Raw genomic sequence first — 57061 nt, 5'->3', positions numbered from 1 at the left:
CGCCGAGCGCGACGCCGCGGAGGTCGCGGTGCTGTACTACGCGCTCAACGAGCACTTCCAGATCGAACGGCTGCTGACCGCGGTCGGCAAGCTGGAGCGCGGCGGGCGCTGGCGGGCGCTGGCGCGTCTGGCGGTCCGCGAGGACCTCTACGATTCGCTGCGGTCGCTGACCCTGGACGTGCTGACCGCGAGCGAGCCGCAGGACAGCACCGCCGAGAAGATCGCGTACTGGGAGTCGACCAACCGGTCGCGGCTGGCCCGCGCCGGCGCGTCGCTGGCGCAGATCTTCGCCGCCGAGACGCATGATCTCGCGGCGCTGTCGGTGGCGGCGCGGCAGGTGCGCGGCATGGTGAGCGGCGGCGAGTCGACGGCGCTGGCGCCGACGATCGCGGGCTGACCCGGCCGCACGATGCCCGGAGGCAGACGCTCGGCGTCAGCCTCCGGGCATCGGCGTTCCACAGTCGCCGCAGAACTTGGCGGCGGGCGTCGACGGCGCGCCGCAGCTCGGGCAGTGCCGTGGCTGCGGCGCGAGACGCGCTCCGCAGTTCATGCAGAACTTGGCGCCCGCCGGATTGGCGGACTGGCAGGCGGCGCACGTCGTCTGGGCGGTCTCCGGCGCTGCGGCGGGCAATTGCGGCGCGGGGGAGGGGGCCGCGACCTGGTGGCCGATGGCGTTCAAACTCAACGCCGCGCCCAGGAACCCGCCTTCGACGCCGTGGTGGCCGCGCGCGAACCCTTGGCTCGCGCCGAGTGCGAGTTCGCCCGCGGCGTAGCGCTGGAAATCACCCGTGAGGCTGATGTACTTGACGTCCTTGGCCAGTCGCTTCAGCCGGTCGGCATCCTCCGGCGCCAAGCTGATGTCGAAGTTGCCCATGCGGGGGATACGCAGCCCGTATTCGTAGAGCGCGGTGTTGGTCTGGCGCATCACCGCGTGCTCGATCGGCTGCAGTTGCGCCGAGAGTCCGAGCACGGGCCAGTCGCCGCGCGCGACCCCTTGGGTCACCGCGATCTTCATGGATTTGAGCAGTAAGTCGGCGCACCAGTTCTGCACTCGATCCTGGTCGGTGAGATCGGCGGTGCCCGCGAGCGCGGTGAGCAGCTCGGCCGGGTCGCGCACGGTCAGGGCGAATTCGCCGAAGACGCGCAGGGTCACCACCTGCTCGCTGACCGGATCGAGGATGTCGTCGAGCCGGCCGCCGAAACGAATGCCCGGGAACTCTCGCGTGGAGACGAAATACAGCTCGGCGCGGTAGTAGTTCCCGCCGGTGAGGGTGTCGACGAGCGCGCCGAGCACGGGGAGCTCGTCGGCGTCGATGCGGTGGCGTCCCGGGCCCATCGCGGCCACCACGCGCCCGGATTTGACGAAAAGGGCGAGCTGATCGGCGTTGACCAGCGCGCGGCTGTAGCGGCGGATGTTGACATCCGGCCACTTGTAGACCAGCTGGTTCTTGCGGTCCTCGGGGACCGCGATGAATTCCCGCTCGAACCAGGCCATTCGCGCTCCCTCATCGTCCTATTTGTCACATTCAGCGTACCGATATGCGGTGGCACGATCAACGAATCCTGCGCTGATCGCCGCTGCTCGGACGCCCTTTTCTGAAAATCATTGATGTCCAGCGTGTTACAAGTCGCGATCCGCTATTGAACGTGCCGCTATCTAACGGTACATTGAGCGAAGTTATGATCGCCGTCACCTGAAAGGCCATCGCCATGACCACAGTTCGACCACCAGCGGATGCGCCCGCGCAGGCTGCCGCGCTCGAAGACGAGGACTCGGGCTACCACAAGTCGCTGCGCCCGCGTCAGCTGCAGATGATCGCGATCGGTGGGGCGATCGGCACCGGCCTGTTCCTCGGCGCGGGTGGCCGGCTGGCCAGCGCGGGCCCTGGCCTGTTCCTGGTGTACGCCATCTGCGGCGTGTTCGTGTTCTTCATCCTGCGGGCGCTCGGTGAGCTGGTGCTGCATCGCCCCTCCTCGGGATCGTTCGTCTCCTACGCCCGCGAGTTCTACGGCGAAAAACTGGCCTTCGCGGTCGGGTGGATGTACTTCTTCCACTGGTGCATGACCGGGATCGTAGACATCACCGCCATCGCGACATATGTCCATTACTGGGGAGCGTTCGAGGCGATCCCGCAGTGGCTGATCGCACTGGTCTCGCTGGCGGTCGTGGTCAGCATCAACCTCGTGTCGGTGAAGTGGTTCGGCGAACTCGAGTTCTGGGCCGCGCTGATCAAGGTGATCGCGCTGGTCACGTTCCTGATCGTGGGCACGGTGTTCCTCGCGGGCCGCTTCAAGGTCGATGGCCAGGTCACCGGGCCGAGCGTCATCGCCGACCACGGCGGGCTGTTCCCGACCGGGTTGCTTCCGCTGGTGCTGGTCACCACCGGCGTCGTGTTCGCCTACGCCGCAGTGGAACTCGTCGGCACCGCGGCCGGTGAGGCGGAGAACCCGGAGAAGATCATGCCGCGCGCGATCAACTCGGTGATCGCCCGGATCGCGCTGTTCTACGTGGGTTCGCTGGTCCTGCTGGCGCTGCTGCTGCCCTACACCGCCTTCAAGAACGGTGAGAGCCCCTTCGTCACCTTCTTCTCGCGGCTGGGTGTGGACGGCGCGGGTTCGGTGATGAACATCGTCGTGCTGACCGCGGCGTTCTCCAGCCTGAACGCCGGCTTGTACTCGACCGGCCGCATCCTGCGCTCGATGTCGATGAACGGCAGTGCGCCGACCATCGCGGCGCGGATGTCCCGTGGCGGTGTGCCCTACGTCGGCATCCTCGCCACCGGCGCGGTCGCGCTCATCGGCGTCGGTCTGAACGCGGTGGTGCCGGAGCAGGCCTTCGAGATCGTGCTGAACATGTCGGCGCTGGGCACCATCTTCGCGTGGACCGCGATCGTGGTCTGCCAGTTGCAGCTGTGGCGCTGGTCGCGCACCGGCCGCGCGGAGCGTCCGTCCTTCCGGCTGATCGGCGCGCCGTACACGAGCTTCGCGACGCTGGTGTTCCTGGCCGCGGTGGTCCTGCTGATGGCGTTCAGCGACGACCACGTGCAGCGCGGCGCGGTGATCGCAATGGTGGTCATCATGGTTCCCGCGCTGGTGGGCGGCTGGTTCCTCGCTCGCAAGCGGGTGCTGCAGATCGCGGAGATCCGCCAGGGCATCACCGGCCAGTTCCCGGTCCTGGCGGAGCGCCCGCTCCGCACGACGAGCGACACGGTGGTGATCCTCGACAAGCCCGACGACGAAGAGTAAGGCAGTATCCGCCCCGGGCCGTTCGCCCGGGGCGGAACTATTCCCAATGTCGGGAACAAAACACACGCGCGCATCGACAGGTGGCGGACCAGAATGAAACCGCGATTCAACGGCGGGTCTGAGAGGTTCGTATGCCGGAGCACCCCAGCGCATCCGACCGCCCACTTGCGCATCCATGGGCGAATCGGCGCATGCGCGGCACCGAGGTGCCTCGGCGAACTTCCCACCCCTGGGCAACTCGGCACCTGCTCAAAACCGAAGTGCCCCCACTGCTTCCCAATCCGTGGTCGACACCGCGGTACGTCGAGAAACCGCGTGCCGTGGCCGTCGACTCGGCGCTCGCCGACGGCGGGCCGCCGACCAGCCGCGACGGCGGGGGCGAGGAAACCATCGGCACTGCTGAGCGGCTGCTGCTCGGCGCACTCGAGTCCGAATCGGATTCCGGGCGCAGCGCACGCTCGCGCCCGAGCGGGCGAAGATTGGGCGGTGGGCTGGTGTCGATGCCCAAGGTGAGCCCGCTCGATCCGCGTACCGCGGTGATGCAGAACCCGGAAGTGCCCGAGCACAAGCGGTTCTGCTGGAAATGCCAGCAGCCGGTCGGCCGCACCACCGCCGCAGGCCCCGGCGCCGTGGAGGGTGAGTGCGGTCGTTGCGCTTCCCCGTTCAACTTCCGGCCGCTGCTGCAGCCGGGGGAGATGGTCGCCGACCAGTACGAAGTCCAGGGTTGCCTGGCCCACGGCGGACTCGGATGGATCTACCTGGCGGTCGATCGCAACGTCAGCGATCGCTGGGTGGTGCTGAAGGGATTGCAGAACCCGCTCGACTTCGAGGCGCACGTCGTCGCCCTCGCCGAACGCCAATTCCTGTCGGAGGTGGCGTATCCCGGCATCGTCAAGATCCACAACTTCGTCAAGCACCGTTCCGGGCGCGACGTGGCCGACGGTTACATCGTCATGGAGTACGTCGGCGGGCGTTCACTCAAGCGGATGCTGGATCTGCGCGCGCCGGAACGCATCCCGGTCTCCGAGGCGATCGCCTTCATGATGGAGATCCTGCCCGCGCTGGACTATCTGCACTCGTTCGGGCTGGCCTACAACGATCTCAAGCCCGACAACATCATGGTCAGCGAGGACGAGGTCAAGCTGATCGATCTCGGCGCGGTCGCCGCGATGGAGTCCTACGGCAGCATCTACGGCACCCCGGGTTATCAAGCGCCCGAGATCACCGAGACCGGGCCCACGGTCGCCTCGGACATCTACACCGTCGGGCGCACGCTGGCCGCGCTGGTGCTGGACATGCCCAAGAACGCCGACGGACACCAGCTGCCCGGCATCCCGTCGCCGGACGACGAGCCGCTGTTGCGCGACTATCCGGCGCTGTACCGTTTGCTCTGCCGCGCCACCGATCCGGATCCCAAACGCCGCTTCCCGACCGCCTACGCGATGTACGGCCAGCTCGCCGGTGTCCTGCGCATGGTGCTCGCCTACGACACCGGTAAGGAACATCCGCAGGCGTCACTCGAATTCGGCGCCATGCGCGGCGATTTCGGCATCGAGACGTTGATCGGGCAGACCGACGGGATGACCGACGGGCGGCACCGCCTGCCCGCGCTGGACGCGCCGAGTGTCGTCGCGGCCCTGCCGGTGCCGCTGATCGACGGCGAGGACCCCAGCGCCGATCTGCTGTCCACGCTGCTGCACGGCGATCCCCGGCACGCGCTGGACGCACTGCGCCGCACCGCCGACCGGATCGTCTCCGGGACCATTCCGGAGCCGGAGACGTTCGAACTGGAGGGCACGCTGACCGCGGTCCGCGCGCACCTGGACCTGGGTGAGGTGGTGCCCGCGTGCGATCGGCTCGCCGACCTGCGGCCCGACTACGGCACGGATTGGCGGCTGGAGTGGTATTCGGCCGTCGCGGCCCTGCTGGACGGGCAGTACGAACGCGCCTACGAATACTTCGACCTGGTGCACGGCATGCTGCCCGGTGAGATCGCCCCAGCCCTGGCCCTGGCGGCCACCGCCGAACTCACCCTCCAGCATCTCGGCGACGCCGGGGGCGACCACTGGCATCGGCTCGCCGAGGAGTACTACCGCACGGTGTGGCGGACCAATCACGGCTTGGTGAGTGCGGCCTTCGGCCTGGCCCGCAGGCTCGCCGCCGACGGCGGTTTGCTGGAGGCGGTGGAAGTCCTGGATCAGGTGCCGGAGGCATCGCGGTACCAGAGTGTGGCGCGCATGACGGGATGCCTGCTGCTGGTCTCCCAACCCATCCCGGAGACCACCGAGGCCGACCTGCTCGAGGCGGCCGCGCGACTGGACGCCGCGCCGGACGAACCGCGGGCGCTGCAACTCCAGGTCATCGTGGTGGGCGCGGCGCTGGAGTGGGTGCGGGCGGGCGGCGCGGCGGCCGATCCGGACGCGACCCTGCTCGGTTTCCCGTTCACCCCGCTGGGCCTGCAACGCGGACTGGAGTCGAGCCTGCGCGCGCTGGCCCGGATCGCCCCGCATCGGCTGCATCGCTACCGCTTGGTCGACCTGGCCAACTACGTCCGGCCGAAGTCGAGGTGGTGACCGGGCTCAGGTCGTGCGCGCGGTGAACATGAAAAGGGCTGGCGCGGCCAGGATCACCAGCAGCCACAGCCAGTCGCCGGTGGTCACCGCGAGCACCACCGAGAAGACGACCGCCGCGCCGGCCAGGACGACCAGGCGAGGCAGCGGATTGACCGGGGTGTTCTCGGCGGGCGGCGGTGTGCTGCCCGGCAGGTCGGCGAACAGCTCGGCCAACTGCGTCTTGCTGGTCGCGGCGGCGACCGCCGCGCTCAGTTCGTCGAACTCGGCCAGGCTCAGTCGGCCCGTGCCCAGATGGTGGGTCAGCTCGCGCATCGCGCGTTCGCGGTCGGCGAGACCGGCCGGAGTGCCCGCGGATTCACCCATGCCGGAAGGATAGGCGCAGCGGCGGAACCGGGCACCGAGGGGATTTCCAGGGGCGGGAAGAAGCGGGTCGGCCGGTGTGCGTGGCGGGGCGTTTCCGCCCCGCGCCTTAGGTGTTTGCTGTTATGTCGCTGGAGACCGGTCGGTCGCCCCGGCAATGGCCGCGCACCGGCGGTCGCTCCGTGTTGCGATGTGGTTTCCTTGAGGTATGACTGCGGGTGTGGAGTACACGATCGACGAGCTGGCGCGGGAGGCCGGTACGACCGTGCGCAGCCTGCGCGTCTACCACGAACGCGGTGTGCTGCCGCCCCCGCAGGTGAAGGGGCGTACCGGGTTCTACGGCGCCGACCACCTCAATCGGGTGCGGACCATCAGCAGGTTGCTCGACCGCGGGATCAAACTCAACGGCATCAAGGAGTTGCTCAACGCCTGGGATCGCGGTGACGATCTCGGGGACATCCTCGGCGTCGCAGAGCCGGAGGCGACCGAGGCGCCCGCCGTGGACGCGGGTGACACGATCGCGGCGACCGAACTGGCCGAGCTCTATCATGACGTGCCCAACGGCCTGGCCAGGGTCGTCGCCGCGGGGCTGTACGAGCCGGTCGACGCGGCGACCTACCGGATCGCGGATCGCCGCCTGGCGCACAGCCTCGATCAACTGACCGCCGCCGGCGTCCCGGCCGACGAGGTGCTCGGCGAGCTGGAGAAGCTGCGCACGGACGCGGAGCGCATCGCCCGGCGCTATGTGGACCTGTTCCGGCGAACCGTGTGGGCGTCGTTCCAGGAGTCCGATCGCGGCCCGGCGCAGACCGCCGAACTCGCGCAGCGGTTGGCGGCGACCAAGGACGTCCCCGCGCAGACCGCCGCCGAACTCGTGAACCGGCTCGTCGCAAGGTATCTCGATCAGGACACCGAGCTCAGCGAGGCGTTGCCGGAGAGCTGATCACGCGCCGCGTATCCCCGCCTGGTCGAAGTGTTTACGTTTCAGATTCCCATCATTGGTGATACGTAGCAGTAACGTGCCGTTGATCAACGGTATATTGGGCGACGTCGTCCGGCGCGCGTTCGCTGCGCCGCAAACCTACCTACGCTCGCCTACTTAGGTATGTCTCAGGCCACCTACCGATGCGCCGAAGTGTCGCTCCCCCCGACAATCTGGAAGTCGCACAAGGGCAGCAGATGGGTGTGGGCACATGGGAAGCGTGACACTGTGGATGCAGATGTCGCTCGACGGCTTCGCGGAGGGGCCGGATCAGGAGATCCACTGGCCGGTGGTGGACGAGGAATTGTGCGAGTCGTTCCTCGACGAATTACGCTCGGCCGACCTGTTCCTCTACGGCCGCAAGACCTACGAGATCATGGCGTCGTTCTGGCCGACCGCCGACGTGGATCCCGCGATCTCGGAGTTCTACGTGAATTTCGCGCGCTGCTGGAAACAGACGCCCAAATTGGTGTTCTCCCGCACGCTGTCCACCGCGAGGTGGAACACGACCGTGGTCAGGGAGGACCTCGTCGAGAAGATCACCGCGTTACGCGCCCGGCCGGACTGCGACATGGTCCTGTTCGGTGGTGCGGAGACGGCCTCCGAGTTCATGAAGCACGACTTGATCGATGAGTACCGGCTGTTCGTGCATCCCATCCTCCTCGGTGGCGGGATTCCGCTGTTCCCGACGCCCGCGGTGGTCTCGGGGCTGCAACTGGTCGACGTGATGACCTTCGACAGCGCGGTGGTCCAGATGCACTACCAGCAGATGGCCTCCGCGCGGTAGCAACCGGCGCGGGAAAACGCGAAACCGGGGTCCGCCGCCCAGGTAAATGGGGGCTTGACTACGCCCTAACCTGTGATTGTCGAGCGCGTTGCCGCGTCGTCGGCTAACTTTCGTTTCATGTCCCTGGTTCAGGCACGTGGCGACGTGCTGCCTGCGTCCACCAGTGAATTCATCGGCCGGGAAACGGAATTGGACCGGCTGGGAACGCTGCTGGACGGCGGCGCCCGCCTGATCACCCTGGTCGGCCCAGGTGGGATCGGCAAGACGCGATTGGCCGCGGAGGCGTTGCGCCGCGGCGCGCGCGCCCTTCGCAGGCCGGTGTACTGGGCGCGACTGGCCGGATTGGAGGCCGACAGCACCGCCACCGCGCAAGACGTGATGCAGTCGGCCGTACGCGCCGACCTCGATGCACCGCCGACCCACAGCGCGCTGGTGCGTACCTTCAGCAGCGGAGACCGCTCCACCGAGCGCGCCGTCCTGGTGCTGGACAACTGCGAACACCTGCTGGGCGCGGTCGCGGCGATGATCGCCGAGTTGCTGGAAGCGGCGCCGGGGCTGACCATCCTGGCCACCAGCCGAGAACCGATCGGCTGGGCCGACGAGTACATCCTGCCCGTACCGCCGCTGTCACCGCGGCAGTCGCTCGAATTGTTCCGGCAGCGGGCCCAGCTCATCGGCCGCGCGATCCCGGACGAGCCCGAAGCGCTGGACGTCGCCGCGCGGATCTGTCTGCGGGTCGACCACAATCCGCTGTTCGTCCGGCTGGCCGCGGCACGCCTGCGACACCAGCCGCCTGCCATGGTGCTGCGCGAACTCACCGGCGACGCGGACGACAAACGCCTGTACTGGAAGCACGGGGCACGGGCGGGCGCCGAGCAGCGCCACCGGGGTGTCTACGACGTGGTGGCCTGGTCCTTCGCGCTGTGCAGCGCTTCGGAGCAGTTGCTGCTGGAGCGGCTGTCGGTCTTCGCCGCCGGCTACGAGACCGACGACGAGTCGCTGCGCGGCGGTATCGAGCTCGACGCCGCGATCGCGGTGTGCGCCGACGACACCTTGCCCGCGCACGAGATCGAGCGCCTGCTGGAGCGGCTCACCGAACAGTCGCTGTTGTCGGCGCATCTCACCGCGACCACGGTCAGCTGGTACCTGGTGCAGAGCGTCCGCGTGTTCGCCCGGGACCGGCTGCGCCGACGAGACCGTGGCGAGGCCGACCGGCTCGCCGCGCGGCACCGCAGGTACTTCCGGGACAAGGTGGTCGCCGGACAGGCCATCTGGCTGGGCCCGCAGGATCAGGCCTGGCTGGCGTGGGCGCGGTCGGCCTGGAACGACATCGTGCTTGCCATCGAATCCGGCTTGTCCGACCCGGCGGAGGCCGTGGTCGCGCTGGAGATCGCCACCGTTCTGCTGTCGATGAAGGTGCCGTACGTCAAGTCCGGTGCGGGCGCGCTCACCCGCTTGACCGAGCGCGCGCTGGAGGCCACCCGCGCGTCCGGACTCGGTCCTTCCGGGCTCGCCGACCTCGCCACCGCACTGCTCGGCTGGATCTCGCTGTGGCAGGGGCGTACCGAGCACATCCCGCAACTGCTCGCCGATCGCGCCGACCTCCCGCCGGGGGCGGGCCCGCGGTACACCGACACGGATTTCGGTCTGCCCGCGCCGGTCGAGTGGATGTGGGGGCTCGAGCTGATGCTGGTATACGGCGATCCGCGCGCGGTCACCGTGCTCACCCGGGCCCGTCGCAAATTCGCCGACCAGGGCGATCGCATCGGTGCCGAACGCAGCGAAGTCTTCGCGACATTCTGTTCCGCCCTCGTCGGCGACCGGCGGCAGGCGCTGGAGCACACCGCGCGATTCCTGGAGCGGTCGATGTCGTCCGGCTCGACGTTGTCGCTGGCCTGGGCCGAGATCGCGCGCGCGGTGGCGCTGGCCAAGCACGGGTCCTCCGCCGAGGCGCTGACGTTGACCCACGGTGTGCTCACCCGTTACCGCGGCGAGCGGGACACCTGGACGGCGAGCTGGGCGGTGGGCGCGCACATCGTCGCGCTGGCCCAGATCCTCGTCGCGCGGCGGGCCGAGGGGAGGGATCCCGCCGCGTGCGCCGACGCCGCGACCGAGATCGCCTACCTGATCGGCGGTTTCAAGGCGCGGCAGCGTTCGATGGGCATTTCCGTCGACCGGGTTCCGCTGATCGCCGCCGAACTGCGCGGGGCCGCCGAGCTCGCCCGCGCGGTACTCGGTGATCGGGCCTACGCCGCCGCCGAACGCCGGACGCGCCTGCGCCCCGAGCTGGACGCGCTGTGGTGTCCGAGCCCGCCCGCGGAGCAGGCGCAGACGGCCAGGCGGCCGGACCGCCCGGGCGCTTCCCGGCCCGCGTCGCGGCGGCCCGCCTCGCGCTGGAACGACCTGTCGGAGGCCGAACGCGATGTCGCCGTCTTCGCGGCGGCGGGCTGGCCCAACAGCGCCATCGCCGGCCGCAGACGCAGTTCCATCCGGACGGTCGACGCGCAGGTCGCCGCCATCCGGCAGAAGCTGATGATCGCCTCCCGCGCCGACATCGCGGCGCACATCCCCGACGACCTCGCCGACCGGGTCCGCTACGAATCCGAGCGGCGGCCCGGCCGTGGTCGCAGAGGGAGGTCTCCTCGCGCCCATTAGGCTGCTCGAGCGGTGGTTTTCCCGGATCGGTAGGTGCGTCGGCATGTCGGAGGTGAACGGCGGCGGTGGCAACGGCCCCGCCGCGCTCGGTGAGTTCGTGGGCAGGCAGGCCGAACTGCGGCGGATCCACGCACTACTGGACTCGTCGAACGCCAGGCTGATCACCTTGGTCGGGCCCGGCGGCATCGGCAAGACGACACTGGCGGTGGAAGCCGTGCGGCGGTACCGCGGCGCGGCGCGGCACACGGTGTACTGGACGCGCCTGGCCCGGCTCGCGGCAGGCGCGGAGACCGGGGCGGTCGCCGAGGAAGTGCTCTTGTCCGTCGCGAAGAACGGCATCGCGGGCCGCTCCGCCTGGGACGGCTTGCTGGAGGTCTTCACCGACGACGGCACCGACCGCACCCTCCTCGTGCTGGACAACTGCGAACACGTGCTGGACGGGGTGGGCCCGCTCGTCATCGGCCTGCTGCAAGAGGTGCCCGGCCTGACCATCGTCGCGACCAGCCGGGAGCCGATCGGCTGGATCGACGAGCACCTGGTGACCGTGCCGCCGCTGGCCAGCGTGCACGCCCTCGAACTGTTCCGGCGGCGAGCCGAGCGCACCGGACGGCCGATTCCCGAGGATCCCGGCCAACTGGCCATCGCCACCCGGATCTGCGGGCACGTCGACAACAACCCGCTGTTCATCCGTCTGGCCGCGGCGCGGCTACTGCACCGGCCACCGGCCATCGTGCTGCGCGAGTTGTCCGGCGACACCGCCGATCGGCGCCTGCAATGGACGCACGGCGCCAGAGGCGGCGTCGGCGAACGGCACCGCAGCGTGCGTGACGTGATCGCCTGGTCCTACGGTCTGTGCACCGCGCCCGAGCAGTTGCTGCTTGACCGCTTGTCGGTGTTCGCCACCGGCTGCGATGCCGAGAACGACGAGACGCAATGCGGCGGAGCCGAGGTGGACGCGATCGTCGCGGTGTGCGCGGACGCGGCGCTGCCCGCCGAGCGGATCGAGGGACTGCTCGAGCGCCTGGTCGAACGGTCGCTGCTTTCGGTCCATCTCACCGCGGCCACGGTGCGCTATTACCTGCTGGAGAGCGTCCGGGTGTTCGTGCGCGACCGCCTGGCCACGCGCGGTGACCACTTGGACGAGGCGCGCCTGCTGGCCCGGCATCGGCGGCACTACCGCGATCGTGTCGCCGCGGGCCCGGCCACCTGGTACGGCCCCAGGGAGCAGGAGTGGATCGACTGGGCGCGGGCGGCTTGGGACAACATCCTCATCGCCGTAGAGACCAGCCTCGACGACCCGGAGGAAGCCGTGGTCGGGCTGGAGACCGCCGCGACGCTGATGGCGTTGCGCGTGCCGTTCATCACCGGGTCGAACCGCGCCATCACCAGCCTGACCGAACAGGCCCTGGAAGTCACCGCGCAGGTCGATCCGCCGCCGACCCGGCTGCGGATCAACGCGACCGCGCTGGTCGGCTGGATCGCCATCTGGCAGGGCAGGCACGCCTACACCGCGCAATTACTGGACGAATGTGCCGCGGAGTGCCTCGATCCGCAGCAGCGGCACCGTTGGCGGGAGACGACGTCGATCGATGCGGGCCTGCCCGCCGCGGTGGAGTTCACCTGGGGCCTCGAACTGCTGCTGATCCATCTCGACCTGCGCGCGGTCGACGTGTTGTCCAGGGCGCGCGAGAAGTTCGCCGCCTTGGGCGACCGGGCCGGAGAGCAGCGGAGTGAACTGTTCGAGGCGCTCACCTACGCGAACCTCGGTGACGCGGATGTCGCGCTCGCGGCCGCGCGGGACCACCTGGACCGGGCCGTCGCTTCCGACGCGGGCTGGGCGACCTCCTGGGCGGAACTGGCCTGGATGATCGCGGTCTCCCGGCACCGCGATCCACGGGAAGCGGTCAAGCTCGGGCAGTCCACCCTGGAACGTCTGCTGGTCACGGGGGACACCTGGACGGCGGGCTGGGTCGCGCATTTCATCATGATGGCGCTGACCTACCTCCTGTCCGCCCGGATCGAGGCGGGCGACACCAGGAGCGCCGAAGCGGTCGCCGCCGCCACCGAGATCGCCCATCTGCAAGGCGGGATCGCGACGTTGCACCGTTCGATGGGCATCGTTGCCGACCGGGTGACGCTGGTGGCCCGCGGCACCGCCCGCGCCGTCGCGGCGGTCACCGCGGTCATCGGCGAGCAGGCCCATGCGGCGGCGGTCGCGCGCGGCGCCCGCCTGCGTCCCGAACGCGACGAACTGCAGTTGCTGCTGCTGGGCAGGTTGCCGGTCGACCAGTTGCCCAGCCCGCGTCCGCAGGCCAAGCCGACAGCGGCCCCCCGCTGGGACGAGCTGACGCCGGCGGAACGGGAGGTCGCCGTGCTGGCGGCGGCCGGCTGGGCCAACAGCGCCATCGCCGCGCGCCGGGGTAGTTCGATCCGGACGGTCGATGCCCAGGTGGCGGCCGTGCGCCGGAAGCTGATGGCGGCCACCAGGGCCGACATCGGCAGGCACGTCCCGGATCACCTCGCGGAGCGGGTCAGGCTGGAATCCGCACGGCGGCCCGCGCGAACGCGAACACGCCCGTAACCGTCGCGACGGTTACGGGCGTGCGGGAGCCGGGTCGGGTCAGGTCAGGGAGCCGTCGTAGCACAGGCTCGACGACCGCCAGGACCGCTGCGGCCCGGTGCCGGGGTCGAAGGACCACTGGTCGATCGAGCCGGCGGCCTTCCACCACAGGGAGCCGCGGCCGTCCGAGACCACCTGGTAGACATCCTCGGAACCCTCGATGAGCTGGCTTCCGACGCAGTAGTCGTTGTATTCCGTGCCGTACTGGCGGGCACCGGGGCTGAACAGGCCCGCGGGGTGGGCGTAGGCGCCCGGGTTGGGAACGGTGCTGGCCTGCCGCACGGCGTGGCCGCGGTGCCAGTAGGGGGCGCCGACCGCGTCGGTGCCGCAGCTGAAGGCCCAGCCGCCTGCGACGACCGTGGTGCCCTGGCCGTAGGCGCCACCGGCCCAGAGGCAGGCAGCGCCCTGAGCCTCGGCGGTGCCCGCGCCGAGGCTCAGGCCGCCCGCCGCCACCGCTGCCGCCGCCAGCAGGGTGAGCGTCCGTGCCGTACCACCGCGCTTGTCGTTACACGCGGTCGTCCGGCGAAGCCCGTTGATCTTAAACATGTGCATTTCTCTTTCGTGCGCTATCCCGGCCGGAGTGGATTTCCGGGATGGTGATACTTCAAGTAATGTGCCGCTGAGTAGCGGTATGGTCAGTCCCGACGGACGTCACGGAAGGTCGTGGGTACGAGTGAGCGAGCCGATCCGGCGATCACTGGCACCAGCGGGCCTGCGGGCGGCAGACGGTGTAGCCGCTGCCGTCCGGGCGGCCGACGCGCGACCAGCTGGGGCTGACGGAGGTGTCGCCCGTGGGGGTGTCGGCCGGTGCGGGGCGGCTCTGGCGCTGGTGGTAGTCGCGGATGGCGTCGTCGTGCTCGTCCGCGCGGCGCGGGTCCCTGTCGCTGTGGTGGTAACCCATCGGGTCGATGTGGTGCCAGCCGTTGGTGTCGCCGGTGCCGTTGCGCGGGTCCGAGGGACTCGAGTGCGACTCGGCGCCCGCGATGCCCGCGGCGCCCGCGGTGAGCATGCCGAGGATCGCGGCGCAGGCGAACAGTCGCCGTGCGGCGGAGTGGGTGGTGGCGGTCATCGTAAGTCTCCGTTCGGATTTCGAGCCGTGCGCGGCAGCACGGTTCGAGCGGCGGCGGTGCGGCGAACGTCGATGGTCGGGGTTGCCGCGCGAGGTGGGGGCGGGGAAGGGATCGGGGCGGCATCCGTCGCGGAGGTGTCGTCCGCGGGGCGGTGCCGGTCGGCTCGGTCCCGGTCGTGGGGGTGGGAAGAGCCCGGCCTGTCGTATCCGTGGCGGCCCGGGTCTGCGGGGCGCGGTGCCGCGACGGTCGCGTCGGGCCCGGCCAGCGCTTCGGCCGGCGCCGGGGTTTCCGGCGTGGCCGCTATCGCGCTCACGATCAGCGGGCGGACGAGCCAGGTCTGTGTCCGTCGCTGGTGCGGCGTGATGCCGGTCATCGTTCGCGTCCGTTCATCTCGCCACCTCGGGATCGGGGATCGGTCCGGTGTGGTCCGATCGGCGGGTCCCTATTTATCGTGCCGTTGGATAACGTCACATTAATCGACGGGTCAATGTCTTGTCGAGCGCTTTCCCAAAATTGGGAAGGATGCTCTGCGCGTCTGTGCGGTCTGCGGCCGTCACCAGCGTCGATGTCCCCGCTGTAGCAGTGGCCGTGCTGTGGGAAATGCGTTGAACCCGAGTTGTCGGGCGGGCGAGCGCACCCGATCGGCGCAGCCGACACCGATGCGAGAGTCGGCAGTGATACCGACTCCCGCCGACTGTGATGGAGGTAGCGCTGGTGGCCGTCGCGGGTTGCGACCAGTCGGCGCTCGCGGTCGAAGCCGGCGGCGGGACGCTCCGAGGGCTCGGCATGACTTGTCGGCGCGACTCGATGCTGTGCGATGAACTCGCTGGTGGCCCGTGGACTTACGCAGACCTCCTTCGTGGTGCGGCGTGGTGGCCGGTACGACCGTTGGAGGCTGCCCGGCAGACGGTAGGCCAACTGCCTCTGATGTCAGGCATGCCCCGGGCGCGTTGTTCGGACATGGCATACGAAAGGGCGCCCGCCGTATGGCGGACGCCCTTTCGCTGAATAGGCCGCTACGGTCCTGTGTGAACCTCGGCGGGGGATGGGGGAAGCCTCTGCACGTCCTTTCGACGCCATCGTGCGCCGCGGAGAAAGTGCGGGATCGGTCTCGCGATCAGGCTTCGGTGACCGCCGCGTATGCCGGAGCCACCGGATCCTTGGCCGCTGATACCCGGCTCGCCTTGGCGGCGGCGGGGTCGCGGAACGGAGCTTCGATCACCGCGCGCTCGCGCCACAGGTAGTACAGCGCGACGGCGAAGATGCTCGTGCCGATCACGTTGGCCAGGAAGTGCCACCAGATACGGTAGGTCGCCGCGCCGGGCCCGGGATCCAGCAGACCGAAGATGGTCGACAGTCCGATCGCCTTGGTGCCGAACGCGACCGTCAGGGTGAGCGCGAGGTGCTCGAGGCCGTGGATGCCTTGCATCAACACCCCCATGCGGCCCCATTTGCGCGCCTTGCTCTCCAGGGCGTGATGGGTCACCAAGGCGACGCCGACCAGTCCGGCGAGGAAGTGGAAATTGCCGACCAGGTGCAGGATCTCCATCCCGAGCGCGGGCTTCATGTGGTTGACCTGCCCGAATCCATTCGCCAGGCCGGTGCCCCACGGGGTCATCCAGGCGGGGGAGTTCGGATGCTGGATCCAATAGCCCACCTGTGCCACATGCTCCTGGAAGTGGCCGATCTGGGCGACCACGCCCAGCGCGATCACTCCGAGCGCGGTGCGGAACATCCATGGGCGCAATGGTTTACGCAACGCGACGACGAGCACGCCGACCGCCGCCCACATGACGACCATCCAGGCCACCATCAAGATCGCACCCAGGATTTCCATCCCGGTCGCTCCGGCTGTGTGGTTCATGGGAACCGCCCTTCTGCGCGCCCTCCGGCAACGGCGACGGATGGGGGGAGTTGCTTCGGAAACGCGTCGAACGCGTTATCCGCAAGATACAAGGCGGCGGCCCGTTCTGTCCGAGATTTCCGAATGCGCTGGCTGCGCTCACAATTGGGTGCGGGCCATACCCGGAAGGCATCAAGCGTGTTCAGGATGGTTGCAAGAAACCCTCGATGATGCGGCGGGCGCGGTCGGCGGCATCCGGATCGCCAATTCGCAGTGCGATATTGGTCGCGCACAACACCGCATCGATCTGGAACGCGGTGAGATCGGCGTCCGAGTTGCCGATCTCACCGGCGGACGCCGCCGCGCGCAGTTCGCGCGCCAGCAGTCGCACCCACGTCCGCTGATCGCGGATGAGGGCGTCGCGGACCGGTCCCGGCTTGCTGTCGTATTCGGCCATGGTCGCGACCCGGAAGCAGCCGCCCGCGAACAGCGGCGTCGCGGCGTAGACGATCCAGTGGTCCACCAAGGCGCGCAGGCGGGCGACGCCGCGCGGCGCGGAGCCGGCCGGTTCGACGACCGCTTCCACGAATCGGTCGCGCGCATAGTCGACGGCGGCCAGTTGCAGTGCTTCCTTCGTGCGGAACAGGGTCTGGATGCCCGCCTTGCTCAGCCCCGTGTCGGTGGCGAGCCTGCCGAAACTGAGTCCTTCCAATCCGTCCAGTGAAGCGATGTCGACCGCCTGGCGCAGCACGGTGGCACGTGTTCGCGCACCGCGCAGCAGACGCTTGTCGGTGATCTCCGCGACCTGCGGGCCACTTTCCATACGGTCGATCGTACGGGCGTCGCCACAGCGGCCGCCTCACGCGCGCTGGTACGGCCACCTCCAGTCGGCGACCTCCGGGATGTCCGCGCCGTGTTCCCTCGTCCACGCGCGAGCCGTCCACCGCGCGTCGACCATTTCCTGGCGCAGGCCCGCGGCCCGCTCGCGCAGACTCGGCACCCGATCGATCACGTCCATCACCAGGTGGTACCGGTCCAGGTCGTTGAGCATCACCATGTCGAACGGCGTGGTCGTCGTACCGCGTTCCTTGTAGCCGCGGACGTGTAGTTCGCCGTGGTTTGCGCGCCGATAGGCCAGCCGGTGGATCAGCCACGGATAACCGTGGAAGGCGAAGATCACCGGCCGGTCCCGAGTGAACAGCGTGTCGAACTCGCTGTCGGACAGGCCGTGCGGATGCTCGTCCGGATGTTGCAAACGCATCAGGTCCACCACGTTGATCACCCGGACACGCAGATCGGGCAGCCGTTCGCGCAGGATCGCGGCGGCGGCGAGGGTCTCCAGCGTCGGCACGTCGCCCGCGCAGGCGAGCACCACGTCCGGCGTCGTGCCGGTCTCGTCTCCGTGGCCCGCCCACGGCCAGATGCCGATGCCGCGCGCGCAGTGCTCGGCGGCCTCGGACACCGACAGCCAGTCGGCCTGGGGCTGCTTGCCCGCGACCACCACGTTGACGTAGTGCCGCGACCGCAGGCAGTGGTCGTAGGTGGACAGCAGGGTGTTGGCGTCCGGCGGTAGGTACACCCGCACGATCGAGGCCTTCTTGTTCAGCACCACGTCCAGGAAGCCGGGATCCTGGTGGGTGAAGCCGTTGTGATCCTGCCGCCAGACGTGCGAGGACAGCAGGTAGTTGAGGCTGGGAACCGGGCGCCGCCACGACACCGCCGCGCTGGCGTCGAGCCATTTGGCGTGCTGGTTGAACATGGCGTCGACGATGTGGATGAACGCTTCGTAACAGGTGAACACGCCGTGCCTGCCGGTCAGCAGATAGCCCTCCAGCAGCCCTTGGCACATGTGTTCGGACAAGACCTCGATCACGCGACCGCCCCGGTCGAGTTTCTGGTCGCGGGGATCGATCTCGGCCTGCCAGTCGCGGCCGGTGACCTCCAGGATGTCCTGCAAACGGTTGCTGGCAAGTTCGTCGGGCGCGAAGGTGAGGAAGTTGTCCGGATTGAGTGCGGTGACCTCCCGCAGCCAGCCGCCGAGCACCCGGGTGGCCTCGTGTTCGGTCGCGCCGGGAGCGGGCACCTCGACGCCGAACTCCCGCCAATCCGGCAGGCGCAGGTCGCGCAGCAGCGCACCGCCGTTGGCGACCGGGTTGGCGCTCATCCGCCGATCGCCGCCGGGCACCTGGGCGAGCAGATCCCCCACCGGCTTGCCGTCGTCGTCGAACAGTTCCTCCGGACGGTAGGAGCGCAGCCACTGCTCCAGCACCGCGCGGTGGCCGGCATCGGTGCGGGCGCCGGGCAACGGCACCTGGTGCGCGCGGAAGGTGCCCTCCACCTGGTCGCCGTCCACCACCGGCGGACAGGTCCAGCCTTTCGGCGTACGCAACACGATCATCGGCCAGGTGGGCCGCTCCCCATCGGCGCCGTCGCGTGCTGCGCGCTGGATTCGATCGATGCGTTCCATACTCGTGTCCACCGCCGCGGCCATCGCCTGATGGACCGCCGCCGGGTCGTCGCCCGCCACGACGATCGGCTCGTAGCCGTATCCGCGCAACAGGGCCAGCAGTTCCGATTCCGGGATGCGCGCCAGGATGGTCGGATTGGCGATCTTGTACTCGTTCAGCGCCAGGATCGGCAGCACCGCGCCGTCGCGCGCCGGATTGAGGAACTTGTTCGCATGCCAGCTCGTCGCCAGCGGTCCCGTCTCCGCCTCGCCGTCGCCGACCACGCAGAACACGGTGAGATCGGGATTGTCCAAGGCCGCGCCGAACGCGTGCAGCAGCGAATACCCGAGTTCCCCGCCCTCATGGAAGGAGCCGGGCGTCTCCGGCGCGCAGTGACTCGGCACCCCGCCGGGGAAGGAGAACTGGTGGAACAGCGCGCCCATGCCCGCGGCGTCCTGCGGGATGTGGCTGTAGCACTCGGAGTAGGTGCCCTCCAGAAAGGCGCACGCGTTCGGGCCGGGACCGCCGTGCCCGGGGCCCGCGACGAAGACGGCGCTCAGGCCGCGTTGCCGGATCGCGCGATTGGCGTGCGCCCAGACCAGATTCAAGCCGGGCACCGTGCCGAAGTGCCCGAGCAGCCGCGGCTTGACGTGCTCCGCCCGCAGCGGTTCACGCAGCAGCGGATTGCCCATCAGATAGATCTGGCCGACCGCGAGATAGTTGGCCGCCCGCCACCACGCGTCGACCGAGTTCAGTTCGTCGCGTTCCAGCGGGCCCGGCACGTCCGCCAGCCGGTAGGGACGCGGGGCGACGGTTCGTCCGCCGGTGCTGCCGACATTGTCCGCCGAAGTATCGCCACCTGCACTTGCCATGTGGGTCATGCGCCGACTCTCCTCACGTTCGGGGCATCGGGGACCGCGGCGCCACGAGCGACCACCATCCCGGTCCTGCGACGGTCGCCGATCGGAATCGACAACGCCGGATGGAGAATTCATCGTCAGCCTAGTCGCCGCGGGCTCGGTGCGGCGGCCGTGCGTGTCGCGGGAAGCTCGCGCCGCCCGATGCCCGTTCGTGGTCTAGGGTCCGCGGCATGCACATTCTCGGAAGGATCCTCGGTATCGGCGCCCTCGCCGCGACGACCATCGCGCTGACGGCTTGCGGCTCGGACGACGAGCCGTCCCCCGCGACCGCGTCGCCGACGAAGACCTCCGCGGCGGCCGGGGCTTCCGCGCAGCGCCCTGCCACGCAGAGCAAAGGCCGGGAGTGCACCGCCGAGGACATCACCGTCAGCGGCGAGTTCGGCGCCGCGCCGAAGATCACCGTTCCGGACAACTGCGACCCGCCGAAGCAGCTGATCGTCAAGGACTTGAAGGAGGGCAGCGGGCCCGGCGCCGAGCCGGGGCAGTCGCTGACCATGAACTACGCGCTGGTCACCTGGTCGGACAAGAAGACGCTGGACAGCTCGTTCGATCGCGGGAAGCCGTTCCAGCTCACCCTGGGCGCGGGCCAGGTGATCGACGGCTGGGACCAAGGACTCGTCGGCGTCCGGGAGGGCTCGCGGCGCTTGCTGATCGTGCCGCCGGAGCTGGGCTACGGCGCGGGCGGTCGCGGGATCGCGCCGTACGAGACGCTGGTCTTCGTCACCGACGCGGTCTCGGTGGGGAAGTAGCGCGGCCGTCGAGCCACCGCCGGGTGCAGGCCCGCTCGGCCGGTCAACTAACCTGGTCGGGATGCGTGGCGTACGCCGCACCCCTCGTCGTCTCGGCCGAGGCCGGGACTCCGGTTCGGATCGGCGCCGGTGGGGGAGTACGGCAGCCGGCGTAGGGCCGCCGCGCCCGCCGTTTCCGACCCCGGAGCGCCGGGGGCGTGGCACCGCACACAGAACGTCAACCAGTACGAACAACGAACAAGGAGCATGTCCGTGAAGAGCACCGTCGAGCAGCTGAGCCCGACCCGGGTCCGGATCAACGTCGAGGTGCCCTTCGAGGAGTTGAAGCCGGATTTCGACCGCGCGTACAAGGCACTGGCCAAGCAGGTCCGCATCCCCGGCTTCCGTCCCGGTAAGGCGCCGGCGAAGCTGCTCGAGGCCCGCCTCGGTCGTGGCGCGATCCTGGAGCAGGTCGTCAACGACGCGCTGCCCGGCCGCTACAGCGAGGCCGTGACCACCTCCGAGGTGAAGGTCATCGGGCAGCCCGAGATCGAGATCACCAAGATCGAGGACGGCCAGGAGCTCGCCTTCACCGCCGAGGTCGATGTGCGTCCGGAGATCACCCTGCCGGACTACTCGAGCATCGCGGTCACCGTCGACGCGTTCACCGTCGGCGACGAGGACATCGAGGAGCAGTTGCAGTCGCTGCGCCAGCGCTTCGGCACCCTGACCGGGGTCGAGCGTCCGGTGCGCGACGGCGACTTCGTCTCCATCGACCTGTCGGCGACCGTCGACGGCCAGGAGGTGGCCGAGGCCGCCACGACCGGCCTGTCCCACGAGGTCGGCTCCGGTCAGCTCATCGAGGGCCTGGACGAGGCGCTGGTCGGGTTGTCGGCCGGCGAGTCGAAGGAGTTCACCTCGACGCTGGTCGCGGGCGAGCACGCGGGCAAGGAGGCGGTCATCACCGTGACGGTGCAGACCGTCAAGGAGCGCGAGCTGCCCGAGGCCGACGACGAGTTCGCCCAGCTGGCCAGCGAATTCGACACGCTGGAGGAGCTGAAGGCCGACCTGCGCAGCCGCGTCGAGCGGGTCAAGAAGGTGCAGCAGGCGGGCGAGATCCGCGACAAGGTGCTGGAGGCCCTGCTCGAGCAGGTCGAGGTGCCGCTGCCCGACGCCGTGGTGCAGGCCGAGATCGACGCCGTGACCCACGACGCGGTGCACGGCTACGACCACGACGAGGCCAAGTTCGCCGAGGCGCTCGAGGCGCAGGGCAGCACCCGCGAGGAGTTCGACGCCGACACCAAGCAGTCCGCCGAGAAGTCGGTCAAGACCCAGCTGCTGCTGGACGCGATCGCCGAGGCGGAGGGCACCCAGGTCGGTCAGGAGGAGCTCACCGAGCGGATCCTGTTCCAGTCGCAGCGCTACGGCCTGTCCCCGGAGCAGTTCATCCAGCAGGTGCAGCAGGCGGGCCAGCTCGGCGCGGTGTTCGCGGACGTGCGGCGAGGCAAGGCGCTGGCGGGCGTGGTCGGTCAGGTGACCGTCACCGACTCCGCGGGCAACCCGGTGGACACCGCCGAAATGTTCGGCGCGCCCGACGATTCGGCGGACGAGGACCAGGCCGGCGAGACGGCCGCGGCGGACGCCGAATAATTTCATGGAATGTCGGTGTGATCGACGCCCGCGAGGTGCGCTGATTGCGCTGTGAGCGAAGAAAGGGCGGTACCGGGAGTTCGGTGCCGCCCTGCTTCGTTAATGTTTGTGACGGCAAGTTGGATAGCCCTGTCCGACCGGGTGCGGCATATCCAACCAGTGATGGCTATGTGGCAATCCGCAACGAGCCGGCGAGAGAAGGCAGGTATCCGTGACAATCAACCAGGCAGGGGTCATGACAACCGCGACTGCTGGTCTCAACCTCAGTGATTCGGTGTACGAGCGCCTGCTGCGTGAGCGCATCATCTTCCTGGGCACGCAGGTCGACGACGACATCGCGAACAAGCTGTGCGCGCAGATCCTGCTGCTGTCGGCGGAGGATCCCACCAAGGACATCTCGCTCTACATCAACTCGCCGGGCGGCTCGGTGACCGCGGGCATGGCCATCTACGACACGATGCAGTTCGCCGAGTGCGACATCGCCACTTACGGCATGGGCCTGGCCGCGTCCATGGGGCAGTTCCTGCTCACCGCGGGCACCAAGGGCAAGCGTTACGCGCTGCCGCACGCGCGCATCATGATGCACCAGCCCTCCGCGGGGATCGGCGGCTCGGCGGCCGACATCGCGATCATGGCCGAGCAGTTCGCGCACACCAAGCGTGAGCTGAACGAGCTGCAGGCGCTGCACACCGGCAAGTCGGTCGAGCAGGTCACCGCCGACGCCGACCGCGACCGCTGGTTCACCGCGTCCGAAGCCCTGGAGTACGGCTTCATCGACCACGTGATCAGCCACGCGAACCAGGCCAACGGCGCCAAGAAGTAACGCACCGGATCACCCCACAGGCCCCCGGACACCTCGAAGGTCCGGCCGCCACACCGACTTTGGAGACTCAGATGGCCAATTCGATCGACCCGCGCGCCGGCCTGTCCGGCATCGCACCGCAGAGCCCGCAGGCGCGCTACATCCTGCCGTCGTTCATCGAGCACTCGAGCTTCGGCGTCAAGGAGTCCAACCCGTACAACAAGCTGTTCGAGGAGCGCATCATCTTCCTCGGCGTGCAGGTGGACGACGCCTCGGCGAACGACATCATGGCGCAGCTGCTGGTGCTGGAGTCGCTGGACCCCGACCGCGACATCACCATGTACATCAACTCGCCGGGTGGCTCGTTCACCTCGCTGATGGCCATCTACGACACCATGCAGTACGTGCGCGCCGACGTCGCCACGGTCTGCCTGGGCCAAGCGGCCTCGGCCGCGGCCGTGCTGCTGGCCGCGGGCACCCCCGGCAAGCGCGCCTGCCTGCCCAACGCCCGCGTGCTGATCCACCAGCCGTCGCTGGAGGGCGGCATCCAGGGGCAGGTGTCGGACCTGGAGATCCAGGCCGCCGAGATCGAGCGCATGCGTCGCCTGATGGAGACCACCCTCGCGCGGCACACCGGCAAGGACGCCGACACCATCCGTAAGGACACCGACCGTGACAAGATCCTGACGGCCGAGGAGGCCAAGGAGTACGGGATCATCGACACGGTGTTCGATTACCGCAAGCTGAGCGCGCAGAAATAAGGCGCCGATCGTCGTTCCGGCCGGGCCGGGACGGCGGTGCGAATTGCCGATCCCGGCGGCGATTCGCTCGAATTCGCTCTATGACAGGGAATTCCGGCCGGGAAGTATGCAATGGGGCATGCCGCCCGGCCGGACCGCTTACCCGCCGCCGTGGGTTCGAGAATGTGTTCGAACCCCGGCGTGGCGCGCTGGGCGGTCCGGAGGTGTCGATTGTCCGATCCGACGGGCGCTTCGTCTTTCGGCGTCGTGACGACTCGCACAACCCGCGCGAGAAACATGCGCGAGTTGTCGACCTCCATCCCGAACACCGGGTACGGTCGACCTAGGGACCTTTGCTCCCGGTTGACAGCACTGCCCACCGGCCACGAATCAGCCGATGCGTTTGCGGCTGCGAAAGTGGTGGACAGCTGGCAACCTGGACGGACGGTTGCACGCGGACAAGGAAGTAGGGACCCACGAGATGGCGCGCATCGGAGATGGCGGCGATCTGCTGAAGTGCTCGTTCTGCGGAAAGAGCCAGAAGCAGGTCAAGAAGCTCATTGCGGGACCAGGGGTGTACATCTGCGACGAGTGCATCGATCTCTGCAACGAGATCATCGAGGAGGAACTCGCCGAGTCCAGCGAGGTCAAGCTCGATGAGCTGCCCAAGCCGGCCGAGATCCGGGACTTCCTGGAGAACTACGTCATCGGCCAGGACACCGCCAAACGCACTCTCGCGGTGGCCGTCTACAATCATTACAAGCGCATTCAGGCCGGGGACAAGGGTCGCGACAGCCGCGGCGAGACCGTCGAACTGGCCAAGTCCAACATCCTGATGCTGGGTCCCACGGGCTGCGGCAAGACCTACCTGGCCCAGACGTTGGCGAAGATGCTGAACGTTCCGTTCGCCATCGCCGACGCCACCGCGCTGACCGAGGCCGGATACGTCGGCGAGGATGTCGAGAACATCCTGCTGAAGCTGATCCAGGCCGCCGACTACGATGTCAAGCGCGCCGAGACCGGCATCATCTACATCGACGAGGTCGACAAGATCGCCCGCAAGAGCGAGAACCCGTCGATCACCCGCGACGTGTCCGGTGAGGGCGTGCAGCAGGCGCTGCTGAAGATCCTGGAGGGCACCCAGGCGAGCGTGCCGCCGCAGGGCGGACGCAAGCATCCGCACCAGGAGTTCATCCAGATCGACACCACGAATGTGCTGTTCATCGTGGCGGGCGCCTTCGCGGGCCTGGAGAAGATCATCTCCGACCGCACCGGCCACCGCGGCATCGGCTTCGGCGCCGAGGTGCGGTCCAAGGCCGAGATCGACACGACCGATCACTTCGCGGAGGTCATGCCCGAGGACCTGATCAAGTTCGGCCTGATCCCCGAGTTCATCGGCCGTCTGCCCGTCGTGGCCTCGGTGACGAACCTGGACAAGGAATCGCTGGTCAAGATACTGTCCGAGCCGAAGAACGCGCTGGTCAAGCAGTACGTCCGGTTGTTCGAGATGGATGGGGTCGATCTCGAGTTCACCGACGACGCGCTGGAGGCCGTCGCCGACCAGGCGATTCTGCGCGGCACCGGCGCGCGCGGCCTGCGGGCGATCATGGAAGAGGTCCTGCAGCCCGCGATGTACGACATCCCCAGCCGCGACGACGTCGCGAAGGTGGTCGTGAATGCGGACACGGTCAACGACAACGTGCTGCCCACCATCGTGCCGCGCAAGCCGCAGCGTTCGGAGCGCCGCGAGAAGTCGGCGTAATACAGGTGTGGCGGCCACTCCTCGGGGGTACTCGTTCGTGAGGGTTGAGCAAACAGCCTAGTTCCGGCGGCCCTCTGGGCCGGAGCGCATCGGTACCGCAAGCAATCGTCCGAAGATTCGCTGCGGGCGACAGGACCGAGGTCCTCATGTCGGCAGGTTTGGCCAACCCCACGTACGTTCTCAACGCTGCTCGCAATGCCGATCACCCCGCCGAGCGGCTCAGGATCTCCGTCACCGCCCCGAGCGACCGGGTCACGCTCTGCGCGCTGGCGGGCGAGGTCGACCACTACACCGTCGAGGTGTTCCGCCGCAGAGTGATCGGCTCGTTGGGGACGGCCGCGCCCCTGGTGGTCCTCGATCTGTCCAAAGTGACGTTCTTCGGCGTCGCCGGGCTGTACGTCTTGGTCGACGCGCGGTCCGTGCTGACGCAGACCGGGCGCAGGCTGCGCCTGGTCACCGGCACGCGGTGCGTGGACCGGCTGCTGCAGCTGGCCGATGATCTCGGGCACTTCGAGACCAGGACGAGCCTCGCCGACGCCGTCCTGGACGTGGCGTGACGCGCGGCACCAGTCGTTACGATCGGATCATGTTCGCCAACCGGCGCTTGGAGCGCAAGGTCGACGCGTTGCACGTCAAGCTCGATCTGATCATGGCCCAGTTGGGCATCGAGACCCCTGCTGCCGAGGCCGCTGCGGTCGCACGGCCGCTTGCGGTGCCGCATGTCCCGCGGGGCGATGGCATGGTCGAGGTCGACGCACTCCTGAGGCAGGGCAAGAAGATTCACGCGATCAAGCGGTATCGCGAGTTGACGGGGTGCGGGCTCAAAGAGGCCAAGGACGCCGTCGAACGGCGATACCCGTAGTAAGAAGTCCACCGCTTCCAACTGCCTTGCACGCGGCGGTTCGAGTCGGCGGCGGGCGGTCCCGCGACGTGGCAGGACCTCTGCTGCGTTACCGAGCGATGTCTAGCTGTGCGCGCCCTGCACCATCGGGGCGTGCAGATCCAGGGAAAGGCCGGTGTCCGCACCGGTGCGGATGTCCTCTGAGGAGCCATCCGGCAAGGGGCCGTGCCCGGTCGGGTCGGGCAGGCTGCGCACCTGCTCGGTGGCGTAGCTGATGGCACGTCCGTATCGCGCGCTGGCGGCGTCGTGGATGAGCAGCGCGACGCCGATCATCACCGGGGCGACCCCGTGCACGGCGGCGTCGAACCATCGCCCGGCACTCACGTACGGGTAGGTGTTCAATCCCACGGTGAGCGCGAGCAAGGCGATCTCGGCGGCCGCCACTTGGCTGCGGTTGTCCAGCACGCCCCACTCGGTGACTTTGTTCGTGCCGATCATGATGATGATCAGTGACACGCTGATCATCGCTTCGAGTAGGTAGCTGAACCAGTACAGCGGATCGGTGGGTCCGCCCGGCGCGATGTTGTGCTGGACGTTGACCGCCGACCACAGCATCCCGGCGGCCACCACGCCCGCCAGCGCGCCGAGCGACCAGGAGCGGTGCCGGTACAGCGACGCCAGCCTGGCATGCGGGCTGGACGCGCGGCGCTGCGCGGCGATGGCCTTGCGTGCCAGCAGCAGATCTCTGATCTCGGCCTTCTCGATCGCCTCCGCGGTGTGCCGCGCCCGGTCGGAGGCGGAGGCGGACGCCTCGGCCTGCTTCCAGCGCTGATCGCGATCCTGGGTCCGGATGCGTTCGGCCAGTTCGCGTTCCGCGAACAGTTCCTCCTCCGACAGCGCGCCGGTCAGTGCCGGGTCGAACTGGTAGGCGAGACGGCCGCGAGCCTTCTCGACTCGTCTCGCCAGCCGCGCGACGTCGTCGTCGGAGGTCTGTTCGTCGAGCATGCGGCTCCAAACGGTTGAACGGAGGGGAACTCGAGAAACCGAAGACGTCGGCACGGCCCGCCGAGCGGCGAAATTCGCCACGGCAGTTCGCCGACCGCGATACGGCCAGGCGACGTCAACACCCCCTATTCTTAGTGCATTTCGGGCCGTAGCGACAGTCCGGAGCGGAGGCGGCGGTGAAAGGCCAGGTCCGGCCCGGACCTCTCCCGCAGCGCCACGGCCGTTTCACGCCCAGGGCACCCGGCACGAATCGGTGCTGAAGCCCTGCGCAGTGATCCCGAGCGCCGAATTGAACCGCGCGCGCGAGTTTTCCAGTGCGATGTGGTAGCTGAGCTCCACGACGCCGGCGCGACCGAAGCGTCGCTCCAGGTCGGCGACCTGTTCGTCGGTGACCGCGGTCGGCGTGGCCGTCATCGCGTCGGCGTAGGCGATGGCGGCGCGCTCGTCCTCGGAGTAGAGCGGCGAGGTCGCGTAGTCGGCGATGTGCTCGAGCCGTGCGACGTCCAGTTCGCCCAGGCGCATGAGCATGGCGCCGAAGTCGACGCACCAGGAACAGCCGATGGTCCACGCCGTGCGATAGACCGCGATCTCGCGGATGACGGCGGGCAGGGCGGTGCTGGCCTTGTCGACCATGGTCTCGTGGATAGCGCCGGCCCGCAGCAGTCCCGGATGGTTGGCGGTGACGGCGAAGGGCTCCGGCACTTCCCGGAAGCGGCGCTTGGCCAGCCGGTAGAGCAGCTTGGTCGTCGGTCCGGCCTGCTGCGGGGTGACGGCGGCGATACGGGTGGCGCCCATGTCGATCTCCTTCGATCAGCGGATCTGGTTCCTACTTCTCGGACGAGAGACCGTGCGGGAATGTGATGGGGCCGCGATGTGACGTGGCGCACCCGGCCGCCGTGCGCGTTACTCGGGCTCGACCCGCATGTCCTCCTGGCTCCAGTAGGCGCGCATCCCGGTGATCCGGCCTTCCTCGTCGAACTCCATCACGTCGATCGGCGACAGGACGAAGCGCTGTCCGCCGACCCTGGTGACGATGGTGAACGGGAACGCGGCCTGATTGCCCGCGATCCTGACATCCTCGGGCCGCAGCTCGGTCTCCCGATCCAGTGCGGCGATCACCTCGTAGAACTCGCGGATGGCGGCGTGACCCCGCTTGGGTGGGGTGCCGACCGGGTCCTCCACGACCGCGTCGGACGCGTACAGCTCGACGATGTCCTCGGTCGGGCCCGAGCCCACCAGCTTGACGTACTGCTCGACCACGTCGCGGATCTGCTTGGCCATCGAGTCTCCTCCAAAGTGAAACGTGTTCTAATTCTTAGCCTAGCAAGGTCGCGCGCCCGATTCGATCCCCTCCGCCTCGTCCAGCACGACGATCCGGACTCCGGTGGCCAGCAGCGTGGTGGCCGACAGCCCGAACAGGGTGCGAAAGGCATCGCTGAAGTGGGACGGGCTGGCGAACCCCGCCTGGACCGACGCCACGGTGAGGTTCGCGCCCTCGGCGACCGCGCGTGCGGCGCCGAGCATCCTGGCCCAGAGCCGGTACCGCCGGAAGGAGGTTCCCGCTTGTGCGGCGAACAGGTGCAGGAAGCGCGACTCCGACAAGTGCGCGGCCGCGGCGAACCGGTCGGCGGGGATATCCCGTGCCGGATGGGCCAGCAGGGCCGCCATCGCCTCCGCCACGCGGTCGTCCGGCGCGGGGACCGGCGCCGTTCCGGCGAGCCCGGCCAACGCGCACGGATCGGGACGCGGTTGCGTCGCTGCGGCGGCCAGTGCGGCCTCCGCCCGGTGGTCCAGTCCGAATTCGTTGTGCCACCGCGTCATCCGCTCCCGGCATGCCCGGGCGCCGCGCGAGGCGGGATCCAGATAGCAGAACAGCATCTGGTCGCCGCCCGCGACCAGCCGGTGCACCCGGCGCGGCGGAATCAGCGCGCTGCGCAGGACGTGCGTACCGTCGCCGGTCTCGAGCGAGAACGGAGCGTCCAGCCCTACGGCGAGGCAGTCGACCGCGGTCGAATGCGCGTTCAGACGCAGCGACGGCCCGCGATAGATCGCCTGCCCGGCCCACAGCCACAGAACCGCGGACGAGGGCGTGCCCGGCGGAGTGCTCGGCGCCATGCCGCCATGCTGTCACGGCTGTGCGCGGCGTGCTGTCATTCTGTCGTCGCGGGATCGGGCGCCGTCCGGAGTGATCGACCGGATCCGGGCTCGGGGGATCGCCGTTGATCCCCCTGGTTCGCCGTTGAACCATGACCCGCGTTGGATGTGTGCTGATTCTGTCGGGAATCGCGCGCCCCGCGTTACCGCTGTTCGTTTCGTCCTTTTCGCCCGCCGGCGGTCGGCCGTGCACCGCTTCCGACGGCGTGGACCAGGGAGATTCCTCGCTATTTCCGCTGCTCGCGCCCCGGTGTGTCGAGCTTGCGCACCCGGTGCCGTGCTGTTTACTCGGTCCGGTCAACCAGACGTTCGAGTGACGAGTGGAAGCGGAGGAGACATGGCACTGCCTACCATGACCGCAGAGCAGCGTACCGAGGCCTTGGCCAAGGCGGCTGCGGTCCGCAAGGCACGCTCCGAACTGATCGGCAAGGTGAAGGCGGGCAAGGTCTCGGTCGCGGACCTGCTGAAGAAGGCCGACTCCGACGAGCTGGTCAAGAAGACCAAGGTGGCCGCGGTGATCAAGGCACTGCCCGGTGTCGGGCCGGTGAAGGCCGCCAAGCTGATGGACCAGGCGGAGATCCCGGAGGACCGCCGCATCGGTGGTTTGGGCGCGCGCCAGCGCGCGGCACTGCTGGAAGCGCTGAAGGACTGACGGGCGGGGAATTCGGCGCACGCGGCGTCATCCGCGGAGGCACCGGATCACGCCCGTGGTGATCTCCCACGGGCGTCCCGGGCTCGCTGGTCGGCGGAGGCGCGTGCACGGCGGCGCGGGAAACGCAGGGTGACCGGCTGCGGATCCGACAGGGGCAGGTCGCCGCGTGGCGGTAGGAAGACGCAGACCGCTCCACCGGCCACGAGCAGGAATGCCGCGATCAAGCTGGCGGTGAGGCTCGCCGCGCCGAGTCCGGCGGGCCGGTGCAGGACGTGGTACAGGAAATGGGGGACACCGAAGGTCAGCCAGCCGACACCCGCGAGGCGGGCCGCCGTGGTCCGGTCGACCACCAGCGCGGCGACCGTCACCGCGGTCAGCGCCAGGAAGAAGGATCCGACGTCGGCCGCCAGATGGTGGTTGTACGGGCCGTCGGCTGCCACCCACCGGACGCCGAACCCCGGAAAACTGGTGTACCAGGACTGCGGCGCGAGGGTGGCCCAGAGCCCGATGATCGCCCCTTGCACCGCCAGTACGGCCAGCACGATCCGCGTGAGCAGCAGGCGGCGGTGCTGCTGGAACCGCATTCGTACCCGCAGGCCCTCGGAGTTACCCTCCACCGAGATCCGCATCGGCCGCTCCGTTCTCGCCGAACCCGTTTCGGCTCCGTGCAGTCACGGTAAAACGGGCGTCCGGCGCGGGCAATAGTGAGTCAGGCCAACATGGAGCCGGCTTCCGGATCGCTGTTGATCCGATCGGGGGCGCTGTAGACGTTCATGGTGTCGCCACGGAGGAATCCGACCAGGGTGAGGCCGGCCTCGGCGGCGAGGTCGACCGCCAGCGAGCTGGGCGCCGAGACCGCGCCGAGCATCGGAATCCCGGCCATGACGGCCTTCTGCACCAGTTCGAACGATGCGCGCCCGCTGACGATCAGCACGAGATCGTGGGCGGGAATGCGGGTTTCGCGCAGCGCCCAGCCGATCACCTTGTCGACGGCGTTGTGCCTGCCGATGTCCTCCCGCACGGCCAGCGGTCGGCCTCCGGGGGTGAACAGGCCCGCGGCGTGCAGGCCGCCGGTGGCGTCGAAGACGGACTGACGGTCGCGCAACCGGTCCGGCATGGTGGTCAGGACGCGGGTGTCCACCGCGGGGCCGCCGGGTGGCAGGGGGAACCGGGTGCGGGTGCGGACCTCGTCCAGAGCGGTCTTGCCGCACAGCCCGCAGGCTCCGGTGGTGAGAAAGGAACGGGTCCGCACCGGGACGGGGGTCCGCAGGGTGACGTCGAGGACGTTGTAGGTATTGCGGCCCTGGTCGTCGGTGCCCGCGCAGTAACGCGCCGCCACGATGTCCTCGGCGGAGCCGATGATGCCTTCGCTCAGCAGGAATCCGTGCACCAGATCGATGTCGGTGCCGGGGGTGCGCATGGTGACCGTCAGCGACTGCCCGCCGACGCGGATTTCCAGCGGCTCCTCGACGGCGAGGGTGTCCGGGCGGTGGATGTCCGCGCCGGGAGTGATCCTGCGCATCCGGCGGCGCGCGGTGACGCGACTCATGCGCTGTGCCTCTCGCCCTGCGTGGTTACGCTGCGCTGCCGCCTCCGGGGCTGACCGCTCATGCTGTGTCCGATTTCGGCATGAGCGGGGCCTTGCGTGGTTACGCTGCGCTGCCGCCTGCGGGCCTGACCGCTCATGCCGGTGCAGCCTCGAGACGGATGGTGACCGCCTTGGAGGCCGGTGTGTTCGAGCGTTTCGCGACGTGATCCAGCGGCACGAGGGGATTGGTTTCGGGATAATAGGCGGCGGCATTGCCGCGCGGGGTGGGGTAGGAGACCAGGCGGAAGCCCTCGACGCGGCGTTCGGTGCCATCGGTCCATTCGGAGACGAGATCGACCAGATCGCCGTCGCGGAAGCCGAACGCGGCGATGTCGTCGGGATGGACCAGCACCACTTTGCGGCCGTTGTGGATGCCGCGGTAGCGGTCGTCGAGACCGTAGATGGTGGTGTTGTACTGGTCGTGACTGCGCAGGGTTTGCAGGATCAGCCTGCCCGCGGGGACCGGCAGCCAGCTCAGCTCGTTGACCGCGAAGTTGGCTTTGCCGGTGGCGGTGCGAAATTCGCGGGCGTCGCGGGGCGGGTGGGGAAGCCGGAAGCCGTTGCGGGCGCGCACCTTGGTGTTGTAGTCGGCGCAGCCGGGCACGACGCGAGCGATGGCGCCGCGGATGTGGTCGTAGTCGTGGGCGAAGCGCGCCCACGGGACCGGATGCTCGGGGCCGAGGAGCGCCTGGGCGAGTTCGCAGACGATGGCGACTTCGCTGCGCAGTTGGTCGCTGACCGGCTTCAGCCGTCCGGTGGACAGGTGCACCATCGACATCGAGTCCTCCACCGAGACCTGCTGTTTGCCGCCGTCGGGCGCGAGGTCGAGGTCGGTACGCCCGAGCGTCGGCAAGATGAGCGCGGTGCGGCCGTGCACGACGTGGCTGCGATTGAGTTTGGTGGAGACCTGCACGGTCAGCGCGCAGCCGCGCAGCGCGGCCTCGGTCACGCCGGTGTCCGGAGTCGCGGAGACGAAGTTGCCGCCCATGCCGAAGAAGACCTTCGCGCGTCCGTCGCGCATGGCGCGGATGGCCCCGACGGTGTCGAAGCCGTGCTCGCGCGGGCTGGCGATGCCGAACTCGCGGTCGAGCGCGTCGAGAAAGGTGTGGGGCATCTTCTCCCAGATGCCCATGGTGCGGTCGCCCTGCACGTTGGAGTGCCCGCGCACCGGGCACACCCCCGCCCCGGGTTTGCCGATCATGCCGCGCAAGAGCAGCAGGTTGGTGACCTCCTCGATGGTGGCCACCGCATGCGCCTGCTGGGTCAGGCCCATCGCCCAGCACACGATGATATTGCTCGCGCCCGCGAACACCTCCGCGGTGTGCTCGAGCTCGGCTCGGCGCAAACCGGTGGCCGCTTCGACGGTGGCGAGATCGACCCCGCGCACGTGCTTTTCGTACTCCGCGTAGCCGGCGCAGTGGGCGTCGACGAACGCCCGGTCGACCACCGTGCCCGGCGAGCGATCCTCGGCTTCCAGCAGCAGCCGGCCCAGCGCTTGGAACAGGGCCATATCCCCGCCGAGGCGGATCTGCAGGAAATCGTCGGCAATCGGCACACCGGTGGTGACGCCTTTGACCGTCTGCGGATCCCGGAACCCCAGCAGCCCGGTCTCCGGGAGCGGGTTGATCGCGACGACCCGGGCGCCCGCGGCCTTGGCCGCGGCGAGCGCGCTGAGCATCCGTGGGTGGTTGGTGCCCGGGTTCTGTCCCGCGACCACGATCAGGTCGGCCTGGGCGAAGTCGTCGATGGAGACCGAGCCCTTGCCGATTCCGATCGAGCCCGACAGCGCCGTGCCGGAGGACTCGTGACACATGTTGGAGCAGTCCGGCAGGTTGTTGGTGCCGTAGCTGCGCACCAGGAGCTGATAGAGGAACGCGGTCTCGTTACTGGTGCGGCCGGAGGTGTAGAACACCGCCTCGTCGGGCGAGTCCAGGCCGCGCAGGGTCTCCGCGATCAGGTGGTAGGCGTCGTCCCAGGCGATGGGGCGGTAGTGGGTGTCGCCGGGCCGCAGCACCATGGGGTGGGTCAGCCGGCCCTGCTGCCCGAGCCAATAGCCGGACTTCTCACTCAGCTCCGCCACCGGGTGAGCCGCGAAGAATTCCGGAGTCACCGTGCGCAGCGTGGCTTCTTCGGCGACGGCCTTGGCGCCGTTCTCGCAGAACTCGGCGGGCCTGCGATGGCCGGTCGGCTCCGGCCATGCGCAGCCGGGGCAGTCGAAGCCGTGCACTTGATTGACCCGAGCCAAGGTGCGGGCGGTGCGCACGACGCCCATCTCCTCGATCGAGCGTTTCAGCGCCACCGCCACGGCGGTGACGCCCGCGGCCTGCTCTTCGGGCGGGGTCACCGTGAGCTCGGACTCGTCGATGTCACGGCTCGGTCCGTTTCGGTGCATGCCGCCATTGTCCTCTCCGCGCGGTGTGAAGCGGGCGGGGACCGTACGACCGGGCGTCAGCACCGCCCACGGAGGGCCGTGCGGTCGAGAATCCGGCGGTCAGGATCGGCGGCGCGCTGCCGCGATATCGGCCGCGCCCGTGCGCTGCTCGTCGCCGCGATAGGTGAGGACCCGCTCGCTGATGCGGACGCGCCAGCCCGGCGGGAGCTCGGTCGGCGACGTGCTGATCCGGGTCCACTGATCGGTGCCGGGACCGGCGATGAAGGTGCCCGAGGTGGCGGCGGCGTCCCGGACGTACACCTTGCCGCCGTCGACCGACACATACGCGTGGACGCGCGACACGTGGCGGTCGCGCTGGATGACGATCGGCGCGGCGGTGGCGGCGCGCACCGATTCGTCCACCTGCGGGCCGCGCCCGATGACGTAGGCGCGGTTCAACGGGTAGGCCGCGCCGTCCTCGGTGACCAGCGCACCGATCGCCGTGTCGCCGGCCGGGCGCGCGGCTCGCGTCGCACCGTTCTCGGGACCTTTGCGCAGAGCGACCGGTTCGTGCGCGGGCTGCACCTGGGACCAGGCGAGCGGGCGATCGGCGACGGGCCGGGGCGGACGGGGTTTGGCCAGGAGGCGGGCGGACTCGGCCGGCCGGGCGACCGGGGCCGAGTCGGTCGGCCGGGCGACCGGCTTCGGCTGGGCGACGGCGTCGGCGGCGCCGGTCGGTTCGGGCATCGCGGCGAAGCCGGCCGCCGCTGTCGGTTCTGGTTCGCCCCGCGCTGCGGGCTCGGAGGCGCGCGGCTCGACGGTCTTCCCGGCGCGCCGCACCGCGGCGTGCATGACGAAACCGCCGCCGGGGACCACGCCCGCGCGCAGATCCGTGCGGGGGAGGGCGATCGGCGGCGTGTCCGCGTCCGCGCCGATCGTGATGCGGCGCACCGGCTCGCGCACGATCTCGTCCACCCAGGTGAACGCGCGCCCGCCGTCGAGGCGGCGGGTGCCCTCCGCGCCTTGGATCTCGGCGGTCACCGGTCCGCGCAACAGGATCAGCAAGCCGTCGTCGGTCGGCGCGACCACGCCGAACGGCGGCGGTTGTACCGTGCTGCCGAAGATCACCGCGGCCAAGCGTTGCGCCAGGGCGGCGCCGGGGTGCTCGCCTTCGGCCACGGCTTCGATGGTGCCGAGTATCCGGTCGGTGGAGGTCGTTTCGGCTCCGAGGTAGGCGACGACCGCACCGAAGCGAGCGACGAGCCCGTCGCCCGGTGCGACACCCACGGTGGACGGTTTCCTGCGCACCCGCGCCCTCCTTCCCGGCGCACTACCGGCATTCCGAAGCCAGCATAGAGCGTCGGCGACAACCGAACCGGGGTCTGCGAGCGTGGCGAAGCGGAATGCGGGAATCCTCCGGAGCGCCGCCCGGTTCTCCGATCACGCTCGGGCGCGCGCCTTTTCGCGAGCGGTTGCTTTCGCCATCGCCAAGGCTGTGAGCTGCGCGTTGTGGTGTTTTCCGCAGTCGGCGACGGTCATACTCGGAAGCTTCTGTTATGTCCTAAGTCACAATTCGAGGTTCGTGGACACTACTGGCGCTCAGGGTGAATGGTCGGTGGGCCCCGGGCTCCGGACGATCGACGCGGATCCGCATAACTCCCTGCTGGGCCGACGGGTTCGCGCCAGCGAGATCGCAGTGGTCGCGCGGCCCCGATCCGGTGGCGCGTGCAGCACATCCGAGTCGCGGGGCCGGTACGCCCGGGGATGACCCTGCGACGACAACGGGTGCGCCGGAAGTCGCGACGGCGTCTCGGCGAGTCGTTGCGTCACCACGGCCTGATCGGTCCACGGCCGACCCCTGTCTCGCAGTTCCGGATGTTTCGCACCACCGATTTGCGCTGATCACCCGAACGCCGTTCGTCCCTGGTTATGCTCGGCCCATGAGCGCAGCAGCCGTCAGCCGCCGGGCCCGCCCGGCCAAAGCTCCGCTGAGTCGCGAGGTGATCATCGAGACCGGTCTGCGCATCCTGGACCGCGACGGCGCGGCGGCGCTGACCATGCGCCGGGTGGCGCAGGACTTGGACACCGGCGCGGCCTCGCTGTACGTGTACGTCGCCAATCGCGACGACCTGATGACCGCCATGCTCGACCATGTCCTCGGCACCGTCCCGGAGCCGGCCGGGGCGAGTTGGCGGGCGCGGCTCACCGCACTGGCCGACGCCATGGTGGCGGCGATGAGCAGGCACGAAGGGCTGGCGCTCGTCGCGCTCGGCGTGATCCCGAGCAGTCCCAACGCGGTGCGGTTGGTGGAACTGATGCTCGGCGCGCTCGTCGAGGCGGGATTGGACGACCGGACCGCGTCGTGGGCGGTGGACCTGCTCTTTCTGCATATCACCGCCGCGGCGGCGGAGCAGAGCAAGCACGACACCGGCGGCGGCAGCGAACAGGAGTACCTCGCGGCGATCGAGCGGCGCTTCGCCGAACTGCCCGTCGACCGCTATCCGACCGTGGTGGCCATGCGGGAGGCTCTGCTGTCGGGTGACGGCGACGCACGCGCGGCCTGGGCGGTGCAAGTGCTGATCAGCGGCATCCTCGCTACCCCGGCGGAGTGAAATTCGCTGGTATGCGTCAGGTGTGCCGCTGCACAATGGGCGGATGATCCGGCCCGCGACGAGCGAAGACCTACCCGTGCTGCAAGAGATCGAACGTGCGGCGGGTAAGCCGTTCGCGGACGTCGGCATGACGGCGGTAGCCGACGACGAACCGCCTTCGAAGGCGACGTTGCGCGAGTTCCAGCAGGCCGGGCGCGCCTGGGTTTGGAGCGACGCCGACGCGCCGATCGCCTACCTGATCGTGGGCGTGGTCGACGGAAACGCCCATATCGAGCAGGTGTCGGTGCATCCCGACCACGCCCGCCGCCGGATCGGCAAACGCTTGCTCGACCAGGCCGCCCGGTGGGCCGCCACCGCGCAACTGCCCGCGATGACGTTGACCACCTTCACCGAGGTGCCGTGGAACGGCCCGTATTACCAGCGGCTCGGTTTCCGCTACCTGGCGGCGGACGAGGAGACGCCGGGGTTGATCGCCTTGCGTACCGCCGAACGGGCCCACGGCCTCGACCGCTGGCCGCGTGCGTGCATGCGCGCGGACCTGTCCGAGTGGTCGATGGACTGAACCGGCGGTGCGGTCAGGCGAGGGCGCGCGCGGCCGCGGCCGCCGCGGTCGCGCGATCCCCGGCGACCAAGCCGATGCGTGTGCGCCGATCCAGCAGGTCCCCGGCCTCCAGCGCGCCCTCGTGGGACACCGCGAAGGCGAATTCGGCAGCCAGCACGTCCATTCCGGGCGCGACCGGCTCGGCGAGCGCCGGATCGCGCCGCGCCGCGGCCACGACGTCGGCCGCCTCACTGCCGTACCGCTCGATCAGCACGGGTGGGGCATCGATGCGGTCGCGTGCCGCGCCGGAGACCGCGCCTACCAGCGGCAGCCGCCGGGTGCGGCACGGCCCCGCGGCGAGACCACCGTGCGCGACCGCGGCGTCGATCACGTCCTCGGCCATCTTCCGGTACGTGGTGAGCTTGCCGCCGACGATGGTGACGACCCCGGTCGGGGAACGCAGCACCGCGTGCTGCCGGGAGATGTCGGCCGTGCTGTCGTCGGCGGTTTGCAGCAGGGGGCGCAATCCGGCGTAGGAGCCGCGAATGTCGTCGCGCGTCAACGGCTCTCGCAGGGCCGGATTGATGGTGTCGAGCAGGAAATCGATTTCGCTCCCGGTGGGCTCGGGCTCGTCGGGCACCGGGCCGGGCGCGTCCTCGTCGGTCAAGCCCAGGTACACCCGGCCGTGCGCGGCGGGAAAGGCGAACACGAAGCGGCCGATGCTGCCGGGCACGGGGACGGTGAGCGCCGCGCTGAGGCCGCCGAAGGACTCGGCGGAGAACACCAGATGTGTGCCGCGACTCGGGCGCAGCCGGATGCTCGGGTCCACCTGGTCGGCCCAGACGCCGGTGGCGTTCACTACGGTGCGCGGTCGAACCGTGAGCGTCTCGCCGGTGCGGGTGTCGCGCAGGGTCGCCGACTGCCCGGTCACCTCGCGCGCTTCGACGCGGGTCAGGATCCGTGCGCCGTGCGCCGCCGCCGTGCGCGCCAGTGCGACGACCAAGCGCGCGTCGTCGACCAGTTGCCCGTCCCATGCCTGCAGGCCACCACGCAGATCCGCCCGCCGCACGGTCGGTGCGAGCCGCACGGCTTCCGCGGCGGCGACGCGCCGGGACCGGGGCAGCAGCGCGGCGGGCGTGCCCGCGCCGCGCCGCAGTAGATCGCCCGCCACGAAACCGGCGCGCACCAGAGCGGCTTGCGTCGTGCCGACATTCGGCAGCAGCGGCACCAGTTGGGGCAGCGGGCGCACCAGATGCGGCGCCGTGGTGCGCAGCAGGATGCCGCGTTCCACCGCGCTCTCGTGGGCGATGCCCACCCTGCCGCCCGCCAGGTACCGCAAGCCGCCGTGCACCAGTTTGGAACTCCAGCGGCTGGTGCCGAACGCCAGGTCGTGGCGTTCCACCAGCACGGTCCGCAGTCCGCGGGCGGCGGCGTCCAGCGCGGCTCCCGCGCCGGTGACGCCACCGCCGATCACCAAGACGTCGATCTCGGCGCCGTCGCCGAGCCGCGACAGATCCGCGGCGCGGCGCGCGGCGTTCAGCGCGGAGTCTGCGGTACGCACCGGTTCAGTGCTCATCACAATGCCTTTCGGATCCAGCGGGAACGGCCGGAGGGGGTACCCCCTCACGACTGCGCTCGGGCGGCGTCTTCGGCTGTGTCGTGGGCGCGATCGTCCAAGTAGCCGTCGATCGCGCGACGGAGTTCGGCGTCGAGGTGCTCGCCCGCCAGCAGCGGCGCGACGGTGCCCGCCGACTGGACCGCGGACTGGGCGATCAGCAGCAGCATCGTGGCCATTCGCTCCGGATCGCCCGCGCGGATGGAGCCGTCTCGCTGGCCGTCTCGGATGCCCGCCGCGAACAGCTCGATCAACGCGCGCTGGTTGCGCCCGAGCCTGCCGAAGACGTAGGTGAGCATCAGGTCGGTGTCGGTGCGGAAGATCTTGCCGAACAAGGGATTCGTCCGCACCGTCGCCGCTCCGGCGACCACGCCCTCGACCAGCCTGGTGCGTGCGCTGCCCGCCGACGGCATGGTCGCCGCCACGATCCCGCGCAGCTCGCGAACCAGCAACTCCGCGACCAGCGCGCCGGTGTCCGGCCAGCGCCGGTAGACCGTCGGCCTGCTGACGCCCGCCCGCCGCGCCACCTCGGTGAGCGTGGTGCGGCGTACGCCGAACTCCTCCACGCAGGCGCGGGCGGCGTCCAGGATCGCCGAGTCGGTCGCCGAGAGGTGCTCGGCGGAGGTGTCGGGAGCGGTCAAAGCGTCACCACCGGGGTCGAGCGGCCGGCGGCGAGGCGTCGGCCAGGGAGGATTTATCCAGATGATCGTTACTGCTTGACAGTATATGTCAAACTGTAACGCATGGTGGACACGCGGCAGCACACCGATGGCGATCCGGCCCCGTCGGCGACGACCGGTCCGGGCGACTCGGCGGGTATGGTCTGGGATGCCTGGGGCATCGCGGCTGGTCACCAGCCGCTTTCGGAACGGATCCGTGGTCTGCTGACGCAGGTGTTCGGGGTCTCCGGCAACCTGGTGGCGCGCCGCGACGAGGGCGACGTGCCACTGCGCGAATCGGCGCTGACGCCCGAGCGGCGAGCCGGGCTGGTCGAGGTGGTCGGTCCCGGCAACGTGTCGGCCGACCATCGCGATCGGCTGCGGCACGCGGGCGGGAAGAGCACGCCCGATCTGCTGCGTCGCCGGGCCGAGGGGCCGCAGGACGCGCCGGACGCCGTCGTCTTCCCGGCCGATCACGACGAGGTCCTCGCCGTCCTCGCCTACTGCGCGCGGCACGCCGTCGCGGTGGTCCCGTTCGGCGGTGGTACCAGCGTGGTCGGCGGCGTCGATCCCGTACGCGGCCGCTTCGACACCGTGATCGCTCTGGATCTGCGCAGGCTGGCCGGGTTGAGCGAGGTCGATCCGGTCAGCGGCACCGCGACCCTGGGCGCGGGCGTGACCGGTCCGCGCGCGGAGGAACTGCTCGGCGCGCACGGGCTGTCCCTCGGTCACTTCCCGCAGAGTTTCGAGTTCGCCACCCTCGGCGGTTTCGCGGCGACACGGTCGTCCGGCCAGGCCTCGGCGGGCTACGGCCGCTTCGACGACATGGTGCAGCGGCTGAAAATCGCCACCCCCAGCGGCACGCTCGAACTCGGGCGCGCGCCCGCTTCGGCGGCGGGGCCGGACCTGCGCGAGTTGTTCGTCGGGTCGGAGGGCACGCTCGGCGTGATCACCGAGGTCACGCTGCGGGTGCATCCGGTTCCGGAAACCGTCGCCTACCAAGCGTGGGCATTCCCCGATTTCGCGACCGGCGCCGCCGCGTTGCGCGCGGTGGTGCAGGCGGGTGCGGCGCCCACCGTGCTCCGCCTGTCCGACGAGGCGGAGACCGGGATCAATCTCGCCCGCTCCGGCGATATCGGCGGCAACCCCGTGGCCGGGTGCCTGGCCGTCACCACCTACGAGGGCAGTGCGGCGCATGTCGCCGCACGCAGCGCCGAAGCGGCCGCCGTGCTGGCCGCCGCGGGCGGTGCGTCCTTGGGGGAGACACCGGCCCGGGAATGGGAGCACGGTCGTTTCGCCGCCCCGTACCTGCGCGACGCGCTGCTGGACGCGGGCGTGCTCTGCGAGACGTTGGAGACCGCCACCACCTGGTCGAATCTGAGCGCGCTGAAGGCGAAGGTCACCGCGGCGCTGACCGATTCGCTCGGCGCGCAGGGAACTCCGCCCTTGGTCATGTGCCACATCTCGCACACCTATCCGACCGGCGCGTCGCTGTACTTCACCGTCGTCGCCAAGCAACTCGACGACCCGCTGACCCAGTGGCAGGCCGCCAAGCGCGCCGCGGGCGACGCCATCGTCGCCACGGGCGGCACCATCACCCACCACCATGCGGTGGGCACCGATCATCGTCCGTGGGTGCCGGACGAAGTGGGCGATCTAGGCGTGCGCGTGCTGCGCGCGGTGAAGGCCGAACTCGACCCGGCGGGCATCCTGAATCCCGGAAAGCTGGTGCCGTGAACGACTACTCGCCGGTGCGCAAGATCACCGTGGTGACCAATCCGCGGTCCGGGCACGGCAGGGGAGGCGACGCGGCGAGCGTCGCGATCGCCCGCTTCCGCGCGGGCGGTGCGGAGGTCACGCAGGTATGCGCTCCCTCGGCCGCCGAAACAGTTCGGCAGGTGCGGGATTCGATCGCAGGGAGTGCGAGACCCGATGCCGTGGTGTGCGTCGGCGGCGACGGCCTGATCAACGTGACCCTCCCGGCCGTCGCCGAGACCGGGGTGGCGCTCGGCATGATTCCCGCGGGTACCGGCAATGATCTGGCCAGGGAACTCGGCGTGCCGACCGACGATCCGCAAGCCGCCGCCTCGCTCGTGCTGCGCGGGCGGACCAGGACGATCGACCTCGGCCGCATCGAGTCGTCCGACCCACCGATGTGGTTCGCCACGGTGGCGGGCACCGGATTCGACGCGCGGGTCACCCTGCGCGCGAACGAGATGCGCTGGCCGAAGGGCAGACTGCGTTACACCGTCGCCGCGCTGGCCGAGATCTCCGGACGCTTCACCGTGCCCTACCGGGTCGAGCTGGTGGACGCGGTGACCGACGGACTGACCAACCCAGGCGCCGGCTCGGAGTTGGCGACCGAGGCGGTCATGGTCGCGGTCGGCAACACCCGCACCTACGGCGGCGGCATGCTGATCTGCCCGGACGCGTTGATGGACGACGGACTGCTCGACCTGACCGTGGTCGGCGCGTTGTCGCGCGGGGAGATGCTGCGCCTGCTGCCCGCGCTGTCGGCGGGCAAACGGCAGAATCACCCGGAGGTCAAGCAGTTCCGCGCCGCGGCCGTCACGCTCACCGCGGCGGGCGCGCCCGCCACCGCGGACGGCGAGCCGGCGGGCACGCTGCCGATCACGATCCGGGCGGTGCCGGCGGCGTTGACCGTTCTGGTGCCCTGACCGCAGCGGTTCCGGTCAGGCGAACGTCACGCACCGCAGGTTGTTCACGGCCGCGCGGTCGACGATGACCACCGATCGGGACGCGCAGTCTGCCGACCGGCGCTGCGTCGCCACGGTGCGCATCAGTCGCCGCCAGCGCCGCACATGCAGCCGGAAGACCACGTGGTTGATCCGTCGGCCGCGGCTGTGCTGGCCCGCGCGGGCCACCGCCGCGGGCACGTCCAGCATGAGCAGGTGCAGCTCGCGATCTACTGCCCAGCGCGCGATCAGCGCGCGCGCCCATCCGAAGGTGGCGCAGTCGTGGATGACGACCGGGCCGCCTGCCTCCCGCAACGCGGTGCGAATGGCCTGGAAGTGCGCGACGTGCACCAGCGGGCGCCACAGCAGGTAGGGCAGCCACCACAGCCTGGGCCGCAAGCGATTACGCGCCTGCATCGAGTCGAGCACCAGCACCCCGGCGGCACTGCGCGAGGGCGTGGTGGCCGCCGCGTCGGCGCCGAAGAACTTGCGCAGCGCGGTGCTCTTGCCCGCGCCGGGGACGCCCGCGACGACCAGCGCCGCCGCGGCGGGATAGCGGATCTCCGTGATCGTCCGACCGCGCAGATCGTGCAGCGTCTCCGGGACCAGGACCGGCAGCCGGGGTTCGGGGGCGTACGCCTCCAGCGGGGGGTTCACCTCTCCCAGCGTCCGCAGCCGACGCCTGTTCTGCAACCGGGAAAACCCCGGTTTTTCTTGGGGATTCACGGGGAGAGGAACGCCTGGGGTATTCACCCTTTCCAGGGTCCGGAAAATTCACGTTTTGGCAATAATGGACATTTCGGACATGAATGGGTCACGCGCGTTTCCGGCCCGCCGACCGCGCGCGAAGATGCATTCGTTCGCCCTGGGACCCGAAAAGGCTCAGGATTTCCACCGGCCCTCGGCCCGCGCTGCCGAACCAATGCGGTTGGCGGGTGTCGAATTCCGCGGCCTCGCCCGGGCCGAGCACCAGATCGTGCTCGCCGAGCACCAGCCGCAGTCGTCCGGACAGCACATAGAGCCACTCGAAACCCTCGTGCACCTTGGGGTCGGCTTCGCCGCGGTCGGGTGGGATGATGATCTTGAACGCTTGCAGCGGACCCGGCTGCCGGGTCAGGGGAACAATGGTGAGCCCGTTTATCTTTCGCGCCGTCGTGTGGACTCGCGGATCGGCGATCGCGGGCGCGGCCACCAGTTCGTCCAAGGGCACCTGGTGGGCCATGGCGATCGGCAGCAGCAGTTCCAGGCTGGCCTTCCGCTGACCGGACTCGAGCCGCGACAGGGTGCTCTTGGAGATCCCGGTGCTTTCGGCCAGCGCGGTCAGCGTGACGTTGCGACGAGTGCGCAGTGCTTTGAGCCGGGGCCCGATATCGGCGAGGGCTTGGGTGACAGCCGGTGGTGTGGACATGTCACCAGTGCACTGCGTCTTCCCGATTTTGGCAACATTAGTTGCTGAATCGGCGGGGCGGCGCCACGGTATCCATGGAGGTGATCGCGGATGGGCGAGACATATGACGTGGTGATCGTGGGCGGCGGAGCGGCGGGGTTGTCCGGTGCGTTGGTCCTGGCCCGGGCGCGGCGGCGCGTCGCGGTGGTCCGGGGCGGCGCGCCGCGTAACGCGCCTGCCGAGCACATGCACGGATTCCTGTCCCGGGACGGGATGCCTCCGGCGGAACTGCTGGCGAGCGGGGCCGCCGAGGCCGTGAGCTATGGCGCGGAGATGATCGACGACGTCGTCGTCGGCGCCGAGCGCACCGGGCAGGACGACCACACGCTGCGGCTCGGTGGCGGCGAAGCGCTTCGGGCTCGCCGCGTACTGGTGGCCACCGGGCTGCGCGATGAACTGCCGGAGCTGCCCGGAGTGCGCGAACGGTGGGGCCGTGACGTGCTGCACTGCCCGTACTGCCACGGCTACGAGGTCCGGGACCGGCCGATCGGCGTGCTCGGCGGGCCGGAGCCCGGCGCCCTGGCCCGCGCGGTGCACCTGGCGCTGCTGTTGCCCCAGTGGTCGGACGACGTCGTCTTCTTCGCGAACACGATGACCCTGTCCGACGACGACCGCGCCCACTTGGACGCGCGCGGCGTCCGGCTGCTCGAGGGCCGGGTCGCCCGGTTCGTGGTGGACGACCGGCTGCGCGGTGTGGAACTGGCCGACGGGCGGGCGATACCGAGGGCCGCGATGTTCGTCGCGCCGACTTTCCGTGCCAACGACGAAGTGCTGGTCGCGCTCGGCTGCGCGTTCGACGCCGGCGGCTGGGTGGCGACGGACGCCACCGGACGCACCAGCGTGCCGGGTGTGTGGGCCGCGGGCAACGTCAGCAATCCGGCAGCTCAGGTCATCTCCGCCGCGGGCGCGGGCTCGGCCGCCGCGATCGCGATCAACGGCGACTTGGTGGCAGCCGAGGTCGCCGTGTTCGTCCGTTGAGAGGCAAATCCGGGTCCGAAATGCCGGAAGCTGAGAATTGCTTATGGATTCCGAGCTCGGTCTCTGATCGCCGGTAAGCTACTGACATGGGCGGAGTCTTCGGTGTCCCTCATCCACCGAAGACTCCGCCTCTTTTTGTCTTCATCGCGAAATAGCGTACGCGTCGGTGCCCGGCGGGCGGGTATTCCTCGCGATTCCCGCGCGGTGTCGGCCCGCGGATCCGCCGACCGCAGGCGACCGGGGTCGACCAACCCGAGGTGGGCGGATCGGCGGGCTCTAGAATCGCGGGGTGACCAGCGCAGCCCCTGACAACACGCGTAATCGTGCCGATGCCCTCCCCAAGAGCTGGACTCCCGGCGAGGTGGAGGCCGAGATGTACGAGCGCTGGGTAGCCGCGGGCTATTTCACCGCCGATCCGGGCAGCGGCAAGCCGGCCTATTCGATCGTGCTGCCGCCGCCCAACGTCACCGGCACGCTGCACATGGGCCACGCGCTCGACCACACCTTGATGGACACGCTCTCGCGCCGCAAGCGCATGCAGGGCTACGAGGTGCTCTGGCTGCCCGGCATGGACCACGCGGGTATCGCCACCCAGACCGTGGTGGAGAAGCAGCTGGCGGTGGACGGCAAGACGAAGGAAGACTTCGGCCGCGAACTGTTCGTGCAGAAGGTGTGGGACTGGAAGCGGGAATCCGGCGGCGCCATCCAATGGCAGATGCGCGCGCTCGGCGACGGTGTCGACTGGAGCCGGGACCGCTTCACCATGGACGAGGGTCTGTCGCGCGCCGTGCAGACCATGTTCAAGCGACTCTACGACGCGGGCCTGATCTACCGCGCCGAGCGGCTGGTGAACTGGTCGCCGGAGCTGCGCACCGCGATCTCCGACATCGAGGTGAAGTACGAGGACGTGGAAGGCGAGCTGGTCTCGCTGCGCTACGGCTCGCTCGCCGACGACGAACCGCACGTCGTGGTCGCCACCACCCGGGTGGAGACCATGCTCGGCGACACGGCCGTGGCGGTGCATCCGGAGGACCCGCGTTACCGGGCCTTGATCGGCACCACTCTGGAGCATCCGATCACCGGGCGGCAGATCCCGATCATCGCCGACGACTACGTCGATCCCGAATTCGGCTCGGGCGCGGTGAAGATCACTCCGGCCCACGACCCCAACGACTTCGAGATGGGTCTGCGGCACGGGCTGCCGATGCCGACCATCATGGACGAGCGTGGCCGGATCACCGGCACCGGAACCGAATTCGACGGCATGGACCGTTTCGAGGCGCGCGTCAAGGTGCGCGAGCGGCTCGCGCGCGAGGGCAGGGTGGTCGCCGAGAAGCGTCCCTACCTGCACAGTGTCGGGCACTCCGAGCGCACCGGCGAGCCGATCGAGCCGCGGCTGTCCATGCAGTGGTGGGTGAAGGTCGAGTCGCTGGCCGAGGCCGCCGGTGACGCCGTCCGCAACGGCGACACCGTGATCCACCCCAAGAGCCAGGAGCCGCGCTGGTTCGGCTGGGTCGACGACATGCACGACTGGTGCATCTCGCGCCAGCTGTGGTGGGGCCACCGCATCCCGATCTGGTACGGACCCGAGGGTGAAGTGGTGTGCGTCGGGCCCGACGAGCAGGCGCCCGAAGGCTGGGTGCAGGACCCGGATGTGCTGGACACCTGGTTCTCCTCCGGCCTGTGGCCGTTCTCCACGATGGGCTGGCCGCACGCCACCGCCGAACTCGAGAAGTTCTATCCCACCAGCGTGCTCGTCACCGGCTACGACATCCTGTTCTTCTGGGTGGCGCGGATGATGATGTTCGGCACCTACGTCGCCGAGGACGCCGCGCTGACCGCAGGCAAGGGCGGCGAGCGCCAGGTGCCGTTCAAGGACGTCTTCCTGCACGGCCTGATCCGTGACCAGTTCGGCAAGAAGATGTCCAAGTCGCGCGGCAACGGCATCGACCCGCTGGATTGGATCAACGCCTTCGGCTCCGACGCCACCCGGTTCACCCTCGCGCGCGGCGCGCAGCCGGGCGGCGACCTCTCGGTCGGCGAGCCGCACGTGCTCGCCGCACGCAGCTTCGTGACCAAGCTGTTCAACGCGACCAAATTCGCGCTGATGAACGGCGCGCGGGTGGGCGACCTGCCCGACCGCGCGCAGCTCACCGACGCCGACCGATGGATCCTGGACCGGCTGGACGCGGTGCGCGCCGAAGCCGACGCCGCGTTCGACGCCTACGAGTTCGGCAAGGCCTGCGAGGCCCTCTACCACTTCGCCTGGGACGAGCTGTGCGACTGGTACCTGGAACTGGCCAAGGTGCAGTTCGCCGCCGACGGCGCGCGCGCCGAGGCGACCCAGCTCGTGCTCGGCTCCGTGCTCGACGCCGTGCTGCGCCTGCTGCATCCGGTCATCCCGTTCGTCACCGAGACGTTGTGGCAGGCGCTGACCGGCGGCGAGTCGGTGGTGGTCGCGCCGTGGCCGCAGGCATCCGGTGTGCCCGCGGATCAGGAAGGCGCGCAACGTATCTCCGATACGCAGCGGTTGATCACGGAGATCCGGCGGTTCCGCAGCGACCAAGGCCTGGCGGACAAGCAGAAGGTCGCGGCCAAGCTGATCGGCCTGGACGCGGCCGGCCTCGGCGAGCAGGCGGCGTCGGTGGCGAACCTGGCGCGGCTCACCGAGCCCGGGCCCGAGTTCGCCGCCACCGCGTCGGTGGAGGTCCGCCTGAGCGCCGGAACGGTCACCGTGGAGCTGGACACCTCGGGCGCGGTCGACCTGGACGCGGAACGCCGCAGGCTGGAGAAGGACCTCGCCGCCGCGCAGAAGGAGCTCCAGGGCACCGCCGCCAAGCTCGGCAACGAGGCGTTCCTGGCCAAGGCGCCCGAGCACGTGGTCGACAAGATCCGGGGCAGGCAGCAGATCGCCTCCGACGAGGTGGCGCGGATCGGGGCGCGACTGGCGGAGTTGAGCGGCAAGTGAACCACGAGCCGGAACCGCAATACGGCGACGACGAGAGCCGTGGCGGCGGTGCGCGGCTCGGCTCCGGTCCCTCTCCGGTGGAGCTGGCCGAGATGGCGCTGGTCGAGGCGGAACTCGACCGGCGCTGGCCGGAGACCAAGATCGAGCCCTCGCTCACCCGGATCGCCACGCTGATGGATCTGCTGGGCTCACCACAGCACAGCTACCCGGCGATCCACATCGCGGGCACCAACGGCAAGACCTCGGTGACCAGGATGATCGACGCCCTGCTCACCGCGCTGCATCGGCGCACCGGCCGGATCACCAGTCCGCATCTGCAACTGGCCACCGAGCGGATCAGTATCGACAACGCGCCGATCACGCCCGCGCGGTACGTGGAGATCTACCGCGAGCTGCTGCCGTACGTCGAAATGATCGACAAGCAGTCGGCGGCCGCGGGCGGTCCCGCGATGAGCAAGTTCGAGGTGCTCACCGGCATGGCGTTCGCCGCCTTCGCCGAGGCGCCGGTCGACGTGGCCGTCGTCGAGACGGGATTGGGCGGCACCTGGGACGCCACGAACGTCGTGGACGGCCAGGTCGCGGTGATCACGCCGATCGGCTTGGATCACACCGAATACCTCGGCCCGGATCTCGCCTCGATCGCGGGCGAGAAGGCCGGGATCATCAAACGCGCCCCGGAGGGCCTGGTCCCGCGCGACAACGTAGCGGTGATCGCGCAGCAGGAACCGGAGGCGATGGAGGTGCTGCTGCGCCGCGCCGTCGAGATGGACGCCGCGGTCGCGCGCGAGGGCTCGGAGTTCCGCGTGCTCGCCCGGCAGATCGCGGTGGGCGGGCAGCAACTCGAGTTGCAGGGCCTCGGCGGGGTGTACGACGAGATCTTCCTGCCGTTGCACGGCGAGCACCAAGCGCGCAACGCGGTGCTCGCGCTCGCGGCGGTGGAGGCGTTCTTCGGCGCGGGCGCGCAGCGCAAGCTCGACGTGGACGCCGTGCGCGCCGGTTTCGCGAGCGTCACCAGCCCCGGACGGCTGGAGCGGATGCGCAGCGCGCCCACCATCTTCATCGACGCCGCGCACAACCCGGCCGGTGCGCAGGCGCTGGCCGCGACGCTGACCGACGAGTTCGACTTCCGCAAACTGGTGGGAGTGGTCGCGGTGCTCGGTGACAAGGACGCCGACGGCATCCTCACCGCGCTGGAGCCGGTGCTGGACGAGATCGTCGTCACCAGCAACGGTTCGCCCCGCGCGCTGGACGTGGAGACGCTCGCCGACCTCGCCGTCCAGCGGTTCGGTGACGAGCGCGTGGTCTCCGCCGCCACCCTTCCCGACGCGCTGGAGACCGCGATCGCGATCGCCGAAGAGGTGGGCGAAGCGGGCGAGATGGTCTCCGGCGCCGGCGTGATCGTGACGGGGTCGGTGGTCACGGCGGGCGCGGCCCGCGCGCTGTTCGGAAAGGACCCGGCGTGAGCGCCGGATGCGCGGACGGCGGCCTATCCGGCCACGGCGGGCCCGTGGCCGGCGAGAACCACCGCAGGAACGCCGGACGCTTCGTGAGCCCGGTGGACGCCGAGGAGGGCGCAGCATGAGCGAACCGGCCGACCGAGACGAGCAGGCGGTGCCCGCCCCCGCGACCGACCCGTGGAAGGGCTTCCGCGGGGTGATGGCGGGGACGCTGGTGCTCGAGGCGATCGTGGTGCTGCTGGCCCTGCCGGTGGTGGCGGATGTCGGGGGCGGGGTGACCTGGTTGTCGGGCACCTATCTCGTGGTTCTCGCGGTGGTGATGTTCCTCGGGGCCGGGGTGCAGCGGCGGTCCTGGGCATTGCCGTTCAATCTCGCCCTGCAAGTGCTCGTCCTGCTCGGCGCGTTCATCCATCTGTCCATCGGTGTGATCGGTGTGGTGTTCGGCGTGGTCTGGGGCTTCATCCTGGTGCTGCGCGCAGATGTGCGCGGCCGGATGGAGAAGGGCCTGCTGCCCAGCCAGCGCATCCAGCGGTCGTAGCCGCAAGGCGGCAGGCGAGGACGCTGCCGGTGTGTTGCCGAGGGGGCGGCGGCGCCGCGCCGCCGATCAGCCGGACCGCTGCTGCGCTGCCCGAAAGTGTGCCGGATAGGCTGTTCGCCGTGACTGAGCAGACGTTGGTACTCATCAAGCCGGACGGTGTGGCCCGTGGCCTTGTCGGCGAGGTGCTGGCACGAATCGAGCGCAAGGGCCTGAAGATCGTCGCCCTCGAACTGAAGCACGTGTCGGAGGAACTGGCCGAGGGCCACTACGCCGAGCACGCCGAGAAGCCGTTCTTCGGGTCCCTGATCGAGTTCATCACCTCGGGCCCGGTCGTCGCGGCCATCCTGGAGGGCCCCCGCGCCATCGCCGCGTTCCGCCAGATCGCCGGCGGCACCGATCCGGTGGAGAAGGCCGTGCCGGGCAGCATTCGCGGAGACTTCGCTCTGGAGACCCAGGAGAACCTGGTCCACGGCTCGGATTCGCCCGAATCGGCCAAGCGGGAGATCGCGCTCTGGTTCCCCGAGCGGCCCGCCTGACCACGTCTCGATCGTCGTGCCCGCGCCGCCGCGACACCGGTGTTCGCGCCGCGGGCCGGGCCGAGTCGAGCGCCGATGGCGAACGCCCGGCGCGGGGTGTGGGATACTGGCATCGGCTGCTTTCGATGCCGACTGTTCGTGCAGGTGCGCGAACGAGACGTGACGAGCGCAGCCGGATGACACCACGGCTCGATGCCGATCATCGCTGCCATGGACAAAAGGCCTGGTCACCGGGTCGGCTGTCCGTGTAGGCACGCTGGATGAGCGCTCGAACCGCGGAGTTCAGCCATACAGCCAGGCGCCGCGTGACCAGTTAGCCCGAACGACGAACAACCGAGGAGATAACCGGGCACGCGGGGCGAGACCACTTGATCTCGTGCCCACCGGGTGCGAGTCGAACGGACAGCGCCCCCGCGTCGGCCGCGTCACTCCCGCCGGGAGGGACGCGCCCGGGGGCCCGAGGAGACTTCGTGGCCGATCAAGAGCCGCTGGATACAACATCACAGGATGCCGAACAATTGCCGGAGCGAATCCGAGTTCACGCACTCGCCAAGCTGCTGGGGGTAACCAGCAAGCGCGTCCTGGCCAAGCTGACCGAGATGGGGGCGGACGCGCGTAGCGCGCAGTCGAACGTCGACCGGGCCGTCGCGGAGTCGGTGCGCGACGCGTTGGTGACGGTCGAGGCCGACGCCGCCGAACAGCCCGTCGTGGAGCAGGCCGAGCGCCCCGCACCGGCGCAGGCCGCCGAGCCCGCGGCCGCTCCGGCCGAACCGCAGCGCGAAGCCAAGGCCGACGCTTCCTTCACCGGTGCGGGCGTCATCTTCTCCGCGCCGGACGTGTCGAGCCCCTCGCAGCCGTCCACCGGCGCGACGGGGCACCACACGCAGCTGTTCACGCACTTGGAGCGACCAGAGGCCGAGCCGGGGGCCCCGGCGGTGTTCGAGTCCGCCGCCGTCGTGCAGGCGCCGCTGTTCCTTCCGCCGGACGCCGCGGCCGCCGAGCAGGCGCGCAGACAGCGGCGCGCCGAGCGAGAAGCCCGGCACACCGAGCAGCAGGCGCCCGAGCCCGACGAGGACGAGACCGAGGTCACCGAGGACGAGCGCGAGTCCGCCGACCAGCAGGGCGACGCCGACGGCCAGCCCCGGCGCAGGCGCCGTGGCCGCCGGGGGCGTGGCCGTGGCCGGGGTGAGCAGCAGTCCGAGGGCGAGGACGCCGACGACGAGACCGAGACCGAGACCGACACCGAGACCGTGGACGAGCCGGCCACCGCGGCTACCGAGCCCGCGGAGGCGGAGTCCGTGGAGACCGGCGAGGGCGAGGACGAGGACGGCGTGCCGGAAGGCTCGAGCCGTCGCCGCCGTCGCCGTCGCCGTCGCAAGGTGGCCGGTGACTCCGGCGAGAACGAGGCCGCCGACGACGATCCGCCGAACACGGTCGTGCACGAGCGCGAGCCGCGCAACAAGGCCCGCAGCCGCGCCGCGTCCGACGAGGTCCAGGGCATCACCGGCTCCACCAGGCTGGAAGCCAAGCGGCAGCGCCGTCGCGACGGACGCGAGGCAGGCCGCCGCCGTCCGCCGATCCTCACCGAGTCGGAGTTCCTGGCCCGGCGAGAGGCCGTGGACCGCGTGATGGTCGTGCGCGAGAAGTCCTTCCCGGACCACCCCACCGCGACGCAGGTGGCCGTGCTCGAGGACAGCGTGCTGGTCGAGCACTTCGTGACCAGCACCGGCTCCGCGTCCATGGTGGGCAACGTCTACCTGGGCAAGGTGCAGAACGTGCTGCCCAGCATGGAAGCGGCGTTCGTCGACATCGGCCGCGGCCGCAACGGCGTGCTCTACGCCGGTGAGGTCAACTGGGAGGCCGCCGGTCTGGGCGGCAGAGAGCGCAAGATCGAGCAGGCGCTCAAGCCCGGCGACCAGGTGCTGGTCCAGGTGAGCAAGGACCCGGTCGGCCACAAGGGCGCGCGGTTGACCACGCAGATCAGCCTGGCCGGTCGGTTCCTGGTGTACGTGCCAGGCGGCACCTCCACCGGCATCAGCCGCAAGCTGCCCGACACCGAGCGCAAGCGGCTGAAGGAGATCCTGCGCGACATCGTGCCCGCCGACGCCGGTGTGATCATCCGCACCGCTTCCGAAGGCGTCAGCGAGACCGAGCTGGCCCGCGACGTGGAGCGGCTGCAGGCCACCTGGCGCACGATCCAGGAGCAGACCGGCAAGGACAACAACGCGCCCAAGACGCTCTACGAAGAGCCGGACCTGCTGGTCAAGGTCATCCGCGACCTGTTCAACGAGGACTTCTCCAAGCTGGTCATCGAGGGTGACCGGGCCTGGAGCACGGTCGAGAAGTACATCGGCACCGTCGCGCCGGACCTGCTCGCCCGGGTCGACCGGCACGAGAACAACGGCGTCGACGTGTTCGAGACATACCGGATCGACGAGCAACTGGCCAAGGCGCTGGATCGCAAGGTGTGGCTGCCCTCGGGCGGCACCCTGGTGATCGACCGCACCGAGGCCATGACGGTGATCGACGTGAACACCGGCAAGTTCACCGGTTCCGGCGGCAGCAATCTGGAAGAGACGGTCACCAGGAACAACCTGGAGGCGGCCGAGGAGATCGTGCGCCAGATGCGGCTGCGCGACATCGGCGGCATGATCGTCGTCGACTTCATCGACATGGTGCTCGAGTCCAATCGCGATCTGGTGCTGCGCCGCCTGACCGAGGCGCTGGGCCGGGACCGCACCCGCCACCAGGTCTCCGAGGTCACCTCGCTGGGGCTGGTCCAGATGACCCGCAAGAAGCTCGGCACCGGCTTGGTCGAGGCGTTCTCCACCACCTGCGAGCACTGCCACGGCCGCGGCATCCTCGTGCACACCTACCCGGTGGAGCCCGGTTCCGGCGAAGAGACCGCAGGGCGCACCCGCGAGAGCGGTTCGCGCAGGCGGCGGGGCCGGGACAAAGGTGCGCCCGCGCCCGCCCAGCCGGCGAACGGATCCGGTCCCGCGCCCGAGCACCCCGAGGAAGAGGCGGCGGTCAAGCGGGCGCATCCGGTGGCGCTGGCGATGGCGGCGCACCAGTCCGAGGAGCCCGAAGCCGAGGACGCCGTCGAGCCGCAGGTCGCGGCCGCCGACGAATCCGCCGTGGAGCGGGTGGTCGCGGAGACCGTCGAAGCCGCGGTGGCGGTGCCCGCCGAGGAGCCGGAGACCGAGCCCGCCGAAGTGGTCGAGGTCATCGAGGAAGTCGAGCCGGTGCCGGCGGAGGAGCCTGTCTTCGTCGCGGATTCCGCTCCGGCCGCCGAGCCTGTCGCCGAACCCGTCTCGGCTGCCGAGCCCGTTCCGGCATCGGAGAACGGCGCGGCCGCCAACGGTGTCGCCGAATCCGCGGCCCGTCCGGCTCGTCGCCGAAGGGTTGCCCGTTCGGCCGCCGCGCCCGCGGCGGACAGTTCGGGAGCGGTGTTCGTGCTGCCCACCGGCGATCAGGCGCCCGCCCCCTCGGTCGACTTCTCCCAGCCGGAACCGGTCGAATTGCCGCAGCGCAACCGGCCGCGCAGGCGGTCGGTCGGCCGCCCCGCCGGTGCGCCCGAAGCGTCGAACTGAGTTCTGCGCGCCCGTTCCGTGGCCCCTGCCGGTCGTTCCGGTGGGGGCCATGTGCGTCCCGGCAGCGAACCGGTGGCATCACCGCGGCGTGGGCGTGGACGCCGGTTTGGTCGTCGCGGTGGCCGTCCTGTAATCTTGGACAGTCGCTGCCCGGTGACAACATGTTTTGTCTCCGTGGCCCGGTTCTCGACAGTTCGATACCGAGAGCCACCAGATGCCGAGGCGGTGGCGATTAACCAGACCAGTCGTGTGGCGGTTTCCGGTGGTTTCAGACCGGAGGAGTCGCCGCGTGAGCAAGTGCCGAGCACTATAGGAAGAAGGGCAGCCGACCGATGGCAACGTACGCGATCGTCAAGACCGGCGGAAAGCAGTACAAGGTCGCGGTCGGTGACCTGGTGAAGGTCGAGAAGATCGAGGGTGCGCCGGGCACCGCCGTGGCGCTGGATCCCGTTCTCGTCGTCGATGGCGCGGAGCTGACCACCGATGCCGACAAGCTGGCCAAGGTCTCCGTGGCCGCCGAGGTGGTCGAGCAGACCAAGGGCCCGAAGATCCGCATCCACAAGTTCAAGAACAAGACCGGCTACCACAAGCGCCAGGGTCACCGTCAGCCGCTGACGGTCCTCAAGGTCACCGGCATCAAGTAAGACATCCCGAGGAGAACCAGCTATGGCACACAAGAAGGGCGCGTCCAGCTCCCGGAACGGACGTGATTCCAACGCCCAGCGACTCGGCGTCAAGCGCTTCGGCGGCCAGTCGGTCAAGGCGGGCGAGATCCTGGTGCGTCAGCGCGGCACCCACTTCCACCCCGGCGTGAACGTCGGCCGTGGCGGTGACGACACCCTGTTCGCCCTGGCGGCGGGCGCGGTGGAGTTCGGCACCAAGCGTGGACGCAAGACCGTCAACATCGTGGTCCCGGAGCCGGTTCAGGCCTGACCGCCGAACCACTTCCGGATTTACAGCGAGCGGGTCAGGGTCTCGGAACCCTGGCCCGTTTTTCGTGTTCTCGAACGACCGGCGCCCAGTACGACCAGTCCCGAAGGAGGATGATTCGGCGTATGTCCAAGTTCATCGACCGCGTCGTACTGCATGTGCGTGCGGGTAAAGGCGGCCACGGTTGCGCCTCGGTGCACCGCGAGAAGTTCAAGCCGCTCGGCGGGCCGGACGGCGGCAACGGCGGCAACGGCGGAGACGTGATCCTCGAGGTCGACTCCAATGTGCACACCCTGCTCGACTTCCACTTCCACCCGCACGCGAAGGCGGGCAACGGCAAACCGGGCGAGGGCGGTAACCGGGACGGCAAGCAGGGCGGCGACCTGGTGCTGAAGGTGCCCGACGGCACCGTTGTGCTCGACGACGACGGCAAAGTGGTCGTCGACCTGGTCGGTACCGGCAACCGTTTCATCGTCGCGCGTGGCGGCCGGGGCGGGCTCGGCAATGCCGCGCTGGCGTCGAAGGCCCGCAAGGCGCCGGGATTCGCGCTGCTCGGCGAGGACGGCGAAGAACTGGACCTGGTTCTGGAACTGAAGTCGGTAGCCGACGTCGGGCTCGTCGGCTTCCCTTCGGCGGGCAAGTCCTCACTGGTCTCGGTGCTGTCGGCGGCCAAGCCGAAGATCGCCGACTACCCGTTCACCACGCTGGTGCCCAATCTCGGCGTCGTCGCCAGCGGCGACACCACCTTCACGGTCGCCGATGTGCCCGGGCTGATTCCCGGTGCCAGTGAGGGCCGCGGACTGGGTCTGGACTTCCTGCGGCACCTCGAGCGCTGCGCGGTGCTCGCCCACGTGGTGGACTGCGCGACGTTGGAACCGGGCCGCGACCCCGTCTCCGACGTCGATGCGCTCGAGGCCGAGCTCGCCGCCTATCAGCCCGCGCTGAGCGCGGACGCCGGGCTCGGCGATCTGGCCGACCGGCCCCGGGTGGTGATCTTGAACAAGATCGACGTGCCCGACGCGGCCGAACTGGCCGAGATGGTGACTCCGGAGTTCACCGAGCGCGGCTGGCCGGTGTTCGAGATCTCGGCGGTGAGCCGGGCGGGTCTGCGTCCGCTGACCTTCGCTCTCGCCGACCTGGTGCGCCGGTACCGCGAGGAGCACCCGCGGGCCGCGCCGAAGCGCCCGGTCATCCGCCCGATCGCGGTGGACGAGACCGGATTCAGCGTCATCGCCGACCCGGAGGAGCCGGGCGGCTTCATCGTGCGCGGTACCCGGCCGGAGCGCTGGGTGCGGCAAACCCAATTCGACAACGACGAAGCCGTCGGCTATCTGGCCGATCGTCTGGCCCGCCTGGGCGTGGAAGACGAGCTGGTGCGGCAGGGCGCGGAACCGGGCGCACCGGTGACCATCGGCGACGTGACGTTCGACTGGGAGCCGCAGATCTCGGCGGGCATCGACATGGTGCCCACCGGGCGCGGCACCGACATCCGGCTGGAGCAGACCGACCGGGTCAGCGCGGCCGAGCGCAAGCACGCGTCCCGGGTGCGACGCGGGCTGGTACGGGAAGACGAGGAGTAGACGGGGCGTTCGTCCCGGTTACTGTGGATTCGATTGTGCTGCAGGGAGTTCGGTGGCGATGCAGGTGAGGTCTATCAGCGCCGAGGCGGATTCCTCCGGCCTGAGCGAGGCGCGGCTGGCGATCGCGGCAGCGCGCCGGGTCGTGGTGAAGATCGGTTCGTCGGCGCTGACCAGTCTGAAGGGCGGTCTGGACACCGCTCGGCTGGATCGGCTCGCGGACGCGGTGGAGACGCGGATGCGCGCCGGATCCGACGTGGTGGTCGTGTCCTCCGGTGCGATCGGCGCCGGTATCGCGCCACTCGGCTTGACCAGCCGTCCGCGTGACCTCGCCACCAAGCAGGCCGCCGCGAGCGTCGGGCAGCTCGCCCTCGCGCACGCGTGGGGCACGTCGTTCGCCCGCTACCACCGCACGGTCGGGCAGGTGCTGCTGAGCGCCGATGACTTCGCGCGCCGCGAGCACCACCGCAATGCGCAACGCACTCTCGACCGTCTGCGCTCGCTCGGTGCGGTGGCCGTGGTGAACGAGAACGACACGGTCGCGACGGAGGAGATCCGCTTCGGCGACAACGACCGGCTCGCCGCGCTGGTCGCCCACCTGGTCGGCGCCGACGCGCTCGTGCTGCTGTCGGACGTGGCCGGCCTCTACGACGGCGACCCGCGCAAAGGAGCGGCCACGCTGATCCCCGAAGTGCGCAGCAGCGCCGACCTGGACGGCGTGATCGCCGGCAGTGGCGGTGCGCTCGGCACCGGCGGCATGGCGTCCAAGCTGTCGGCGGCGCGGCTGGCCGCGGACGCCGGCGTGCCGGTCCTGCTCGCCGCCGCCTCGTCGGCCGCCACCGCACTGACCACCGGCACCGTGGGCACCGCGTTCGCCGCGCGCCCGGTGCGGTTGTCCGCCCGCAAGTTCTGGGTCCGGCACGCCGCCGACAGCCGGGGCGCGCTGCTCATCGACGACGGCGCCGTCCAAGCGGTGGCGCATCGGCGCCGGTCGCTGCTCGCGGCCGGAATCGTGGGCGTCCGCGGCCGCTTCTACGGCGGCGACGTGGTCGACCTGGTCGCGCCCGACAGCCGCGTGGTCGCGCGCGGCGTCGTCGAATACGACAGCACCGAACTGG

The 57061-nt window shown here is 69.8% G+C and carries 48 protein-coding genes (2 of these 48 running past the window's edge); 29 read left to right on the top strand and 19 right to left on the bottom strand.

From position 1 onward, the window contains the following. Positions 1–397: the 3' portion of an NAD-glutamate dehydrogenase gene (locus ACWEKR_RS20485; RefSeq protein WP_452355815.1), read on the top strand. It extends 4547 nt beyond the left edge of the window; only the last 397 of its 4944 coding nucleotides appear in the window; its start codon lies off the left edge, out of view; it ends in the stop codon at positions 395–397. Between the two features lie 36 nt (positions 398–433). On the opposite strand, the gene ACWEKR_RS20480 is transcribed toward ACWEKR_RS20485, so the two are convergent. Beyond that, complete coding sequence (locus tag ACWEKR_RS20480; protein WP_195087192.1) at positions 434–1495, bottom strand: SPFH domain-containing protein; 1062 nt, start codon at positions 1493–1495, stop codon at positions 434–436. Between the two features lie 215 nt (positions 1496–1710). On the opposite strand from ACWEKR_RS20480, the gene ACWEKR_RS20475 reads away from it, so the two are divergent. Further along, positions 1711–3246 carry an amino acid permease gene (locus ACWEKR_RS20475; RefSeq protein ID WP_452355814.1) on the top strand — a complete coding sequence of 512 codons (1536 nt, stop codon included), beginning with the start codon at positions 1711–1713 and terminating at the stop codon, positions 3244–3246. A 191-nt stretch (positions 3247–3437) separates the two neighbouring features. Next, positions 3438–5819, top strand: coding sequence for a tetratricopeptide repeat protein (locus tag ACWEKR_RS20470; RefSeq protein ID WP_452355813.1), 2382 nt, complete (start codon positions 3438–3440; stop codon positions 5817–5819). Between the two features lie 6 nt (positions 5820–5825). On the opposite strand, the gene ACWEKR_RS20465 is transcribed toward ACWEKR_RS20470, so the two are convergent. Further along, positions 5826–6182: a DUF1707 SHOCT-like domain-containing protein gene (locus ACWEKR_RS20465; protein ID WP_195087189.1), complete on the bottom strand. Its 357-nt coding sequence runs from the start codon at positions 6180–6182 to the stop codon at positions 5826–5828. Between the two features lie 205 nt (positions 6183–6387). Between ACWEKR_RS20465 and ACWEKR_RS20460 the strand changes: the two genes are divergently transcribed. The 4 genes from ACWEKR_RS20460 (at position 6388) to ACWEKR_RS20445 (ending at position 13184) form a co-directional block, all read left to right on the top strand. Beyond that, positions 6388–7122 carry a MerR family transcriptional regulator gene (locus ACWEKR_RS20460; protein WP_452355812.1) on the top strand — a complete coding sequence of 245 codons (735 nt, stop codon included), beginning with the start codon at positions 6388–6390 and terminating at the stop codon, positions 7120–7122. Positions 7123–7372: 250 nt separating this feature from the next. After that, the gene (locus ACWEKR_RS20455) at positions 7373–7948 is read left to right on the top strand and encodes a dihydrofolate reductase family protein (RefSeq protein WP_228829976.1); all 576 of its coding nucleotides are present in this window, start codon (positions 7373–7375) and stop codon (positions 7946–7948) included. Positions 7949–8065: 117 nt separating this feature from the next. Next, a complete protein-coding gene (locus ACWEKR_RS20450; protein ID WP_452355811.1) occupies positions 8066–10603 on the top strand; it encodes an ATP-binding protein in 2538 nt (845 codons plus the stop codon). 43 nt (positions 10604–10646) lie between these two features. Next, the gene (locus ACWEKR_RS20445) at positions 10647–13184 is read left to right on the top strand and encodes an ATP-binding protein (protein WP_452355810.1); all 2538 of its coding nucleotides are present in this window, start codon (positions 10647–10649) and stop codon (positions 13182–13184) included. Between the two features lie 39 nt (positions 13185–13223). Here the strand turns inward: ACWEKR_RS20445 and ACWEKR_RS20440 are convergent, their stop codons facing one another. From ACWEKR_RS20440 to ACWEKR_RS20420, 5 genes are all read right to left on the bottom strand, one after another. Then, positions 13224–13769 carry a hypothetical protein gene (locus ACWEKR_RS20440; RefSeq protein WP_159845395.1) on the bottom strand — a complete coding sequence of 182 codons (546 nt, stop codon included), beginning with the start codon at positions 13767–13769 and terminating at the stop codon, positions 13224–13226. Positions 13770–13917: 148 nt separating this feature from the next. Continuing rightward, the gene (locus ACWEKR_RS20435) at positions 13918–14292 is read right to left on the bottom strand and encodes a hypothetical protein (RefSeq protein ID WP_452355809.1); all 375 of its coding nucleotides are present in this window, start codon (positions 14290–14292) and stop codon (positions 13918–13920) included. Between the two features lie 1118 nt (positions 14293–15410). Then, the gene (locus ACWEKR_RS20430; protein ID WP_195087179.1) at positions 15411–16157 is read right to left on the bottom strand and encodes a DUF6008 family protein; all 747 of its coding nucleotides are present in this window, start codon (positions 16155–16157) and stop codon (positions 15411–15413) included. 181 nt (positions 16158–16338) lie between these two features. Next, positions 16339–16959: a TetR/AcrR family transcriptional regulator gene (locus tag ACWEKR_RS20425; protein ID WP_452355808.1), complete on the bottom strand. Its 621-nt coding sequence runs from the start codon at positions 16957–16959 to the stop codon at positions 16339–16341. A 36-nt stretch (positions 16960–16995) separates the two neighbouring features. After that, on the bottom strand, positions 16996–19464 hold the full coding sequence (locus tag ACWEKR_RS20420) for a phosphoketolase family protein (RefSeq protein WP_452355807.1): 2469 nt from the start codon (positions 19462–19464) through the stop codon (positions 16996–16998). 209 nt (positions 19465–19673) lie between these two features. Between ACWEKR_RS20420 and ACWEKR_RS20415 the strand changes: the two genes are divergently transcribed. The 7 genes from ACWEKR_RS20415 to ACWEKR_RS20385 all read left to right on the top strand — a co-directional run bounded on the left by ACWEKR_RS20415 (position 19674) and on the right by ACWEKR_RS20385 (position 26047). Continuing rightward, entirely contained in the window at positions 19674–20252 is a 579-nt protein-coding gene (locus ACWEKR_RS20415) for an FKBP-type peptidyl-prolyl cis-trans isomerase (protein ID WP_452355806.1), read from the top strand. 252 nt (positions 20253–20504) lie between these two features. Then, complete coding sequence (tig, locus tag ACWEKR_RS20410; RefSeq protein WP_452355805.1) at positions 20505–21881, top strand: trigger factor; 1377 nt, start codon at positions 20505–20507, stop codon at positions 21879–21881. 235 nt (positions 21882–22116) lie between these two features. Further along, positions 22117–22704 (top strand): ATP-dependent Clp protease proteolytic subunit, encoded by a 588-nt coding sequence (locus ACWEKR_RS20405; protein WP_039796608.1) that lies wholly within the window; start codon positions 22117–22119, stop codon positions 22702–22704. A gap of 71 nt (positions 22705–22775) precedes the next feature. Further along, on the top strand, positions 22776–23444 hold the full coding sequence (locus tag ACWEKR_RS20400; protein WP_043721507.1) for an ATP-dependent Clp protease proteolytic subunit: 669 nt from the start codon (positions 22776–22778) through the stop codon (positions 23442–23444). 460 nt (positions 23445–23904) lie between these two features. Then, on the top strand, positions 23905–25185 hold the full coding sequence (clpX, locus tag ACWEKR_RS20395; RefSeq protein ID WP_159845470.1) for an ATP-dependent Clp protease ATP-binding subunit ClpX: 1281 nt from the start codon (positions 23905–23907) through the stop codon (positions 25183–25185). Between the two features lie 146 nt (positions 25186–25331). Continuing rightward, complete coding sequence (locus tag ACWEKR_RS20390; protein ID WP_452355804.1) at positions 25332–25742, top strand: STAS domain-containing protein; 411 nt, start codon at positions 25332–25334, stop codon at positions 25740–25742. A 29-nt stretch (positions 25743–25771) separates the two neighbouring features. After that, a complete protein-coding gene (locus tag ACWEKR_RS20385) occupies positions 25772–26047 on the top strand; it encodes a ribosomal protein L7/L12 (protein ID WP_452355803.1) in 276 nt (91 codons plus the stop codon). A gap of 102 nt (positions 26048–26149) precedes the next feature. Here the strand turns inward: ACWEKR_RS20385 and ACWEKR_RS20380 are convergent, their stop codons facing one another. The 4 genes from ACWEKR_RS20380 to ACWEKR_RS20365 form a co-directional block, all read right to left on the bottom strand. Beyond that, positions 26150–27031: a hypothetical protein gene (locus ACWEKR_RS20380; RefSeq protein WP_452355802.1), complete on the bottom strand. Its 882-nt coding sequence runs from the start codon at positions 27029–27031 to the stop codon at positions 26150–26152. Positions 27032–27256: 225 nt separating this feature from the next. Continuing rightward, a complete protein-coding gene (locus ACWEKR_RS20375) occupies positions 27257–27826 on the bottom strand; it encodes a carboxymuconolactone decarboxylase family protein (RefSeq protein WP_281874961.1) in 570 nt (189 codons plus the stop codon). Between the two features lie 108 nt (positions 27827–27934). Further along, positions 27935–28312 carry a nuclear transport factor 2 family protein gene (locus ACWEKR_RS20370; RefSeq protein WP_452355801.1) on the bottom strand — a complete coding sequence of 126 codons (378 nt, stop codon included), beginning with the start codon at positions 28310–28312 and terminating at the stop codon, positions 27935–27937. A gap of 39 nt (positions 28313–28351) precedes the next feature. Continuing rightward, a complete protein-coding gene (locus ACWEKR_RS20365) occupies positions 28352–29146 on the bottom strand; it encodes a helix-turn-helix domain-containing protein (RefSeq protein ID WP_452355800.1) in 795 nt (264 codons plus the stop codon). A 376-nt stretch (positions 29147–29522) separates the two neighbouring features. On the opposite strand from ACWEKR_RS20365, the gene mihF reads away from it, so the two are divergent. Beyond that, positions 29523–29837 (top strand): integration host factor, actinobacterial type, encoded by a 315-nt coding sequence (mihF, locus tag ACWEKR_RS20360; RefSeq protein WP_039796616.1) that lies wholly within the window; start codon positions 29523–29525, stop codon positions 29835–29837. 47 nt (positions 29838–29884) lie between these two features. Here the strand turns inward: mihF and ACWEKR_RS20355 are convergent, their stop codons facing one another. From ACWEKR_RS20355 to ACWEKR_RS20340, 4 genes are all read right to left on the bottom strand, one after another. Beyond that, complete coding sequence (locus tag ACWEKR_RS20355) at positions 29885–30466, bottom strand: hypothetical protein (RefSeq protein WP_452355799.1); 582 nt, start codon at positions 30464–30466, stop codon at positions 29885–29887. Positions 30467–30546: 80 nt separating this feature from the next. Continuing rightward, positions 30547–31386, bottom strand: a complete 840-nt coding sequence (gene fdhD, locus ACWEKR_RS20350) for a formate dehydrogenase accessory sulfurtransferase FdhD (RefSeq protein ID WP_452355798.1) — start codon at positions 31384–31386, stop codon at positions 30547–30549. A 133-nt stretch (positions 31387–31519) separates the two neighbouring features. After that, the gene (locus ACWEKR_RS20345; RefSeq protein WP_452355797.1) at positions 31520–33817 is read right to left on the bottom strand and encodes an FdhF/YdeP family oxidoreductase; all 2298 of its coding nucleotides are present in this window, start codon (positions 33815–33817) and stop codon (positions 31520–31522) included. A gap of 99 nt (positions 33818–33916) precedes the next feature. Beyond that, the gene (locus ACWEKR_RS20340) at positions 33917–35104 is read right to left on the bottom strand and encodes an FHA domain-containing protein (protein WP_452355796.1); all 1188 of its coding nucleotides are present in this window, start codon (positions 35102–35104) and stop codon (positions 33917–33919) included. Between the two features lie 632 nt (positions 35105–35736). Between ACWEKR_RS20340 and ACWEKR_RS20335 the strand changes: the two genes are divergently transcribed. Together ACWEKR_RS20335 and ACWEKR_RS20330 are read left to right on the top strand one after the other, a co-directional pair. Beyond that, a complete protein-coding gene (locus tag ACWEKR_RS20335) occupies positions 35737–36408 on the top strand; it encodes a TetR/AcrR family transcriptional regulator (RefSeq protein ID WP_452355795.1) in 672 nt (223 codons plus the stop codon). Between the two features lie 43 nt (positions 36409–36451). Beyond that, positions 36452–36970 carry a GNAT family N-acetyltransferase gene (locus ACWEKR_RS20330; RefSeq protein WP_452355794.1) on the top strand — a complete coding sequence of 173 codons (519 nt, stop codon included), beginning with the start codon at positions 36452–36454 and terminating at the stop codon, positions 36968–36970. A 13-nt stretch (positions 36971–36983) separates the two neighbouring features. On the opposite strand, the gene ACWEKR_RS20325 is transcribed toward ACWEKR_RS20330, so the two are convergent. Both ACWEKR_RS20325 and ACWEKR_RS20320 read right to left on the bottom strand, forming a co-directional pair. Further along, positions 36984–38525 carry a glycerol-3-phosphate dehydrogenase/oxidase gene (locus tag ACWEKR_RS20325; protein WP_452355793.1) on the bottom strand — a complete coding sequence of 514 codons (1542 nt, stop codon included), beginning with the start codon at positions 38523–38525 and terminating at the stop codon, positions 36984–36986. A gap of 47 nt (positions 38526–38572) precedes the next feature. Then, a complete protein-coding gene (locus ACWEKR_RS20320; RefSeq protein WP_452355792.1) occupies positions 38573–39205 on the bottom strand; it encodes a TetR/AcrR family transcriptional regulator in 633 nt (210 codons plus the stop codon). A 177-nt stretch (positions 39206–39382) separates the two neighbouring features. On the opposite strand from ACWEKR_RS20320, the gene ACWEKR_RS20315 reads away from it, so the two are divergent. Together ACWEKR_RS20315 and ACWEKR_RS20310 are read left to right on the top strand one after the other, a co-directional pair. After that, complete coding sequence (locus ACWEKR_RS20315) at positions 39383–40960, top strand: FAD-binding oxidoreductase (RefSeq protein ID WP_452355841.1); 1578 nt, start codon at positions 39383–39385, stop codon at positions 40958–40960. Next, positions 40957–41901, top strand: a complete 945-nt coding sequence (locus tag ACWEKR_RS20310; protein ID WP_452355791.1) for a YegS/Rv2252/BmrU family lipid kinase — start codon at positions 40957–40959, stop codon at positions 41899–41901. Before ACWEKR_RS20315 ends, ACWEKR_RS20310 begins: the two co-directional genes overlap by 4 nt. A gap of 15 nt (positions 41902–41916) precedes the next feature. Here ACWEKR_RS20310 and ACWEKR_RS20305 read toward each other — a convergent pair whose 3' ends face one another. Further along, positions 41917–42576: an AAA family ATPase gene (locus ACWEKR_RS20305; RefSeq protein ID WP_452355790.1), complete on the bottom strand. Its 660-nt coding sequence runs from the start codon at positions 42574–42576 to the stop codon at positions 41917–41919. Between the two features lie 157 nt (positions 42577–42733). Then, the gene (locus tag ACWEKR_RS20300) at positions 42734–43327 is read right to left on the bottom strand and encodes a helix-turn-helix domain-containing protein (protein ID WP_452355789.1); all 594 of its coding nucleotides are present in this window, start codon (positions 43325–43327) and stop codon (positions 42734–42736) included. A gap of 90 nt (positions 43328–43417) precedes the next feature. Here ACWEKR_RS20300 and ACWEKR_RS20295 point away from each other — a divergent pair, with 90 nt between their 5' ends. From ACWEKR_RS20295 to proB, 10 genes are all read left to right on the top strand, one after another. After that, positions 43418–44344 carry an NAD(P)/FAD-dependent oxidoreductase gene (locus tag ACWEKR_RS20295; protein WP_452355788.1) on the top strand — a complete coding sequence of 309 codons (927 nt, stop codon included), beginning with the start codon at positions 43418–43420 and terminating at the stop codon, positions 44342–44344. 289 nt (positions 44345–44633) lie between these two features. Next, a complete protein-coding gene (locus ACWEKR_RS20290; protein ID WP_452355787.1) occupies positions 44634–47312 on the top strand; it encodes a valine--tRNA ligase in 2679 nt (892 codons plus the stop codon). A gap of 77 nt (positions 47313–47389) precedes the next feature. After that, on the top strand, positions 47390–48775 hold the full coding sequence (folC, locus tag ACWEKR_RS20285) for a bifunctional tetrahydrofolate synthase/dihydrofolate synthase (protein ID WP_452355840.1): 1386 nt from the start codon (positions 47390–47392) through the stop codon (positions 48773–48775). A 115-nt stretch (positions 48776–48890) separates the two neighbouring features. Beyond that, on the top strand, positions 48891–49307 hold the full coding sequence (locus tag ACWEKR_RS20280; protein WP_452355786.1) for a DUF4233 domain-containing protein: 417 nt from the start codon (positions 48891–48893) through the stop codon (positions 49305–49307). A 119-nt stretch (positions 49308–49426) separates the two neighbouring features. Continuing rightward, positions 49427–49843, top strand: a complete 417-nt coding sequence (gene ndk / locus ACWEKR_RS20275; protein ID WP_043688631.1) for a nucleoside-diphosphate kinase — start codon at positions 49427–49429, stop codon at positions 49841–49843. Between the two features lie 470 nt (positions 49844–50313). Then, entirely contained in the window at positions 50314–53436 is a 3123-nt protein-coding gene (locus tag ACWEKR_RS20270; protein WP_452355785.1) for a translation initiation factor IF-2 N-terminal domain-containing protein, read from the top strand. 332 nt (positions 53437–53768) lie between these two features. Next, positions 53769–54080 carry a 50S ribosomal protein L21 gene (rplU, locus tag ACWEKR_RS20265; protein ID WP_039796660.1) on the top strand — a complete coding sequence of 104 codons (312 nt, stop codon included), beginning with the start codon at positions 53769–53771 and terminating at the stop codon, positions 54078–54080. Positions 54081–54102: 22 nt separating this feature from the next. Beyond that, entirely contained in the window at positions 54103–54369 is a 267-nt protein-coding gene (gene rpmA, locus ACWEKR_RS20260; RefSeq protein WP_040775807.1) for a 50S ribosomal protein L27, read from the top strand. 122 nt (positions 54370–54491) lie between these two features. After that, positions 54492–55946, top strand: coding sequence for a GTPase ObgE (gene obgE, locus ACWEKR_RS20255; protein ID WP_195087140.1), 1455 nt, complete (start codon positions 54492–54494; stop codon positions 55944–55946). Between the two features lie 58 nt (positions 55947–56004). Then, on the top strand, positions 56005–57061 hold the 5' portion of the coding sequence (gene proB, locus ACWEKR_RS20250; protein WP_452355784.1) for a glutamate 5-kinase. 86 nt of this gene lie beyond the right edge of the window; 1057 of the gene's 1143 nt are visible here — the first part of the coding sequence; the start codon lies at positions 56005–56007; its stop codon lies off the right edge, out of view.

Source organism: Nocardia sp. NPDC004573, from assembly GCF_053602135.1.
This window is presented reverse-complemented; position numbering and strand designations above follow the sequence as displayed.

What these genes read in the sequence shown, in the direction of transcription:
- ACWEKR_RS20480 (WP_195087192.1), bottom strand. Translation starts at nt 1,495, where the DNA reads ATGGCCTGGTTCGAGCGGGAATTCATCGCGGTCCCCGAGGACCGCAAG.
- ACWEKR_RS20475 (WP_452355814.1), top strand. Translation starts at nt 1,711, where the DNA reads ATGACCACAGTTCGACCACCAGCGGATGCGCCCGCGCAGGCTGCCGCG.
- ACWEKR_RS20470 (WP_452355813.1), top strand. Translation starts at nt 3,438, where the DNA reads ATGCGCGGCACCGAGGTGCCTCGGCGAACTTCCCACCCCTGGGCAACT.
- ACWEKR_RS20465 (WP_195087189.1), bottom strand. Translation starts at nt 6,182, where the DNA reads ATGGGTGAATCCGCGGGCACTCCGGCCGGTCTCGCCGACCGCGAACGC.
- ACWEKR_RS20460 (WP_452355812.1), top strand. Translation starts at nt 6,388, where the DNA reads ATGACTGCGGGTGTGGAGTACACGATCGACGAGCTGGCGCGGGAGGCC.
- ACWEKR_RS20455 (WP_228829976.1), top strand. Translation starts at nt 7,373, where the DNA reads ATGGGAAGCGTGACACTGTGGATGCAGATGTCGCTCGACGGCTTCGCG.
- ACWEKR_RS20450 (WP_452355811.1), top strand. Translation starts at nt 8,066, where the DNA reads ATGTCCCTGGTTCAGGCACGTGGCGACGTGCTGCCTGCGTCCACCAGT.
- ACWEKR_RS20445 (WP_452355810.1), top strand. Translation starts at nt 10,647, where the DNA reads ATGTCGGAGGTGAACGGCGGCGGTGGCAACGGCCCCGCCGCGCTCGGT.
- ACWEKR_RS20440 (WP_159845395.1), bottom strand. Translation starts at nt 13,769, where the DNA reads ATGTTTAAGATCAACGGGCTTCGCCGGACGACCGCGTGTAACGACAAG.
- ACWEKR_RS20435 (WP_452355809.1), bottom strand. Translation starts at nt 14,292, where the DNA reads ATGACCGCCACCACCCACTCCGCCGCACGGCGACTGTTCGCCTGCGCC.
- ACWEKR_RS20430 (WP_195087179.1), bottom strand. Translation starts at nt 16,157, where the DNA reads ATGAACCACACAGCCGGAGCGACCGGGATGGAAATCCTGGGTGCGATC.
- ACWEKR_RS20425 (WP_452355808.1), bottom strand. Translation starts at nt 16,959, where the DNA reads ATGGAAAGTGGCCCGCAGGTCGCGGAGATCACCGACAAGCGTCTGCTG.
- ACWEKR_RS20420 (WP_452355807.1), bottom strand. Translation starts at nt 19,464, where the DNA reads ATGACCCACATGGCAAGTGCAGGTGGCGATACTTCGGCGGACAATGTC.
- ACWEKR_RS20415 (WP_452355806.1), top strand. Translation starts at nt 19,674, where the DNA reads ATGCACATTCTCGGAAGGATCCTCGGTATCGGCGCCCTCGCCGCGACG.
- ACWEKR_RS20405 (WP_039796608.1), top strand. Translation starts at nt 22,117, where the DNA reads ATGACAACCGCGACTGCTGGTCTCAACCTCAGTGATTCGGTGTACGAG.
- ACWEKR_RS20400 (WP_043721507.1), top strand. Translation starts at nt 22,776, where the DNA reads ATGGCCAATTCGATCGACCCGCGCGCCGGCCTGTCCGGCATCGCACCG.
- clpX (WP_159845470.1), top strand. Translation starts at nt 23,905, where the DNA reads ATGGCGCGCATCGGAGATGGCGGCGATCTGCTGAAGTGCTCGTTCTGC.
- ACWEKR_RS20390 (WP_452355804.1), top strand. Translation starts at nt 25,332, where the DNA reads ATGTCGGCAGGTTTGGCCAACCCCACGTACGTTCTCAACGCTGCTCGC.
- ACWEKR_RS20385 (WP_452355803.1), top strand. Translation starts at nt 25,772, where the DNA reads ATGTTCGCCAACCGGCGCTTGGAGCGCAAGGTCGACGCGTTGCACGTC.
- ACWEKR_RS20380 (WP_452355802.1), bottom strand. Translation starts at nt 27,031, where the DNA reads ATGCTCGACGAACAGACCTCCGACGACGACGTCGCGCGGCTGGCGAGA.
- ACWEKR_RS20375 (WP_281874961.1), bottom strand. Translation starts at nt 27,826, where the DNA reads ATGGGCGCCACCCGTATCGCCGCCGTCACCCCGCAGCAGGCCGGACCG.
- ACWEKR_RS20370 (WP_452355801.1), bottom strand. Translation starts at nt 28,312, where the DNA reads ATGGCCAAGCAGATCCGCGACGTGGTCGAGCAGTACGTCAAGCTGGTG.
- ACWEKR_RS20365 (WP_452355800.1), bottom strand. Translation starts at nt 29,146, where the DNA reads ATGGCGCCGAGCACTCCGCCGGGCACGCCCTCGTCCGCGGTTCTGTGG.
- mihF (WP_039796616.1), top strand. Translation starts at nt 29,523, where the DNA reads ATGGCACTGCCTACCATGACCGCAGAGCAGCGTACCGAGGCCTTGGCC.
- ACWEKR_RS20355 (WP_452355799.1), bottom strand. Translation starts at nt 30,466, where the DNA reads ATGCGGATCTCGGTGGAGGGTAACTCCGAGGGCCTGCGGGTACGAATG.
- fdhD (WP_452355798.1), bottom strand. Translation starts at nt 31,386, where the DNA reads ATGAGTCGCGTCACCGCGCGCCGCCGGATGCGCAGGATCACTCCCGGC.
- ACWEKR_RS20345 (WP_452355797.1), bottom strand. Translation starts at nt 33,817, where the DNA reads ATGCACCGAAACGGACCGAGCCGTGACATCGACGAGTCCGAGCTCACG.
- ACWEKR_RS20335 (WP_452355795.1), top strand. Translation starts at nt 35,737, where the DNA reads ATGAGCGCAGCAGCCGTCAGCCGCCGGGCCCGCCCGGCCAAAGCTCCG.
- ACWEKR_RS20330 (WP_452355794.1), top strand. Translation starts at nt 36,452, where the DNA reads ATGATCCGGCCCGCGACGAGCGAAGACCTACCCGTGCTGCAAGAGATC.
- ACWEKR_RS20325 (WP_452355793.1), bottom strand. Translation starts at nt 38,525, where the DNA reads ATGAGCACTGAACCGGTGCGTACCGCAGACTCCGCGCTGAACGCCGCG.
- ACWEKR_RS20315 (WP_452355841.1), top strand. Translation starts at nt 39,383, where the DNA reads ATGGTCTGGGATGCCTGGGGCATCGCGGCTGGTCACCAGCCGCTTTCG.
- ACWEKR_RS20300 (WP_452355789.1), bottom strand. Translation starts at nt 43,327, where the DNA reads ATGTCCACACCACCGGCTGTCACCCAAGCCCTCGCCGATATCGGGCCC.
- ACWEKR_RS20295 (WP_452355788.1), top strand. Translation starts at nt 43,418, where the DNA reads ATGGGCGAGACATATGACGTGGTGATCGTGGGCGGCGGAGCGGCGGGG.
- ACWEKR_RS20280 (WP_452355786.1), top strand. Translation starts at nt 48,891, where the DNA reads ATGAGCGAACCGGCCGACCGAGACGAGCAGGCGGTGCCCGCCCCCGCG.
- rplU (WP_039796660.1), top strand. Translation starts at nt 53,769, where the DNA reads ATGGCAACGTACGCGATCGTCAAGACCGGCGGAAAGCAGTACAAGGTC.
- rpmA (WP_040775807.1), top strand. Translation starts at nt 54,103, where the DNA reads ATGGCACACAAGAAGGGCGCGTCCAGCTCCCGGAACGGACGTGATTCC.
- obgE (WP_195087140.1), top strand. Translation starts at nt 54,492, where the DNA reads ATGTCCAAGTTCATCGACCGCGTCGTACTGCATGTGCGTGCGGGTAAA.